The 57,671-nt window shown below is 41.0% G+C and carries 62 protein-coding genes, 7 tRNA genes and 1 pseudogene (1 of these 70 running past the window's edge); 68 read left to right on the top strand and 2 right to left on the bottom strand.

Features of this window, described 5'->3' with window-relative positions:
- Positions 1-67 precede the first annotated feature (67 nt).
- The 12 genes from FD50_RS07450 to gntK all read left to right on the top strand — a co-directional run bounded on the left by FD50_RS07450 (position 68) and on the right by gntK (position 13,891).
- A tRNA-Leu gene (locus tag FD50_RS07450) sits at positions 68-152 on the top strand.
- Between the two features lie 9 nt (positions 153-161).
- Positions 162-237: transfer RNA gene (locus FD50_RS07455), tRNA-Thr, on the top strand.
- A 7-nt stretch (positions 238-244) separates the two neighbouring features.
- Positions 245-316 (top strand) — tRNA-Gly (locus FD50_RS07460).
- Positions 317-330: 14 nt separating this feature from the next.
- Positions 331-416: transfer RNA gene (locus FD50_RS07465), tRNA-Leu, on the top strand.
- A gap of 15 nt (positions 417-431) precedes the next feature.
- Positions 432-505, top strand: a tRNA-Arg gene (locus tag FD50_RS07470).
- Positions 506-521: 16 nt separating this feature from the next.
- Positions 522-595, top strand: a tRNA-Pro gene (locus tag FD50_RS07475).
- A gap of 40 nt (positions 596-635) precedes the next feature.
- Positions 636-709: transfer RNA gene (locus FD50_RS07480), tRNA-Pro, on the top strand.
- A 381-nt stretch (positions 710-1,090) separates the two neighbouring features.
- Positions 1,091-1,558, top strand: coding sequence for a CtsR family transcriptional regulator (locus tag FD50_RS07485; protein WP_054757885.1), 468 nt, complete (start codon positions 1,091-1,093; stop codon positions 1,556-1,558).
- Positions 1,559-1,575: 17 nt separating this feature from the next.
- Positions 1,576-4,056 carry an ATP-dependent Clp protease ATP-binding subunit gene (locus FD50_RS07490; RefSeq protein WP_056960996.1) on the top strand — a complete coding sequence of 827 codons (2,481 nt, stop codon included), beginning with the start codon at positions 1,576-1,578 and terminating at the stop codon, positions 4,054-4,056.
- 393 nt (positions 4,057-4,449) lie between these two features.
- A complete protein-coding gene (gene rpoB, locus FD50_RS07495; protein ID WP_156653517.1) occupies positions 4,450-8,046 on the top strand; it encodes a DNA-directed RNA polymerase subunit beta in 3,597 nt (1,198 codons plus the stop codon).
- Between the two features lie 63 nt (positions 8,047-8,109).
- Complete coding sequence (gene rpoC, locus FD50_RS07500) at positions 8,110-11,772, top strand: DNA-directed RNA polymerase subunit beta' (RefSeq protein WP_056960998.1); 3,663 nt, start codon at positions 8,110-8,112, stop codon at positions 11,770-11,772.
- A 577-nt stretch (positions 11,773-12,349) separates the two neighbouring features.
- Entirely contained in the window at positions 12,350-13,891 is a 1,542-nt protein-coding gene (gntK, locus tag FD50_RS07505; protein WP_056961041.1) for a gluconokinase, read from the top strand.
- A 160-nt stretch (positions 13,892-14,051) separates the two neighbouring features.
- On the opposite strand, the gene FD50_RS12945 is transcribed toward gntK, so the two are convergent.
- On the bottom strand, positions 14,052-14,339 hold the full coding sequence (locus FD50_RS12945) for a hypothetical protein (protein ID WP_056960999.1): 288 nt from the start codon (positions 14,337-14,339) through the stop codon (positions 14,052-14,054).
- 132 nt (positions 14,340-14,471) lie between these two features.
- Positions 14,472-14,741: pseudogene (locus tag FD50_RS13075) on the bottom strand (prepilin peptidase); the annotation flags it as partial.
- Positions 14,742-14,994: 253 nt separating this feature from the next.
- On the opposite strand from FD50_RS13075, the gene rpsL reads away from it, so the two are divergent.
- The 56 genes from rpsL to hemH all read left to right on the top strand — a co-directional run.
- Positions 14,995-15,408, top strand: coding sequence for a 30S ribosomal protein S12 (rpsL, locus tag FD50_RS07515; RefSeq protein WP_056961000.1), 414 nt, complete (start codon positions 14,995-14,997; stop codon positions 15,406-15,408).
- 29 nt (positions 15,409-15,437) lie between these two features.
- Positions 15,438-15,908, top strand: a complete 471-nt coding sequence (gene rpsG, locus FD50_RS07520; RefSeq protein ID WP_056961001.1) for a 30S ribosomal protein S7 — start codon at positions 15,438-15,440, stop codon at positions 15,906-15,908.
- Between the two features lie 127 nt (positions 15,909-16,035).
- A complete protein-coding gene (fusA, locus tag FD50_RS07525) occupies positions 16,036-18,126 on the top strand; it encodes an elongation factor G (protein WP_056961002.1) in 2,091 nt (696 codons plus the stop codon).
- A 485-nt stretch (positions 18,127-18,611) separates the two neighbouring features.
- Positions 18,612-18,920: a 30S ribosomal protein S10 gene (gene rpsJ / locus FD50_RS07530; protein ID WP_054756437.1), complete on the top strand. Its 309-nt coding sequence runs from the start codon at positions 18,612-18,614 to the stop codon at positions 18,918-18,920.
- 38 nt (positions 18,921-18,958) lie between these two features.
- A complete protein-coding gene (rplC, locus tag FD50_RS07535; RefSeq protein WP_056961003.1) occupies positions 18,959-19,588 on the top strand; it encodes a 50S ribosomal protein L3 in 630 nt (209 codons plus the stop codon).
- Positions 19,589-19,608: 20 nt separating this feature from the next.
- Positions 19,609-20,232 (top strand): 50S ribosomal protein L4, encoded by a 624-nt coding sequence (gene rplD / locus FD50_RS07540; RefSeq protein ID WP_054756439.1) that lies wholly within the window; start codon positions 19,609-19,611, stop codon positions 20,230-20,232.
- A complete protein-coding gene (gene rplW / locus FD50_RS07545; RefSeq protein WP_054756440.1) occupies positions 20,232-20,516 on the top strand; it encodes a 50S ribosomal protein L23 in 285 nt (94 codons plus the stop codon). The genes rplD and rplW overlap by 1 nt, the downstream gene beginning before the upstream one ends.
- 23 nt (positions 20,517-20,539) lie before the next feature.
- A complete protein-coding gene (gene rplB, locus FD50_RS07550) occupies positions 20,540-21,370 on the top strand; it encodes a 50S ribosomal protein L2 (RefSeq protein WP_056961004.1) in 831 nt (276 codons plus the stop codon).
- Between the two features lie 46 nt (positions 21,371-21,416).
- A complete protein-coding gene (rpsS, locus tag FD50_RS07555) occupies positions 21,417-21,698 on the top strand; it encodes a 30S ribosomal protein S19 (protein WP_054756442.1) in 282 nt (93 codons plus the stop codon).
- 14 nt (positions 21,699-21,712) lie between these two features.
- The gene (gene rplV / locus FD50_RS07560; protein ID WP_056961005.1) at positions 21,713-22,060 is read left to right on the top strand and encodes a 50S ribosomal protein L22; all 348 of its coding nucleotides are present in this window, start codon (positions 21,713-21,715) and stop codon (positions 22,058-22,060) included.
- A 13-nt stretch (positions 22,061-22,073) separates the two neighbouring features.
- Positions 22,074-22,730: a 30S ribosomal protein S3 gene (gene rpsC / locus FD50_RS07565; protein ID WP_054756444.1), complete on the top strand. Its 657-nt coding sequence runs from the start codon at positions 22,074-22,076 to the stop codon at positions 22,728-22,730.
- A gap of 3 nt (positions 22,731-22,733) precedes the next feature.
- Positions 22,734-23,168 (top strand): 50S ribosomal protein L16, encoded by a 435-nt coding sequence (gene rplP / locus FD50_RS07570; protein ID WP_056961006.1) that lies wholly within the window; start codon positions 22,734-22,736, stop codon positions 23,166-23,168.
- Positions 23,158-23,352, top strand: coding sequence for a 50S ribosomal protein L29 (gene rpmC, locus FD50_RS07575; protein ID WP_054756446.1), 195 nt, complete (start codon positions 23,158-23,160; stop codon positions 23,350-23,352). The genes rplP and rpmC overlap by 11 nt, the downstream gene beginning before the upstream one ends.
- 26 nt (positions 23,353-23,378) lie before the next feature.
- Complete coding sequence (gene rpsQ / locus FD50_RS07580) at positions 23,379-23,645, top strand: 30S ribosomal protein S17 (protein ID WP_054756447.1); 267 nt, start codon at positions 23,379-23,381, stop codon at positions 23,643-23,645.
- Between the two features lie 70 nt (positions 23,646-23,715).
- A complete protein-coding gene (gene rplN, locus FD50_RS07585) occupies positions 23,716-24,084 on the top strand; it encodes a 50S ribosomal protein L14 (RefSeq protein WP_054756448.1) in 369 nt (122 codons plus the stop codon).
- Positions 24,085-24,117: 33 nt separating this feature from the next.
- The gene (rplX, locus tag FD50_RS07590; RefSeq protein ID WP_056961007.1) at positions 24,118-24,429 is read left to right on the top strand and encodes a 50S ribosomal protein L24; all 312 of its coding nucleotides are present in this window, start codon (positions 24,118-24,120) and stop codon (positions 24,427-24,429) included.
- A gap of 25 nt (positions 24,430-24,454) precedes the next feature.
- A complete protein-coding gene (rplE, locus tag FD50_RS07595; protein ID WP_054756449.1) occupies positions 24,455-24,997 on the top strand; it encodes a 50S ribosomal protein L5 in 543 nt (180 codons plus the stop codon).
- 13 nt (positions 24,998-25,010) lie between these two features.
- Complete coding sequence (locus tag FD50_RS07600) at positions 25,011-25,196, top strand: type Z 30S ribosomal protein S14 (RefSeq protein WP_054756450.1); 186 nt, start codon at positions 25,011-25,013, stop codon at positions 25,194-25,196.
- A gap of 27 nt (positions 25,197-25,223) precedes the next feature.
- A complete protein-coding gene (rpsH, locus tag FD50_RS07605; protein WP_054756451.1) occupies positions 25,224-25,622 on the top strand; it encodes a 30S ribosomal protein S8 in 399 nt (132 codons plus the stop codon).
- Between the two features lie 29 nt (positions 25,623-25,651).
- A complete protein-coding gene (gene rplF, locus FD50_RS07610; protein WP_054756453.1) occupies positions 25,652-26,188 on the top strand; it encodes a 50S ribosomal protein L6 in 537 nt (178 codons plus the stop codon).
- Between the two features lie 41 nt (positions 26,189-26,229).
- Complete coding sequence (rplR, locus tag FD50_RS07615; protein WP_056961008.1) at positions 26,230-26,595, top strand: 50S ribosomal protein L18; 366 nt, start codon at positions 26,230-26,232, stop codon at positions 26,593-26,595.
- A 21-nt stretch (positions 26,596-26,616) separates the two neighbouring features.
- Positions 26,617-27,117: a 30S ribosomal protein S5 gene (rpsE, locus tag FD50_RS07620; RefSeq protein ID WP_054756457.1), complete on the top strand. Its 501-nt coding sequence runs from the start codon at positions 26,617-26,619 to the stop codon at positions 27,115-27,117.
- A gap of 13 nt (positions 27,118-27,130) precedes the next feature.
- Complete coding sequence (gene rpmD / locus FD50_RS07625; protein ID WP_054756459.1) at positions 27,131-27,313, top strand: 50S ribosomal protein L30; 183 nt, start codon at positions 27,131-27,133, stop codon at positions 27,311-27,313.
- 37 nt (positions 27,314-27,350) lie between these two features.
- A complete protein-coding gene (gene rplO / locus FD50_RS07630; protein ID WP_054756461.1) occupies positions 27,351-27,785 on the top strand; it encodes a 50S ribosomal protein L15 in 435 nt (144 codons plus the stop codon).
- A complete protein-coding gene (gene secY / locus FD50_RS07635) occupies positions 27,785-29,080 on the top strand; it encodes a preprotein translocase subunit SecY (protein WP_056961009.1) in 1,296 nt (431 codons plus the stop codon). The genes rplO and secY overlap by 1 nt, the downstream gene beginning before the upstream one ends.
- Positions 29,081-29,167: 87 nt before the next feature.
- Complete coding sequence (locus FD50_RS07640) at positions 29,168-29,827, top strand: adenylate kinase (RefSeq protein ID WP_056961010.1); 660 nt, start codon at positions 29,168-29,170, stop codon at positions 29,825-29,827.
- 192 nt (positions 29,828-30,019) lie between these two features.
- A complete protein-coding gene (gene infA, locus FD50_RS07645) occupies positions 30,020-30,238 on the top strand; it encodes a translation initiation factor IF-1 (RefSeq protein WP_056961011.1) in 219 nt (72 codons plus the stop codon).
- 37 nt (positions 30,239-30,275) lie between these two features.
- A complete protein-coding gene (gene rpmJ / locus FD50_RS12535; protein ID WP_003689393.1) occupies positions 30,276-30,389 on the top strand; it encodes a 50S ribosomal protein L36 in 114 nt (37 codons plus the stop codon).
- 24 nt (positions 30,390-30,413) lie between these two features.
- Positions 30,414-30,779 carry a 30S ribosomal protein S13 gene (gene rpsM / locus FD50_RS07650; protein WP_054756467.1) on the top strand — a complete coding sequence of 122 codons (366 nt, stop codon included), beginning with the start codon at positions 30,414-30,416 and terminating at the stop codon, positions 30,777-30,779.
- 33 nt (positions 30,780-30,812) lie between these two features.
- Positions 30,813-31,202: a 30S ribosomal protein S11 gene (gene rpsK / locus FD50_RS07655; RefSeq protein ID WP_054756469.1), complete on the top strand. Its 390-nt coding sequence runs from the start codon at positions 30,813-30,815 to the stop codon at positions 31,200-31,202.
- An 85-nt stretch (positions 31,203-31,287) separates the two neighbouring features.
- Positions 31,288-32,232, top strand: coding sequence for a DNA-directed RNA polymerase subunit alpha (locus FD50_RS07660; protein WP_056961012.1), 945 nt, complete (start codon positions 31,288-31,290; stop codon positions 32,230-32,232).
- A gap of 33 nt (positions 32,233-32,265) precedes the next feature.
- Positions 32,266-32,649, top strand: a complete 384-nt coding sequence (gene rplQ, locus FD50_RS07665) for a 50S ribosomal protein L17 (protein WP_054756471.1) — start codon at positions 32,266-32,268, stop codon at positions 32,647-32,649.
- Between the two features lie 318 nt (positions 32,650-32,967).
- Positions 32,968-33,801 carry an energy-coupling factor ABC transporter ATP-binding protein gene (locus FD50_RS07670; protein WP_056961013.1) on the top strand — a complete coding sequence of 278 codons (834 nt, stop codon included), beginning with the start codon at positions 32,968-32,970 and terminating at the stop codon, positions 33,799-33,801.
- Positions 33,777-34,640, top strand: a complete 864-nt coding sequence (locus FD50_RS07675; RefSeq protein WP_056961014.1) for an energy-coupling factor ABC transporter ATP-binding protein — start codon at positions 33,777-33,779, stop codon at positions 34,638-34,640. The genes FD50_RS07670 and FD50_RS07675 overlap by 25 nt, the downstream gene beginning before the upstream one ends.
- 4 nt (positions 34,641-34,644) lie before the next feature.
- The gene (locus FD50_RS07680) at positions 34,645-35,442 is read left to right on the top strand and encodes an energy-coupling factor transporter transmembrane component T family protein (RefSeq protein ID WP_056961015.1); all 798 of its coding nucleotides are present in this window, start codon (positions 34,645-34,647) and stop codon (positions 35,440-35,442) included.
- A 20-nt stretch (positions 35,443-35,462) separates the two neighbouring features.
- The gene (gene truA, locus FD50_RS07685) at positions 35,463-36,236 is read left to right on the top strand and encodes a tRNA pseudouridine(38-40) synthase TruA (RefSeq protein ID WP_056961016.1); all 774 of its coding nucleotides are present in this window, start codon (positions 35,463-35,465) and stop codon (positions 36,234-36,236) included.
- A gap of 121 nt (positions 36,237-36,357) precedes the next feature.
- Positions 36,358-36,801: a 50S ribosomal protein L13 gene (gene rplM, locus FD50_RS07690; RefSeq protein WP_054756481.1), complete on the top strand. Its 444-nt coding sequence runs from the start codon at positions 36,358-36,360 to the stop codon at positions 36,799-36,801.
- 12 nt (positions 36,802-36,813) lie between these two features.
- A complete protein-coding gene (rpsI, locus tag FD50_RS07695) occupies positions 36,814-37,206 on the top strand; it encodes a 30S ribosomal protein S9 (protein WP_054756482.1) in 393 nt (130 codons plus the stop codon).
- Positions 37,207-37,250: 44 nt separating this feature from the next.
- Complete coding sequence (locus FD50_RS07700; RefSeq protein WP_054756484.1) at positions 37,251-37,445, top strand: hypothetical protein; 195 nt, start codon at positions 37,251-37,253, stop codon at positions 37,443-37,445.
- Positions 37,446-37,565: 120 nt separating this feature from the next.
- A complete protein-coding gene (locus tag FD50_RS07705) occupies positions 37,566-38,351 on the top strand; it encodes a carbon-nitrogen family hydrolase (protein WP_056961017.1) in 786 nt (261 codons plus the stop codon).
- A gap of 40 nt (positions 38,352-38,391) precedes the next feature.
- Positions 38,392-39,573: a pyridoxal phosphate-dependent aminotransferase gene (locus FD50_RS07710; RefSeq protein ID WP_056961018.1), complete on the top strand. Its 1,182-nt coding sequence runs from the start codon at positions 38,392-38,394 to the stop codon at positions 39,571-39,573.
- A gap of 638 nt (positions 39,574-40,211) precedes the next feature.
- On the top strand, positions 40,212-40,649 hold the full coding sequence (locus FD50_RS07715; RefSeq protein ID WP_056961019.1) for a MarR family winged helix-turn-helix transcriptional regulator: 438 nt from the start codon (positions 40,212-40,214) through the stop codon (positions 40,647-40,649).
- Between the two features lie 129 nt (positions 40,650-40,778).
- Complete coding sequence (locus FD50_RS07720; protein ID WP_056961020.1) at positions 40,779-41,372, top strand: ECF transporter S component; 594 nt, start codon at positions 40,779-40,781, stop codon at positions 41,370-41,372.
- 33 nt (positions 41,373-41,405) lie between these two features.
- Positions 41,406-42,092, top strand: coding sequence for a glycoside hydrolase family 73 protein (locus FD50_RS07725; RefSeq protein WP_056961021.1), 687 nt, complete (start codon positions 41,406-41,408; stop codon positions 42,090-42,092).
- Between the two features lie 155 nt (positions 42,093-42,247).
- Entirely contained in the window at positions 42,248-42,838 is a 591-nt protein-coding gene (locus FD50_RS07730; RefSeq protein WP_054756491.1) for a xanthine phosphoribosyltransferase, read from the top strand.
- On the top strand, positions 42,798-44,123 hold the full coding sequence (locus tag FD50_RS07735) for a nucleobase:cation symporter-2 family protein (protein ID WP_082610481.1): 1,326 nt from the start codon (positions 42,798-42,800) through the stop codon (positions 44,121-44,123). The genes FD50_RS07730 and FD50_RS07735 overlap by 41 nt, the downstream gene beginning before the upstream one ends.
- Positions 44,124-44,306: 183 nt before the next feature.
- Entirely contained in the window at positions 44,307-45,464 is a 1,158-nt protein-coding gene (locus tag FD50_RS07740; protein ID WP_056961023.1) for a 5-(carboxyamino)imidazole ribonucleotide synthase, read from the top strand.
- A 241-nt stretch (positions 45,465-45,705) separates the two neighbouring features.
- Positions 45,706-47,928, top strand: coding sequence for a DNA helicase PcrA (pcrA, locus tag FD50_RS07745; RefSeq protein ID WP_056961024.1), 2,223 nt, complete (start codon positions 45,706-45,708; stop codon positions 47,926-47,928).
- 23 nt (positions 47,929-47,951) lie between these two features.
- On the top strand, positions 47,952-49,973 hold the full coding sequence (ligA, locus tag FD50_RS07750; RefSeq protein ID WP_056961025.1) for an NAD-dependent DNA ligase LigA: 2,022 nt from the start codon (positions 47,952-47,954) through the stop codon (positions 49,971-49,973).
- On the top strand, positions 49,970-51,118 hold the full coding sequence (locus FD50_RS07755; RefSeq protein WP_056961026.1) for a CamS family sex pheromone protein: 1,149 nt from the start codon (positions 49,970-49,972) through the stop codon (positions 51,116-51,118). Before ligA ends, FD50_RS07755 begins: the two co-directional genes overlap by 4 nt.
- A gap of 110 nt (positions 51,119-51,228) precedes the next feature.
- Positions 51,229-51,531, top strand: a complete 303-nt coding sequence (gene gatC, locus FD50_RS07760) for an Asp-tRNA(Asn)/Glu-tRNA(Gln) amidotransferase subunit GatC (protein WP_054756514.1) — start codon at positions 51,229-51,231, stop codon at positions 51,529-51,531.
- A gap of 3 nt (positions 51,532-51,534) precedes the next feature.
- On the top strand, positions 51,535-52,998 hold the full coding sequence (gene gatA / locus FD50_RS07765) for an Asp-tRNA(Asn)/Glu-tRNA(Gln) amidotransferase subunit GatA (RefSeq protein ID WP_056961027.1): 1,464 nt from the start codon (positions 51,535-51,537) through the stop codon (positions 52,996-52,998).
- Entirely contained in the window at positions 52,998-54,428 is a 1,431-nt protein-coding gene (gene gatB, locus FD50_RS07770) for an Asp-tRNA(Asn)/Glu-tRNA(Gln) amidotransferase subunit GatB (protein ID WP_056961028.1), read from the top strand. The genes gatA and gatB overlap by 1 nt, the downstream gene beginning before the upstream one ends.
- A gap of 69 nt (positions 54,429-54,497) precedes the next feature.
- Positions 54,498-55,535 carry a diacylglycerol kinase gene (locus tag FD50_RS07775; protein ID WP_056961029.1) on the top strand — a complete coding sequence of 346 codons (1,038 nt, stop codon included), beginning with the start codon at positions 54,498-54,500 and terminating at the stop codon, positions 55,533-55,535.
- A gap of 325 nt (positions 55,536-55,860) precedes the next feature.
- The gene (gene rlmD / locus FD50_RS07780) at positions 55,861-57,228 is read left to right on the top strand and encodes a 23S rRNA (uracil(1939)-C(5))-methyltransferase RlmD (RefSeq protein WP_056961042.1); all 1,368 of its coding nucleotides are present in this window, start codon (positions 55,861-55,863) and stop codon (positions 57,226-57,228) included.
- 219 nt (positions 57,229-57,447) lie between these two features.
- Positions 57,448-57,671, top strand: partial view of a ferrochelatase gene (gene hemH / locus FD50_RS07785; protein ID WP_056961030.1) — the start only. Its footprint extends 742 nt past the window's final position; only the first 224 of its 966 coding nucleotides appear in the window; the start codon lies at positions 57,448-57,450; its stop codon lies beyond the right edge, outside the window.

Here is a 57,671-nt window from a genome sequence, read left to right on the forward strand (position 1 = left end):
GTAGAGCATCTGACTTTTAATCAGAGGGTCGACAGTTCGAGCCTGTCACGACTCATGCGTCAATTTTGCGGGTGTGGCGGAATTGGCAGACGCACTAGATTTAGGTTCTAGCGTTGAAAGACGTGGGGGTTCAAATCCCTTCACCCGCACCATTTATTTTTGCCGACTTAGCTCAGTTGGTAGAGCATCTGATTTGTAATCAGAGGGTCGGGCGTTCGAATCGTCTAGTCGGCACCATTTTTATGCGGAAGTAGTTCAGTGGTAGAACATCACCTTGCCATGGTGGGGGTCGCGGGTTCGAATCCCGTCTTCCGCTTGTTAATATTATTTGCCGGGGTGGCGGAACTGGCAGACGCACAGGACTTAAAATCCTGCGGTAAGTGATTACCGTACCGGTTCGATTCCGGTCCTCGGCATAATTATATTATTATGCACCCATAGCGCAATTGGATAGAGTGTCTGACTACGAATCAGAAGGTTGTAGGTTCGACTCCTACTGGGTGCATTTTTGTTTTATTTATCGGGAAGTAGCTCAGCTTGGTAGAGCACCTGGTTTGGGACCAGGGGGTCGCAGGTTCGAATCCTGTCTTCCCGATCATCCTCAGTTTTAAACAATCAGTTTTGTGTATTGTTTTCGGGAAGTAGCTCAGCTTGGTAGAGCACTACGTTCGGGACGTAGGGGTCGCAAGTTCGAATCTTGTTTTCCCGATATGAGTTAGATCAGTGAAACATGTTAATATAACAATTTAGAGTTAGCTCTAATTTGAGAATTGATGAAGGTCAGTTTTCAGATTAGAGCTTTTTACTTTTTAATAAGAGTAAGAGTTAGAAAGCAGCGATCAAATTCAGTTACTGCAAATTAATGATGGCAAAAGATAATTGGACATGGTAATGTGCAGATTATAAAATGAAATTAAGAAGTTAAACCAAAGATAGTTGGTGGATTTTTGCTAATAATAGAGAAGGGACTAGACTATCTTCAAAACCATGTGTGGTAAATATTTTGCAAATCCGAATTAATAACTTTGCTTTTTAGAAATTTTTTCGTATAATGAAAGTCAATATTAGTCAAATTCAAGGAGATGATTGCATGCAAGGTCAGAATATTTCAGATATTATTGAAAAATATCTGAAAAGTATCTTGGCTGATTCACGTCAAGTTGAAATCAGACGTTCTGAAATTGCTCAACTTTTTAATTGCGTACCATCTCAGATTAATTATGTAATCAACACACGTTTTACGATCCAAAATGGATATATAGTAAGAAGCAAACGCGGAGGCGGTGGTTATATCAGAATTGCAAAGGTAAATTTAGTTGAGGATTCCACTGTTTTAGATGATCTGCTTTCATTAATCGGTGACGAGATCGATCTGAATAAGGCTTTTCAAATTATTCAAAGCTTGTTTCAGGATGGTTTCTTATCACGAAGAGAAGCAAATATTATTCTAGCGTCAATTGATAGAAAAACATTAGCATTTGAGAGCCACAAACTTGAAAATGTTTTGCGAGCGCGTATCCTTGTAAATGTATTAAATCGTCTGCGTTACGATGATTAGAAAGTGAGGGCACAATTATGGATAACTTATTTACTCCCAGTGCAAGAAAGGTTTTGGTCTTAGCACAGGAACAGGCAAAGTATTTCCGGCACCAGGCAATTGGGACAGAACATCTGCTACTCGCTTTAACGCTTGAGGAAAATGGGATTGCGGCAAAAGTTTTAAAACAATTCATTGTGACAGAGACTGATGTGCGCGAAGAAATCGAACGACTTGCTGGTTATGGAACTTTGAAACGGACTAGCAAGGGTTATCTGCCGTATTCTCCGCGGGCGAAAGAGATTTTAGCGGTTGCTGGTGAAGAAGCCAAGCGAACCAACTCAATTAAAATTGGAACTGAGCATCTGTTATTGGCCCTGTTGCGAAACAACGACATACTGTCAACTCGAATCCTTCAAGGATTAAATGTTGATACTCGCAGAATGTATCAAGCAATTGTGCATAAATTGGGTCTTAGTGAAGCACAAATGAAGAAGTATGAAAAAAAGGCGACTAAATCTGCTGGAACACCAACGTTGAATTCATTAGCACGGGATTTAACCGAGCTAGCGCGTAAAAAGAAAATTGATCCCGTGATTGGGCGCGAAAAAGAAGTTAGACGCTTAATCCAAGTTTTAAGTAGACGAACCAAGAATAATCCAGTTTTACTGGGTGAACCTGGAGTTGGAAAAACGGCGATTGCTGAAGGTTTGGCCGAATACATTGTCAAGGGTGATGTTCCAGAGTCATTGCAAAACAAGCGCGTGATGATGCTGGATATGGGCTCATTAGTTGCAGGTACAAAGTATCGTGGTGAGTTTGAAGATCGTGTTAAAAAAATTATTGATGAGATTTATGCTGATGGACATGTAGTTCTCTTCATTGATGAGTTGCATACCTTGATTGGAGCTGGTGGAGCTGAAGGTGCAATTGATGCTTCTAATATTTTAAAACCAGCATTAGCACGAGGAGAAGTTCAAGTTATTGGTGCAACAACCTTGGATGAATTTCAAAAATATATTGAGACAGATTCTGCACTTGAACGGCGGTTTGCCAAGATATTAGTTGAAGAACCTTCTACTAAGGATACAGTTGCAATTCTTAAAGGATTGCGGCCGAGTTATGAAGAACATCATCAACTCAAAATCACAGATGAAGCACTTGAGGCAGCGGTCAGTTTAAGTGTCCGTTATATTTCGGATCGTTTCCTTCCTGACAAAGCAATCGATTTGATGGATGAAGCTGCAGCTCGTGTGCGGCTTGACAATGTTGGACAATCCAAGAAGATTGCTAACAAACAGGCTGCACTCAAGGAATTGGAAGGGCAAAAGATTGTGGCCCTCAGTGCAGAACAATTTGAAGAAGCTGCGGCAATTCGTAAGAAAGAATTACGTGCGAAACAGCAACTTGACAAGCTGACGGAAGCTGCAGCTGAAAAAAAGGGACAGTATGATACAAAAGTTACTGAAGAAGATGTAGCAGCAGTCGCTTCTGAGTGGACAGGTGTACCTTTGACACAAATGAAGAAAAAAGAATCAGAACGTTTGCTTGATTTGGAGAAAGTTCTTCATAAGCGAGTGATTGGTCAAGATGAAGCTGTTTCTGCAGTTTCACGCGCAATCAGACGAGCACGAAGCGGTTTGAAAGATCCTGATAGGCCCGTGGGCTCATTTATCTTCTTAGGACCGACAGGTGTCGGGAAGACTGAGTTAGCGAAGGCTTTGGCACAAGCGATGTTTGGTTCAGATGATGCAATGATCAGAATCGACATGAGTGAGTACATGGAGAAGTACGCAACTAGTCGTTTAATTGGCTCGCCTCCTGGCTACGTGGGTTATGAAGAAGGCGGACAGCTGACTGAGAAAGTTAGACAGCATCCTTACTCCGTAGTTTTATTTGATGAAATTGAAAAAGCACATCCAGATGTTTTCAATATTCTTTTGCAAGTGTTGGATGATGGTTATCTTTCAGATTCAAAAGGCAGACAAGTTGATTTTAGAAATACGATCATTATTATGACCTCTAACTTGGGTGCAACCGCACTTAGAGATGAAAAGGAAGTTGGTTTTGCAAGCGTCTCTGTGCAAGATAACTTTAAGGAGATGTCAAAGCGAATTCGCGAGATTCTTAAAAAGACATTTAGGCCCGAATTTCTCAACCGAATTGATGAAAATGTTATCTTCCACCCACTGAAGAAAGAAGAGCTGCATCAGATTGTCAAATTGATGGCGAAAGATTTGCTCGATCGTGTGCGTGAACAAAACGTGGAGATTAAAATTACTCCTGCTGCAATTGATGTTATCGGCAAGGCTGGTTTCGATCCGGAGTATGGTGCAAGACCAATTCGGCGAGCATTGCAGACAAGAGTCGAGGATCGTTTAAGTGAGTTATTGATTACCGGGCAAGTGAAAGTCGGCAGTAAAGTTACAATTGGTGCAAGCAAAGGCAAGATTAATTTCTCGGTAAAAGATGAAGATAACGATTCTAACAGAGGGCGCAACAAACAACTGACAAAATAATAAAATAAAGCTTTTTTCACCAAAAGGGTGTCGGTTTATGACATGCAAGTGCTAAGGGGTTGGATCAAAACATTAGTTTTGGACCAATCCCTTAGCTTTGTTTTGCAAGGCTTGTCCTAGTGTGGCATACCTCTGTGGATTTTTCCTTAAAATCAACATTAAACTTGACAGTCTTTAAAAAGCTTGTTATAGTAAGTAATTGCAAAACTGTGAAATATTTGACAGCTGTGATCTATTGTCCATAGTTGTCTTGATAGGAAGCAAAAATAGTGGTTATCACCCGTTGAGGTGTGTGCTGTTTTTGGTTTTTTTTTGCCAAAAAAACAATAAATTTGCAATTTGTAATCAAATTGTAATATTTGTTTGATGGCTGTCGCAGAAAAATTTTGAGAGGTGAACAACTTGGCAGGACATTTAGTAAAATACGGTAAACACCGTACCCGTAGAAGTTACGCACGGATCAAAGAAGTTTTGGATTTACCAAATCTGATCGAGATTCAAACGGATTCCTACAAATGGTTCTTAGATGAAGGTCTGCGTGAAATGTTTGAAGACATTATGCCAATCGAAGACTTTGCTGGTAACTTGTCACTAGAATTCGTTGATTATCAATTACTGGAGCCAAAATATACGGTCGAAGAAGCCCGGCAGCATGATGCGAATTATTCCGCACCGTTGCATGTTACTTTGAATTTGATTAATCATGAGACTGGTGAGATCAAATCCCAAGACGTTTTCTTTGGTGATTTTCCGTTAATGACCGAACAAGGAACGTTCATTATTAATGGGGCAGAACGTGTAATTGTTTCCCAGTTAGTGCGTTCACCAGGGGTCTATTACAACTCTGAACTTGATAAAAATGGTCGCGAAAATTACGGAACGACAGTTATTCCTAATAGGGGTGCTTGGCTTGAGTACGAAACTGACTCAAAAAACATTGCCTATGTGCGAATTGACCGTACCCGTAAGATTCCACTAACAGAGCTGATTCGTGCTTTAGGTTATAGCACAGATGACGAAATTATCAAATTGTTAGGTGAAAACGACAGTTTGATGTTGACACTTGAAAAAGATGTGCATAAAAATGCCGATGATTCGCGGGTAGTCGAGTCTTTGAAAGACATTTACGAACGGTTACGTCCAGGTGAACCTAAGACAGCGGATAGTTCCAGAAGTTTGCTGACTGCGCGTTTCTTTGATCCAAAGCGCTATGATCTTGCACCTGTAGGGCGTTACAAGATCAATAAAAAATTGAATTTAAAAACACGCTTACTGAATCTGACTTTGGCTGAAACCTTAGCTGATCCAGAAACAGGCGAGATTATTGTTAATAAAGATACTGTTTTGGATAAGCATGTTATGGAAAAATTAGCACCTTATTTGGAACGAAATGACTTTAAGACGGTTGTCTTCCATCCTTCAGAAGAAGGGGTGGTTACCAATCCAATGACGCTGCAGATGATTAAAGTGTATTCTCCTAATGATCCTGACAGAGTAGTTAATATGATTGGCAATGGAAATATTGATCTTAAATTCAAACACATTTTGCCGGCTGACATTATTGCCTCAATGAATTATTTCTTCAACTTACAAGAAGGAATTGGCGTGGTTGATGATATTGATCATTTAGGTAATCGTCGGATTCGTTCAGTTGGTGAATTACTGCAAAATCAGTTTAGAATTGGGTTATCTCGGATGGAACGTGTTGTGCGTGAAAGAATGTCGATTCAAGATACCTCGACTGTTACACCACAGCAATTGATTAATATTCGCCCAGTTGTTGCTTCTATTAAAGAATTCTTTGGTAGTTCTCAACTTTCACAATTCATGGATCAGACTAATCCGTTGGGTGAATTAACGCATAAACGGCGTTTGTCAGCCTTAGGACCGGGTGGCTTGACACGTGATCGTGCGGGTTATGAGGTTCGTGATGTGCATTATACGCATTACGGTCGGATGTGCCCAATTGAAACTCCTGAAGGTCCTAATATTGGACTGATTAATAGTTTGTCATCATATGCACGGGTTAACAAATACGGGTTTATTGAGACTCCATATCGGCGTGTTTCATGGACGACGCATAAAGTTACAGATAAAATTGATTATCTGACCGCGGATGAAGAAGATAATTATGTAATTGCACAGGCTAATTCACCATTAAATGATGATGGTTCATTTGTTGATAATGTTGTTATGGCCCGTAGTAAGAGTGAAAATATTGAAATTACTGTCGACAAAGTCGATTATATGGATGTTTCTCCTAAACAAGTTGTAGCCGTTGCGACTGCATGTATTCCATTCTTGGAAAATGATGACTCCAATCGTGCGTTAATGGGGGCCAACATGCAGCGTCAGGCGGTTCCATTGTTAGATCCACATGCTCCACTTGTAGGAACTGGGATTGAGTATAAGACTGCGCATGATTCCGGGGTAGCTTTAATTAGCAAACATGCTGGAAACGTTGAATATGTCGATGCACGTGAAATTCGTGTGCGCCGCGAAGATGGTTCACTTGATAAGTACAAGCTGATGAAGTTCCGGCGTTCAAATGGCGGCAAGAACTATAACCAACGTCCGATTGTTAAAGTTGGCGATCATGTTGATCCAGATGAAATTCTTGCAGATGGGCCATCCATGGAAGGCGGAGAGCTTGCCTTAGGTCAAAATCCATTAATTGCTTTCATGACTTGGGATGGTTACAACTTCGAAGATGCAATTGCAATTAATGAACGTTTGGTAAAAGAAGATGTCTATACTTCGATTCATATTGAAGAACATGAATCAGAAGCACGTGATACAAAGCTAGGGCCGGAAGAAATGACCCGTGAAATTCCTAATGTCGGAGAAGATGCACTAAAAGATCTTGATGAATTTGGAATTGTACGGATTGGGGCTGAAGTTCATGATGGCGATATTCTAGTCGGTAAGGTAACTCCAAAAGGGGTTACTGAATTATCAGCTGAAGAACGTTTATTGCACGCTATCTTTGGTGAAAAAGCACGCGAAGTTCGGGATACCTCCTTACGTGTACCGCATGGTGGCGGTGGAATTGTACAGGACGTGAAAATCTTTACGCGTGAAGCTGGAGATGAACTTTCACCAGGTGTGAATATGATGGTTCGTGTTTATATTGCACAAAAACGTAAGATTCAAGTTGGTGACAAGATGGCCGGACGGCATGGTAATAAAGGAACGGTTTCAATCGTTATTCCTGAAGAAGATATGCCATTTATGCCTGATGGAACTCCTGTTGATATTATGCTTAGCCCAATGGGTGTGCCTTCACGTATGAATATCGGACAAGTTCTTGAACTGCATTTAGGAATGGCTGCACGCAAACTTGGAATCCATGTTGCTTCTCCTGTTTTTGATGGGGCACAGGATAATGATATCTGGGCGGCTATTAAAGAAGCTGGCATGGCTAGCGATGGCAAGTCAGTACTTTATGACGGTCGGACAGGTGAACCCTTTGATAATCGAATTGCTGTAGGTGTGATGTACTACATGAAGCTTGCGCATATGGTTGATGATAAGATCCATGCACGTTCGATCGGACCGTACTCACTTGTAACTCAGCAACCTTTAGGAGGGAAAGCTCAGTTTGGTGGTCAGCGTTTTGGTGAAATGGAAGTTTGGGCTTTGGAAGCATATGGTGCTGCATATACACTGCAAGAAATCATGACGTATAAGTCAGATGATGTTGTTGGTCGTGTTAAGACTTATGAAGCAATCGTTAAGGGCGAACCGATTCCAAAACCAGGAGTTCCGGAATCATTCCGTGTACTAGTAAAGGAAATGCAGTCCCTTGGCTTGGACATGAAAGTCTTGGACAATGAAAAACAAGAAATCGAGTTGCGTGATATGGACGACGATGATGATGAGGTTGTTAACGTCGATGCATTAAGTAAGCTTGCTAAAGAACAAGCAGAAAAGAAAGCACAAGATGCAGTTGGAGACACGGAAAAGGCTGAAACAAAGACCGAAAATTAATTTTTTTCAAGTCGTTGGACCTTTTCGCACTGAAATCAACTAGATGAAAGGGAGGTCGGTCTTTTGATCGATGTCAATAAATTCGATAGTATGCAAATCGGTTTGGCTTCGTCTGACAAGATCCGCAGTTGGTCATATGGAGAAGTAAAGAAACCGGAGACAATTAACTACCGCACACTTAAACCGGAAAGAGACGGTTTATTTGACGAAAGAATCTTTGGCCCTACTAAAGATTGGGAATGTGCCTGCGGGAAGTACAAACGAATTCGCTATAAAGGAATTGTTTGTGACCGTTGTGGTGTAGAAGTTACACGTTCAAAAGTACGGCGTGAACGAATGGGACACATTGAACTTGCTGCCCCTGTTACTCATATCTGGTATTTCAAGGGGATTCCTAGCAGAATGGGCTTAGTGCTCGATATGAGTCCTAGAGCGTTGGAAGAAGTCATTTATTTTGCTTCTTATGTAGTGACGGAACCAGGAAATACTCCGCTTGAAAAGAAACAATTGTTAACCGAGCGAGAATATCGTGAAAAACGTGAACAGTATGGACAAGAATTCAAGGCTGGAATGGGTGCAGAAGCAATTAGAACCCTGTTGCAAGATGTTGGTCTTGAAAAAGAATGTAAAGAATTAAAAGAAGAGTTAAAGGAAGCTACCGGGCAAAAAAGAACACGTGCGGTTCGCCGTCTGGATATTTTGGAGGCTTTCTTACAGTCAGGCAATGAACCAGCTTGGATGGTCATGGATGCAATTCCAGTAATTCCACCCGATTTGCGTCCAATGGTGCAGCTGGAAGGCGGGCGTTTTGCAACTTCCGATCTAAATGATTTGTACCGGCGTGTAATTAACCGTAATAATCGTTTGAAGAGACTGCTTGATTTAAATGCTCCTGGAATCATCGTGCAAAACGAAAAACGGATGCTACAAGAAGCTGTCGATGCTTTAATTGATAATGGTCGTCGTGGACGTCCGGTCACAGGACCTGGTAATCGTCCATTGAAATCTTTGTCTCACATGCTGAAAGGAAAGCAAGGACGTTTCCGTCAAAACTTGCTGGGTAAACGTGTAGATTATTCTGGACGTTCAGTTATTGATGTCGGACCGAAATTAAAGATGAACCAAATGGGGATTCCACATGAAATGGCTTTAGAGCTCTTTAAGCCATTCATGATGAAAGAACTTGTTAAACGTGAGATGGCATCAAATATCAAGAATGCCAAACGTAAAATTGATCGGCGTGATGAAGATATTTGGGATGTACTTGAAGACGTCATTAAAGAGCATCCGGTGCTGTTAAACCGCGCACCTACACTTCATCGCCTGGGAATTCAGGCCTTTGAGCCGACATTGGTGAATGGTAAAGCGATGCGCTTGCATCCTTTAGCTTGCGAAGCTTACAATGCCGATTTTGATGGTGATCAGATGGCGATCCATGTGCCACTTTCAGACGAAGCTCAGGCTGAAGCACGTTTGTTGATGCTTGCGGCTCATCACATTCTTGCACCTAAGGATGGTAAACCAATTGTGACACCATCTCAGGATATGGTAATTGGTAACTACTACATGACCGTTGAAGAGACTAAACGCGAAGGCGAAGGCATGATCTTCAAAGATGTCAACGAAGTCAGAGCGGCTTATCTGAGTAATTATGTGCATTTGCATACGCGAATTGGACTGCAGACTTCATCGTTAGCTGCAACTGGCAAACCGTTCACTGATTGGCAAAAAGAACGAATCATGGTCACAACGGTTGGTAAAGCAATTTTCAACGAAATTTTACCGCTTGATTTTCCATACTTGAATGAGCCTACAGCTGCGAACTTGACAGGTGGGATTCCGGATAAGTACTTTGTTGACCCGGGAGTTGATATTCATCAATTCTTAGCTGAACAAGAACTGGTTTCACCATTTAAAGCTGGTTTTTTGAGTGATATTATCGCTGAAGTTTACAAGAAGTTCAAAGTTACAGAAACTTCTAAGCTGCTTGATCGTCTCAAGGATCTTGGCTACTATGAATCTACTAAATCAGGATTGACAGTGGGAATTGCTGATGTCACAGATTTGAAGGAAAAACCAGAAATTATCGACAATGCCCATAAAGCTGTGGATAATGTCGCTAAGCAGTTCAGAAGAGGTTTGATCACAGAAGACGAACGCTATGAACGGGTTATTGCAATTTGGAACAATGCTAAGGATCAGATTCAAGAGAAACTGGTTCAAAATATGAATCCAAGAAACCCAATTCAAATGATGTCAGATTCAGGTGCTCGTGGTAATATCTCTAACTTTACCCAGCTTGCTGGGATGCGTGGCTTAATGGCTGCTCCTAATGGCAAGACAATGGAACTGCCAATCATTGCGAACTTCCGTGAAGGCCTTTCTGTGATGGAAATGTTTATTTCAACTCATGGGGCGCGTAAAGGAATGACTGATACTGCGTTGAAGACTGCTGATTCCGGTTATCTGACACGTCGTTTGGTTGATGTTGCACAAGATGTTATTATTCGCGAAAAAGATTGTGGAACCGATCGTGGTTTAGATGTGACTGCTATCCGTGAAGGCAACGAACTAATCGAACCATTGTATGATCGAATCTTAGGCCGCTATACAATTAAGGAAGTAAAAGATCCTCAAAGTGGTGCAATCATTGCTCCTAAGAATGTTTTAGTTGACGAAGATCTTGCACAAAAGATTGTGGATGCAGGAGTTGAAAAGGTTACGATTCGTTCTGCGTTTACATGTAATACACGTCACGGTGTTTGTGAACATTGTTATGGTCGCAATATGGCCACAGGGGATGAGGTTGAAGTTGGTGAAGCAGTAGGAACAGTTGCTGCTCAGTCGATTGGTGAGCCTGGTACTCAGTTGACGATGCGGACCTTCCATACTGGTGGGGTTGCTGGAGACGATATTACACAAGGTCTTCCACGTGTTCAGGAAATTTTTGAAGCGCGTAACCCTAAAGGACGTGCCGAAATTTCTGAAGTTACCGGAACAATTGAAGCAATTGAGGAAAACCCTGCTGAACGGACAAAGGAAGTTACAGTTAAGGGTGAGACTGATACCCGGACGTACAGTTTGCCATTTACTTCAGTATTGAAGGTTAGTGAAGGAGAAAAAATTCACCGTGGTGATCCATTAACGGTTGGGTCAATTGATCCTAAGCAATTAATTCAAGTTCGTGATGTGCTCTCTACTGAAAATTATATCCTGCGTGAAGTTCAAAAGGTTTATCGGATGCAAGGGGTGGAAATTTCAGATAAGCACGTTGAGGTAATGGCGCGGCAGATGCTCAGAAAAGTTCGGATTATGGATCCAGGCGATACAGATCTCTTACCAGGAACCTTAATGGATATTATTGATTTCAGAGATCGCAACTACGATACTTTGATCAAAGGTGGAATTCCAGCAACTTCACGTCCTGTCTTACTGGGAATTACGAAAGCATCGCTGGAAACAAATAGTTTCTTGTCAGCGGCTTCCTTCCAGGAAACAACGCGTGTATTGACCGATGCTGCTATTCGCGGTAAGAATGATCCACTGGTTGGTTTGAAGGAAAATGTTATCATTGGTAAGATTATTCCTGCAGGAACCGGGATGCCAGTTTATCGCCAAATTAAGCCTAAAGAAGTCGGAGCAGTTTCAGAAAATGTCTATTCGATTTCCGATTTGGAAAAGAAGATGAAGGCTGAAGAAGGCCAAACACAAGATACAAATAAATAATTTTTTAAGACAATGCTCATTAACTGCAGTTAGTCTGACTTAAATAAAAGCAATCTAGTTTAAAGGGTTAGTTACCAGACCTTTAAGCTAGATTTTTTTTTAGCGAAAATAGGATGGATAACCTAGTTCGAATGAAAGGATAGCATCCTTAATTCAAACTAGAATTGGGTGAAATACTCTCTGATGGAAGTCAACTGCGACAACTAGCACAGCCCCGCTGAAAATTGACGTCGGGTGAGATTTTGCTTGACGAAGGCAATCATTATTAAAAAGATTCTCTGGTTCAAAATGAAAGGTTGAAAAAGATGAATCAGCTAGTTTGATATTGGAACTTCAGGAGGACGGATGAGACACGATACTACGGTTATACTTCATAGTTGGTGGGTTATGTTAAAGCTTTTCAAAAATTGAGGTACGCTTTAAACAGCTTGCACAAAAAGACGCTTGTTTATATACTGGGCTTGCCGGAAGGAAGATGCATGCGCGTCCGGTTGCAGATGAAATCCTTGCTGAAAAAGCGATTGCTACCGTACGAAATGGACTTGGCAAAGCGAGATTAAAGAATGGAGGAAGCAAAGTGAAGTATATGATTTGTGTTGACATTGGCACAACTAGTACTAAAGCGGTGTTATATGATCTGAAAGGAAACGTTAAGCAGTCAGCTAACAGTGAGTACCAATTGTATCAAACTGAACCAGAAATGGCAGAAGAGGATCCAGAGGAGATACTTGCTGCAGTAATTGAAGTCTTGCAGCGAGTTGTTCAAGGTGCAAAACTTAATCCAGGTGAATTACAAGGGATCAGTTTTTCTGCTGCAATGCACAGTTTGATTTTGGTTGATCATGAAAACAAGTTATTAACACGGGCAATCACGTGGGCTGATAATCGAGCTGCTAAATATAGCAAAGAATTATTAGCTCAAGGAGTTGGGCAACAGATTTATGCACATACAGGAACGCCTATTCATCCCATGGCGCCGCTTTCAAAAATAATTTGGTTGCGCAATGAAAAAAAAGACCTTTTTCAAAAAGCAGCCTATTTTATTGATATTAAGACCTATGTTTTTTATCAATTATTTCATGTTTATCGGATGGAATACTCACTTGCCTCGGCGACAGGTCTCTTCAATATCTTTACTTTAGATTGGGATGAACAGGCACTGGCAGTAGCTGGAATTGAACGTAGTCAGCTCCCAAAACTGGTGTCACCGACTGCCAGTATTCAAGGGCTAGCTGAAATTTATTGTAAAGCTATCGGAATTAGCGCGGATGTTCCTTTTATCTACGGTGCCAGCGATGGAGTCTTGTCAAATTTAGGTGTAAATGCAATTGACCCGGGGGTTTTGGCAGTGACAATTGGAACTAGTGGCGCTGTCCGAACAGTGCTGGATCATCCTGTAGTCGATCCGCAAGGACGGCTGTTTTGCTACGCATTGACGAAAGATAAGTGGGTAGTTGGAGGTCCCGTAAATAATGGGGGGATCGTTTTTCGCTGGGTACGCGATCAGTTATTTGCACCTGAAAAGACTCCAGTCAAACAGCTTCAAGTTCCTACTTATGAAGCTTTAACGCAGATTGCAAGTGAAATTCCAGCTGGAGCTGACGGATTACTTTTTCATCCTTATTTAGGAGGGGAACGTGCCCCCTTGTGGAACGCTGACGCGCGTGGTTCTTTTTTTGGTTTGACGCGGCAACATACACGGGCACATCTGGTTAGAGCTGCTTTAGAAGGAATTGTTTACAATTTATATATGGTAGTGTTAATGATCGAAAAAGTCAGTGGAAAACCAACCCGCATTCAGGCGACAGGAGGGTTTGCACAATCTGAGCTATGGCGACAAATTTTGGCAGATGTGTTTGAACAGCAGGTGACAATTCCAGCAAGTTTTGAGAGTTCTTGCTTAGGAGCGGCAGTGTTAGGAATGTACAGCTTAAAGTTAGTAGATAGCTTGAATGTAGTTAAGAAAATGGTGGGCGTGACGCATGTACATACTCCTAAAGCAGAAAATTTTGCAGTTTATCGTGAATTACTTCCAATTTGGATCCGGCTTGCGCATGCAGTCAGCCCAGAATATAGTGCAATTGCAGCCTTTCAGCGAAAACATTTAAAAGCTAAATGAGCACGAGCAGGCAGAGAATTTAGCAGCAATGATCAATAAATGATTGCACCTGGACGGACCGAATTATTTTGAATTCGGGATTAAAACAGTTTTAAGCCGGCACTTGAAAATTTATTTTTAGTTAGCAGTCGAAAAACGTTAATTGTCAGTTGGCAGTAGCTTAAACGATTAGGAAAAAGAGGAGGATTCCACTCGAGAGGTACGGGATAAATGGAATCTCTTTTTTTAAAGAAAAATAATTAAAGCAAAGTGCGCCTAATGAGGCAAATAGACAAGTAAAGAGAGTTGCAAGAGTACCAAAAGCGAGCATAACAAATAAGAGGTAGTATAGATCAGCAGAACCCATTTTTTTGAGCAGCACCAGTAAGAGTAACAAAGCAGCCAGTGGTAAAATGATCCCCCAGTCATTTAAAAGCTTTTTTTGGACGACAAATGAAATGCTTAGCATTAAAAAGGCCCCTCCTAGGAGGAATGTAGCTGAAACTGTCCGGCTGTAATAATCTTGCATACTTAAAATGAGAGACCATAACGCAACTATAAATAGAAAAAGAAATGATATCGGGTTTGCATGCCAAAAAAGCAGTACAGAATATCCCCCGAATAAGAGCTCTACCACTGTACTAGTGCGCGCAATCTGCTGACCGCAAAAAAAGCAATGACCGCGTTGTAGACAAAAGCTAAGCAGCGGAATAAGTTGATAAAGTTTAAGACGATGATGGCAATGTTCACAGAAAGAAGATGGCACAAAAAGTGAAATTGAATGGGCGAAGCGCCAGCCACAGCAAACGGAAAAAGACGCGCAACTTGACCCTAATAAAAAAATAAGCAAAAAAAGAAAGACTGTTTTCATTGAATTCCCTCCTTAGTTTTAAGATACGTTAAATGAGGTGATTATTTTTTTATTGACTTGTTGACAGCACAACATCAGCGTGGTAACCTGTAAAAGGTGCTTTATGTAGACAGTTCTTCCGTTTGTGGAACATGCTGACTGTGTTGCGTTAGCATACAATTGCAAACATTTGGGCATTATTTTTTTGTGAAAAAATGGTCCGCCTGGATGTGTGTACTTAAAAAGGTAAATCAAAGAAAGGAGGAAGCTTTAGATGCCAACAATTAATCAATTAATTCGTAAAGGGCGTAAGTCTAAAGGTTCAAAATCTGATTCCCCAGCTTTAAACTTCGGATATAACAGTTATAAGAGAGTACAGACAAATAATCCTGCACCACAAAAACGTGGAGTTGCAACTCGTGTCGGCACAATGACACCTAAGAAACCTAACTCTGCTTTGCGTAAGTATGCACGTGTACGTTTGTCAAACCTGATTGAGGTTACAGCATATATTCCCGGAATTGGTCACAATTTACAGGAACATAGTGTTGTTTTAATTCGTGGAGGTCGTGTTAAGGATCTTCCTGGTGTTCGTTACCATATTGTGCGTGGTGCTTTGGATACGGCTGGTGTTACAGATCGTAAACAAGGACGTTCTAAGTATGGTACCAAGAGACCTAAGAAATAAATTTGGATTGGTTTAAGGAGGTTATTTAGATGCCAAGAAAAGGTGCAATTTCAAAGCGTGAAGTACTCCCAGATCCAATTTACAAGTCTAAATTGGTCACACGCTTAATCAACCGTTTGATGGTTGATGGAAAACGGGGAACGGCTTCAAAAATTTTGTACGCAGCATTTGATCAAGTTAAGGAACAAACAGGCAATGAACCTTTAGATGTTTTCGAAGAAGCAATGAAGAATGTAATGCCTGTCCTTGAAGTTAAGGCTCGTCGTGTTGGTGGATCAAACTATCAGGTTCCAATCGAAGTTCGTCCGGAAAGACGTTCTACATTGGCTTTAAGATGGTTGGTTAACTACTCACGTCTGCGTGGCGAACACACAATGTCAGAACGTTTGGCAAAAGAAATTGTTGATGCAGCTAATAATACTGGTGCATCAGTTAAAAAACGTGAAGATACCCACAAGATGGCGGATGCTAACCGTGCATTTGCGCATTATCGCTGGTAATTTTTAAAAAATGGCTATTATATGATTTCAGGAAATCCACAGGAAATCCTATAGTAGTCATTTTTTTGAGAAAGCTGGTTAGATGCTCGTATACTGCTAAGTAGATTTGGAAGGAGAAAACTCTCAAATGGCTAATAAACGTGAATTTCCGTTAGAAAAGACGCGTAATATCGGAATTGTTGCCCACATTGATGCTGGGAAGACAACGACGACTGAGCGTATCCTGTACTACACTGGTAAAATCCACAAAATCGGTGAAACCCATGAAGGTGCTTCACAAATGGACTGGATGGCGCAAGAACAGGAACGTGGAATTACAATTACGTCTGCAGCAACGACTGCTCAATGGAAAGATCATCGCATTAACATCATCGATACCCCAGGACACGTTGACTTTACAGTTGAAGTTGAACGTTCACTCCGTGTGCTTGATGGTGCTGTGGTAGTTCTTGATGCACAATCCGGGGTTGAACCTCAGACTGAAAATGTTTGGCGTCAAGCTACTACCTATGAAGTACCAAGAATTGTTTTTGTCAATAAAATGGATAAAATTGGGGCTAACTTTGACTATTCAGTTAGCACAATTAAGGATCGTTTGCAGGCAAATGCGGTTGCAATTCAGATGCCAATCGGTGCTGAAGATAATTTCGAAGGTGTCATTGATTTAATCGAAATGAAGGCCGACATTTATGATGAAGACAAGCTGGGTGCAAAATGGGATACTGTTGACATTCCAGATGAATATAAAGAAGACGCTCAGGCACGTCGTGAAGCAATGATCGAAGCAATTGCTGATGTTGACGATGGAATTATGGAAAAATACCTTGGTGGCGAAGCAATTTCAAACGATGAACTTAAGAATGCGATTCGTAAAGCTACTTTGGGCTTAGAGTTATTCCCAGTTCTTGCAGGCTCTGCTTTTAAGAATAAAGGTGTCCAAATGATGTTGGATGCTGTTAACGATTATCTGCCATCTCCACTGGATGTTAAGCCATATAAGGCTACTGATCCTGACAGCGGCGAAGAAGTCGAATTGATTGCCGGTGATGACAAACCTTTTGCTGGACTGGCTTTCAAAATTGCAACTGATCCATTCGTTGGACGTTTAACATACCTACGTGTCTATACCGGAACACTTGAAGCAGGTTCTTATGTTCTGAACGCAACCAAAGACAAACGTGAACGTGTTGGGCGTTTGTTGCAAATGCATTCAAATCACCGTAAAGAAATTCCTGAAGTATTTTCAGGTGATATCGCTGCTGCGATTGGTTTGAAAGATACAACTACGGGTGATTCTTTAACGGACGTCAAGCGTCCATTGATCCTTGAATCTATGGAATTCCCAGACCCAGTTATTCAAGTTTCAATTGAACCAAATACAAAAGCTGATCAAGACAAGATGGACGTTGCTTTGCAAAAACTTGCAGAAGAAGATCCAACTTTCAAGGCTGAAACTAACCCAGAAACAGGCGAAACCTTGATTTCTGGAATGGGCGAATTGCATTTGGATATCATTGTTGACCGTATGAGACGTGAATTCAAGGTTGCAGCTAAAGTAGGTGAACCTCAAGTTGCTTACCGTGAAACATTTACCAAGCAGGTTTCAACTCAAGGTAAATTCGTCCGTCAGTCTGGTGGTAAAGGACAATATGGTGATGTTTGGGTTGAATTTACACCTAACGAAGAAGGCAAAGGCTTTGAATTTGAAAATGCCATCGTTGGTGGGGTAGTTCCGCGGGAATATATTCCATCAGTAGAGCAAGGCTTGAAGGAATCAATGCAAAATGGTGTTCTTGCAGGATACCCATTAATTGATGTTAAAGCTAAGTTATATGATGGTAGTTACCATGATGTCGATTCTAGTGAAGCAGCCTTCAAAGTTGCTGCATCATTGGCATTACGTAATGCTGCTAAAAAGGCCGGAGCTGTGATTCTTGAACCGATTATGCGGGTTGAAATTGTCACACCTGAAGATTACTTAGGTGATGTTATGGGACATGTCACAGCACGTCGTGGACGTGTTGAAGGAATGGAAGCTCATGGCAATGCTCAGGTTGTTAAGGCTTTTGTACCATTGGCTGAAATGTTTGGTTATGCGACTGTGTTGCGTTCTTCAACACAGGGTCGTGGGACATTTACAATGACAATGGACCATTACGAACCAGTTCCAAAGTCAATTCAAGAAGAAATCATTAAGAAAAATGGCGGTAATGCTTAGAAATTTCTAAAGCATAACGGTCACTAGGTTAACTAGGAAAGAGAGTGTGACATAAGTCGGGAAAATTTGAGTACTAACTCGAAATTACGAACATAGCGAGTACTTTGCTATGAGTAATTGGAAAGTCAGACGGAAGATTTTTGACTTACGGAACACGTTTATCCGGAATAAAAGAGAGGGGCGGTGACAAAATTCAACTTTTGTCACAGCCCCTTTTTTTGATACTTACAGCAGTCCTCAAAAGAAAATGAACAGTTTGCACAGACTAAAGCAAAGTCCAACCTAATTAAAAAAACACCTTGCATTCTGAGAGGAAAAAAGGTATCATAGTTAGGTACTTGTCTAGGGATTAAGTGCGCACAAAAAGAAGAACGCTGAGCAATGATGTTGAAGGTTGCGACACACCCGGGAGCTTTGCCATGGGGTGGGTTGGGAATTTCGACGGAGCTAGTCTTGTTTTTAAAATAGACGAAGGAGGGAACACAATGGCAAAACAAAAGATTCGTATTCGTTTGAAGGCATACGAGCATCGCATTTTAGATCAGTCAGCTGACAAGATTGTCGAGACAGCAAAGAGAACTGGTGCAGCAATCGCGGGTCCAATTCCGTTACCAACGGAACGTACATTATATACGGTTATTCGTTCACCGCATAAGTATAAGGATTCTCGTGAACAATTCGAGATGCGGACACATAAACGTTTGATTGATATTGTAAATCCAACACCAAAGACAGTTGATTCATTAATGAAACTGGACTTGCCTAGCGGTGTGGATATTGAAATCAAGTTATAATTTTAGTGCAAACAAATAAATTTATTGGAGGTGTACTCATGACCACAAAAGGAATCTTAGGTAAAAAAGTAGGTATGACACAAGTCTTTACTGAAAACGGAGAATTAGTTCCCGTAACAGTTGTTGAAGTTGGAGGAAATGTTGTCTTGCAAGTTAAAACCGTTGAAAATGATGGTTACGAAGCAATTCAATTAGGCTTTGATGATTTACGTGAAGTCTTGTCAAACAAGCCTGCTAAAGGTCATGCAGCAAAAGCAAAAACTGCTCCTAAGCGCTTCATTCGTGAGATTAGCGATGTAACGCTGGGAGATTACAAAGTCGGAGATGAAGTTAAGGCAGACGTCTTTGAACCCGGTGACATCGTTAGTGTTACAGGTACATCAAAGGGCCATGGCTTCCAAGGTAACATTAAACGCTGGGGACAATCACGCGGACCAATGGCTCATGGTTCTCGTTATCATCGTCGTCCTGGTTCAATGGGTGTTATTATCAACCGTGTTTTCAAAGGTAAACTTCTTCCAGGCCGAATGGGTGGAAAACGGGTTACGATCAAGAATCTTGAAATCGTTAAGGCTGATACCGAAAACAACGTTCTGTTGATTAAGGGTAACGTCCCAGGAGCAAACAAGTCATTAGTTACGATTACAGGGAACGTAAAAGAAAAATAAAGAGGAAGGAGGAATTTTAAATGCCAAAAGTTACATTATATAAGCAAGATGGCAGTCAAAATGGTGAGGTTTCTTTGAATGAAGGAATTTTTGGAATCGAACCTAATAATAATGTCGTTTTTGATGCAGTTGTTATGCAACGTGCATCACGTCGTCAGGGAACACATGCTGTTAAAAACAGAAGTGCAGTTTCCGGGGGCGGAAAGAAGCCATGGCGGCAAAAAGGAACAGGGCGTGCGCGTCAAGGATCAATTCGCTCACCACAATGGGTTGGTGGTGGAACTGTCTTTGGCCCGACACCTCGTTCATACAGCTACAAACTTCCAAGGAAGGTTCGTCGCTTAGCAATCAGATCTGTCCTTTCTCAAAAGGTGCTTGATGAAAGCTTAGTGGTGGTTGACAAATTAGCATTTGAACAACCAAAGACAAAATCCTTTGCAGAAGTATTGGACAACTTAGATGTTAAGACAAAAGTATTAGTAGTTCTTGAAGATGGTAACGACTTAGCTGCACTTTCAGCGCGTAACTTGAAAAACGTTACGGTCATCGATGCAAAAGGCGTGAATGTCTTAGATGTTATCGACAATGATAAGTTGGTCTTGACTCAAGAAGCTCTTTCTCAAGTAGAGGAGGTTCTTGCATAATGGATGCACGCGATGTGATTTTAAAACCAGTTATTACTGAAGCTTCAACTGATCAAATGGATTCGAAACGCTACACTTTTGATGTAGCAGTAACTGCTACCAAAATACAGGTTAAAAAAGCGGTTGAAGAAATTTTTGATGTTAAAGTTGTTAAAGTTAACATTATGAACGTTAAAGGTAAAATGAAGCGAATGGGACGCTACGCTGGATACACCAAAAAGCGTCGTAAAGCGATTGTTACTTTGAGCGCTGATTCAAAAGAAATCAAATTATTCGAAAAATAAAAATTAATTAGGAGGGAATTCACGTGGGGATCAAAAAATTTAAACCGACCACAAACGGACGTCGTAACATGACCGGTTCAGATTTTTCTGAGATTACAAAAACAGTGCCAGAAAAATCATTACTTGAATCGCAAAGTAAGACAGCCGGACGTAATAGTTACGGCCGGATTACTGTACGTCATCGTGGTGGCGGCCACAAACGTCAATATCGTTTGATTGATTTCAAACGAATTAAAGACGAAGTGCCAGCAACAGTTAAGGCAATCGAATACGATCCAAACCGTTCTGCTAATATCGCACTTTTGGTTTATGCAGATGGAATTAAGTCGTATATTCTTGCACCTAAAGGCCTTGAAGTAGGTCAAATTGTTGAATCTGGTAAAGAAGTTGATATTAAGGTTGGAAACACCTTACCACTGGGAAGCATTCCAGTTGGTACAGTGATTCACAATATTGAACTTAAACCAGGAAAAGGCGGACAACTTGTACGTTCAGCTGGTACCTCGGCTCAATTGCTTGGTAAAGAAGGTAAGTATGTTTTAGTTCGTTTAACTTCGGGTGAAGTTCGAATGGTACTTGCAACTTGCCGTGCAACAATTGGTGCAGTTGGAAATGAACAGCATGAACTTATTAAAATTGGTAAAGCTGGTCGGACACGTTGGGCTGGCAAACGTCCTACAGTTCGTGGATCTGTTATGAACCCTAACGATCATCCACACGGTGGTGGTGAAGGTAAAGCTCCTGTTGGACGTCCAAGCCCAATGTCACCATGGGGTAAGAAAACTATGGGTTACAAGACACGTTCTAAGAAAGCTCAGTCAGACAAGTTTATCGTACGTAAACGTAATAAGTAGCCACCAAGCTGCTTAATAATCAGATGATCCGAAAGGAGGATTCACTTTGAGTCGTAGTTTGAAAAAAGGACCTTTTGCTGATGCACATTTGATGAAAAAAATCGAAGCGCAGGCAGATCAAGAAAAGAAATCCGTCATCAAAACATGGTCTCGTCGTTCAACAATTTTCCCAAGCTTTATTGGTTACACAATTGCAGTATATGATGGTCGCAAGCATGTGCCCGTATATATTCAAGAAGATATGGTAGGCCATAAGCTGGGTGAATTTGTGCCAACACGGACTTTCCATGGTCATGGCAACGTAGATAAGAAAACGGCAGTTAAGTAAGGGAGGATAATAAAATGGCTGAACAGGTAACATCAGCAAGGGCAATTGCCACCACAGTTCGCATTCCTGCGCGTAAAGCGCGCCTTGTGATCGATTTGATTCGTGGCAAGAGTGTAGCTGAAGCCTTAGGGATTTTAAAATTCACTCCTAGAGCTGGCTCCCCGATCATTGAAAAAGTTTTAAAATCAGCAATTGCAAATGCAGAAAATAACTTTGATTTAGACGTTGAAGATTTGTTTGTAAGCGAAGCCTATGTCAACGAAGGACCTACGCTCAAGCGTTTCCGTCCCCGTGCAAAGGGTTCAGCTTCTCCAATCAACAAGCGTACAAGTCATATTACTGTAGTTGTATCCGTAAAATAAGGAGGGATAATGCGTGGGTCAAAAAGTAAATCCAACGGGATTACGTGTTGGAATCATTCGTGACTGGGATGCTAAGTGGTATGCTGAAAAAGATTATGCAGCAAACTTGCACGAAGATTTGCACATCCGTAAATATATTGCAACTAAATTAGCCGATGCAGCTGTCTCTACCGTTGAAATTGAACGTGCCGCAAAGCGTGTTAATATTTCAATCCATACTGCAAAACCTGGTATGGTAATCGGTAAAGGCGGATCAGAGGTTGAAAAGCTTCGTAAAGAATTAAACGAATTAACAGGTAAGAGAGTTCACATTAACATTGTTGAAATCAAAAAACCTGATTTGGATGCTAAGCTTGTGGGCGAAAATGTTGCGGTTCAGCTTGAAAACCGTGTGGCATTCCGTCGTGCAATGAAGCAAGGTATTCAACGTACAATGCGTGCCGGCGCAAAGGGCATCAAAGTTCAAGTTGCTGGCCGTTTGAATGGTGCGGACATGTCACGTGTTGAACATTTTTCTGAAGGAACTGTTCCTTTGCACACATTGCGTGCAGATGTTGACTATGCATGGACCGAAGCTCAGACTACTTATGGTAAATTAGGCGTTAAAGTTTGGATTTACCGTGGGGAAGTTTTACCTGCTAGGAAAGAAAATAGCAAAGGAGGGAAATAACCTATGTTAGTACCAAAACGTACAAAGCATCGTCGCGAATTTCGTGGCAAGATGCGTGGTGAAGCTAAGGGTGGTAAGTCGATTGCCTTTGGAGAATATGGCTTGCAAGCTGTTGATTCTCATTGGATCACGAACCGTCAAATTGAAGCTTGTCGTGTCGCAATGACACGTTACATGAAACGTGGTGGGAAAGTTTGGATTAAAATTTTCCCTCACAAGTCATACACAGCAAAAGCAATTGGTGTTCGTATGGGTTCTGGGAAAGGTGCTCCCGAAGGTTGGGTAGCTCCTGTCAAACGTGGTAAGATTTTATTTGAAATCGGTGGGGTTTCTGAAGAAGTTGCCCGCGAAGCATTACGTTTAGCTTCCTACAAGCTCCCAATCAAGACCAAGTTTGTAAAACGTGAGGAAGTAGGTGGCGAATCAAATGAAGACTAAAGAAATTAACGAATTAACCACTACTGAAATGCTTGAAAAAGAGAAGCAGTTCAAGGAAGAATTATTTAACTTGCGTTTCCAATTAGCTACCGGACAATTGGAAAATACTGCTCGTTTGAAAGAAGTACGTAAAACAATTGCGCGTCTTAAGACCGCATTGCGTCAACAAGAATTAAACAAATAGAATACGAAGAAGGAGGAAAATAAAGTATGGCTGAAACTCGTAACCAGCGTAAAGTCTATCAAGGACGTGTTGTTTCGGACAAAATGGACAAAACAATCTCTGTTGTTGTTGAAACCTACAAGACTCACAAGACATACAACAAACGTGTTAAGTATTCCAAGAATTTTAAGGCACATGATGAAAACAACGAAGCAAAGGTTGGAGACATCGTCAGGATTATGGAAACTCGTCCATTGTCAGCTACGAAACGGTTCCGTTTATTAGATATCGTTGAAAAAGCAGTTATTATCTAGGTTACTTTGTTCCTAGTTAAAAATACTTTGATTCGTATTCTGATTTGTTAACGAAAGGAGGTCACATACAGTGATCCAACAAGAAAGTCGTTTAAAAGTCGCTGATAATTCTGGAGCACGTGAAATCTTGGTAATCAAAATTTTAGGTGGTTCACGTGTAAAAACTGCGAATATCGGTGATATTATCGTTGCTACTGTCAAACAAGCAACACCAGGTGGCGTTGTCAAAAAGGGTGACGTTGTTAAGGCCGTTGTTGTGCGTACTAAGTTTGGTACACATCGTACAGACGGTTCTTACATCAAATTCGACGAAAATGCTGCTGTGGTAATTGGTGATGACAAAGCACCAAAAGGCACACGTATTTTCGGACCAGTTGCTCGTGAGTTGCGTGATGGAAACTTCATGAAGATTGTTTCCCTGGCACCTGAAGTATTGTAATAAACCAACGTTGGCAAGGAGGTGCAAATCTAAATGTTCGTTAAAAAGAATGATAAGGTTAAAGTGATTGCCGGTAAAGATAAGGGTAAGACTGGTACGATCGAAAAAGTTTTTGCTAGCAAAGACCGGGTGATCGTAAAAGGTGTGAATATCATTAAAAAACACCAAAAGCCAAGTAATGCGAACCCAAATGGTGGAATCGTCGAGGTTGAAGCACCGATCCATGTTTCTAATGTTATGCTGGTTGACTTGTCTAATGATGAGGCTACTCGTGTTGCAAACAAGATCGTTGACGGCAAAAAAGTGCGAGTTTCCAAAAAAACTGGTAAAGCGCTAGACAAGTAGGCAGGAAAGGAGGATTACTTTCTTCATGGTTAATCGTTTAAAAGAAAAATATGACAAGAATATTGCTCCGTCATTGATGGAGAAGTTTAATTATACTTCAATCATGCAAGTCCCAAAGGTTGATAAAATTGTGATCAACATGGGTGTGGGTGATGCTGTTAGCAATGCTAAAAATTTAGATGAAGCAGTTGAAGAACTAACTTTGATCGCTGGTCAAAAACCAGTGATTACAAAGGCTAAAAAGTCAATTGCTGGTTTCCGCTTGCGTGAGGGAATGCCCATCGGAACAAAAGTTACATTACGTGGACAACGGATGTATGAATTTTTAGACAAATTGGTTTCAGTTTCATTACCACGTGTGCGTGATTTCCATGGTGTTAGCAAACGTGCATTTGATGGACGTGGAAATTATACATTAGGTATTCACGAACAACTGATTTTCCCTGAAATCGATTTTGATAATGTTAACAAAGTTCGCGGAATGGATATCGTCATTGTTACTACAGCTAACAGTGATGAAGAATCCAAAGAATTATTGACTCAATTAGGAATGCCATTCGCCAAATAAAGGGGGTTTCACATTGGCTAAAAAATCACAAATTGCAAAGAATAAACGCCAGGCTAAGTTCTCGACACAAGAATATTCGCGCTGTGCACGTTGCGGTCGTCCGCATTCTGTTTATCGCAAGTTTAAACTATGCCGTGTTTGCCTTCGAGATCTTGCACATAAAGGTCAGATTCCTGGGATGAAAAAGGCTAGTTGGTAATCCAATAAAGTAAAGGAGGGCAAATTAATGGCTATGACTGATCCAATCGCAGACTTCTTGACTCGTGTGCGCAATGCAAATGTTGTTAAGCATGAATCACTTGAAGTACCTGCTTCAAAAATCAAGCATGATATCGCTGAAATCCTTAAAAATGAAGGTTTTGTCCGCGATGTTGAATATATAGATGATGACAAGCAAGGAATCATTCGTGTATTTTTAAAATTTAACAAAAATAACGAACGTGTTATCACAGGAATTAAACGAATCTCTAAACCAGGTCTGCGTTCATACGTTAGAGCTGACGCTGTTCCTAAGGTTTTAAACGGTTTAGGAATTGCAATCCTCTCAACCTCAGAAGGGGTTATGACGGATAAAGAAGCTCGCGCTAAAAAAATCGGCGGCGAAGTGCTCGCATACGTTTGGTAGAAAAATAACGAAGTAAGGAGGTGTCATTCATGAGCCGTATTGGTTTTAAAGAAGTTACTTTACCTGAAGGTGTTGAAGTTAAACGTACTGACAATACCGTGACTGTTAAAGGTCCAAAGGGTGAATTAACAAGAGAATTTTCTGACAAGATTTCAATGGAAATCGAAGGCAAAACAGTTAAGTTTGATCGTGAAAGTGATGACAATAAAGTCAAGGCTTTACACGGTACAACACGAGCTTTGTTCCATAACATGGTGCTCGGCGTAACTGAAGGTTTCAAAAAAGAATTAGAACTTCAAGGTGTTGGATATCGTGCACAGATGAAGGGCAATAAGCTTGTCTTGAGTGTTGGTTATTCACATCCAGTTGAATTCGAACCTGAAGAAGGATTGAAAGTTGAAACTCCTTCTGCAACTTCAATTATTGTTTCTGGAATTTCAAAAGAAGAAGTTGGCGATTTAGCAGCACGGATTCGTTTGACTCGTGCTCCAGAACCTTACAAGGGTAAAGGGATTCGCTATGTTGGTGAATATGTTCGTCGTAAGGAAGGTAAGACTGGTAAGTAATACCAGTTTTTCTAAGTAATGCTAGCAGATTAAATTAAGAGGTGAAAATAGTGATTTCAAAACCAGATAAGAATAAAACACGTCAAAAGCGCCATACTCGTGTTCGCGGTAAGATCTCTGGTACATCTAAGCGCCCACGCTTAAATATTTATCGTTCAAATAAAAACATCTACGCTCAAGTAATTGATGACGTAGCGGGTGTGACGCTAGTTAGTGCCTCGACATTAGATAAAGAAGTTAGTGGTCAAACAAAAATTGAACAAGCTACTTCCGTTGGTGCAACTGTTGCCAAACGTGCCGTTGAAAAAGGTATTAAGGAAGTTATTTTTGATCGTGGTGGCTACTTGTATCATGGGCGCATTGAGGCTCTTGCTGCTGCTGCACGTGAAAATGGATTAGATTTTTAAGAAAGGGAGGGAAACTAGTTTATGACTTTTATCGATCCAGCTCAGTTAGATTTAGAAGATCGTGTGGTTGCAATCAACCGAATTACTAAAGTTGTTAAAGGTGGACGTCGTCTGCGTTTTGCTGCACTTGTAATTGTTGGCGATCATAATGGACACGTTGGTTTTGGAACTGGTAAGGCACAAGAAGTTCCAGATGCTATCCGTAAGGCTGTTGAAGCTGCACGCAAAAGCCTTATTAAGGTACCGATGGTCAACGAAACTCTTCCACATAAGGTTATCGGTGAATATAGCGGAAGCCGTATTTTATTGAAACCAGCAATTGCCGGTTCTGGTGTTGCTGCCGGTGGAGCAGTTCGTGCCGTGATGGAATTAGCAGGTGTTGCCGATGTAACAAGTAAGTCACTCGGTTCAAATACACCAATCAACGTTGTACGTGCAACAGTTGATGGCTTGCAGAAAATGAAGAGTGCTGAAGAAGTTGCAGCACTCCGTGGCGTTTCTGCACAGCACTTAGCAGAATAAGGAGGACTCAATTGTGGCTGAATTAAAAATTACATTAACTCGCAGCGTCATTGGGCGTCCTCAGAACCAGCGTGAAATTGTAAAGGCGCTTGGCCTGGGACGTGTCAACAGTTCGGTTGTGCTTCCTGACAATGCTGCAACTCGTGGTGCCGTTGCAAAGATTAATCATTTGGTTGCTGTTTCAGTTGCCGAATAAGTCATGCTATAATTACTAATAAGGAGGTGCCAACCTGATGAAATTACATGAATTAAAAGCGAGTGAAGGTTCACGCCAGACACGCAATCGTGTCGGCCGTGGAACTTCATCCGGTAATGGTAAGACTGCGGGCCGTGGTCAAAAAGGCCAAAAAGCGCGTGGAAAAGTTCGTTTAGGATTTGAAGGTGGACAGATGCCATTGTTCCGCCGGATGCCAAAACGTGGCTTCCAGAATATCAACCGTAAAGAATATGCTGTGGTAAATCTTGAAACGCTTAATAAGTTTGAAGATAACACTGAAATTACTCCTGTTCTTTTGGTTGAAAATGGTGTTGTTAAAGACGAAAAAGATGGTATCAAAGTTTTAGCAAATGGTGAATTGACGAAGAAATTGACTGTTAAAGCCAACAAATTCTCTGCTGCAGCTAAAGAAGCCATCGAAGCAGCTGGCGGTCAAGCCGAGGTGATCTAATGCTGAAAACAATGAAGAACGCCTTAGCTGTAAAGGAGATCCGTAATAAAATCTTATTTACATTAGGTGTCTTGATTGTCTTTCGTTTAGGCACATATATCACTGTCCCTGGGATCAACGCAAAAGCCTTGAGCAGCGTTGCATCTTCAGGGTTAGTTAGTATCTTGAATACCTTCAGCGGCGGCGGTTTAACTAACTACTCAATCCTTGCAATGGGTGTTTCGCCTTATATCACTGCGCAAATTGTTGTTCAGTTGTTGCAAATGGATATTGTGCCTCGCTTTGTTGAGTGGAGCAAACAGGGTGAAGTTGGCCGGAGAAAGCTGAATCAGGCTACCAGATACTTGACTATTGTGCTTGCGTTTGTACAGTCAATTGGGATCACAGCTGGTTTTAATGCGTTGAGCAGTTTGAATTTAGTTACTAATCCAGGTGTTAAGACCTATATTAGTATCGGAATTGTTTTAACAGGTGGGTCATTGTTTACAACCTGGTTAGGTGATATGATTACTGATCGCGGTTTTGGAAACGGAATCTCGATGATTATCATGGCAGGTATTTTAGCCAGAATCCCAACAGGTGTTAAACAGATTTATACTGAACAATTTGCAGATGCTTCCTCGGGTGAACTTTGGAAAGGAATTTTATTCGTAGCGGTCTTACTGGTTGCAATTTTGGTCATTGTGACATTTGTGACTTACGTCCAACAAGCGAATTATAAAATTCCAATTCAGTACACACGGCGGTTAGCTGGTGCAACGAATAATTCGTACTTACCGCTTAAAATCAACGTTGCGGGCGTTATTCCTGTTATTTTTGCAAGTTCATTTATTGCGACACCACAAACAATTCTGATGGCTTTTACCCAGAGCCATGGTGAGGATACGTGGTACAAAGTGTTGACTAACATTTTTAACATGCAGGCAACTGGCGGAATGATTCTCTATACGTTCTTGATCGTTGTCTTCACCTTTTTCTATGCTTTTGTGCAAGTTAATCCGGAGAAGCTTTCGGAAAACTTGCAAAAGCAGGGGAGCTACATTCCAAGTGTCTGGCCTGGGAAAGAGACTGAAAAGTATGTTTCCCATCTCCTGATGCGTCTTAGTTCCGTTGGTTCACTCTTTTTGGGATTAGTTTCCTTAATCCCATTAGTTGCTTCAAATATTTGGGGCTTAGATGAATCGATTGGCTTGGGCGGAACGAGCTTGTTGATTGTTGTCGGGGTTGCACTAGAATCTATTCGGCAATTAAAAGGTATGATGATGAAGCGTGAATATGTTGGCTTTATCAGGTAATACTCTGGATTAAGTTGGGCTTTGCAGTCTGCGGAGCCAGCTTTTTCATTTGAACTTATTTAAATTTCAATGGGGGTAAACGAAGCAATGACTGCTAAGAATCTAATGTTAATGGGGCTCCCCGGTGCTGGTAAAGGAACCCAGGCGGAAAGAATCGTAGCTGATTTTGAAATTCCACATATTTCGACCGGAGATATTTTTCGGGCCGCAATTAAGAATGGCACGCCAATGGGTCTTAAGGCTAAGAGTTTCATTGATAAGGGCGAGTTAGTCCCTGATGAGGTTACAAATGGCATCGTCAAGGAACGTTTAATGGAAAATGATACTGCAAAAGGATACTTACTTGATGGTTTCCCACGTAATTTAGCGCAAGCTACAGCGCTGAAAGAGATGGGCACAGAACTTGGAAAGCCTTTATCAGCTGTTATTAATATCCATGTTGACCCGAACTCTTTAATGGAACGGTTGACAGGACGATTTATTTGTCGAAATTGCGGCGCAACCTATCATAAGATTTTTAATCCAACGAAGGTTGAAGGAACATGTGATCGTTGCGGAGGTCATGAGTTTTATCAGCGCGAAGATGACAAGCCGGAAACTGTTAAGAATCGGTTAGAGGTTAACATCAAGATGAATACACCGTTGCTGTCTTTTTATCAAACACAGGGACTGTTGCATCAAGTTGATGGTAATCAGGAAATTAGTAAAGTCTTTAGTGATATTAAGGATATTTTGCAAAAGTTGTAAGCGATGTTTAGTAGTATTTCAGCTTGCTTATTTCTAGACAAGATGATATAATATTCCAGGTTTATCTTTTCAAGAGGGGGAGTCTGTCCATTTGGCAGATGCTCCTGCAGAAAAGGGCACTTAGACTTCGGTTGGAAGTGTCTATCATTATTACTTGTGAAGTTTTGAAATCATTTAAGGAGGTACTTTTGCGTGGCGAAAGATGATGTGATTGAAATTGAGGGCAAGATTAAAGAAACACTGCCCAATGCGATGTTCAAAGTTGAACTCGAAAATGGGCATGAAATCTTAGCCCATGTTTCTGGGAAAATCCGGATGCATTACATTCGCATTTTACCCGGTGACAGGGTAACGGTTGAAATGTCCCCTTACGATTTGACTAAGGGTCGCATTACCTATCGCTTTAAATAGATTGTACTTCATCAAATATCTATGGGAGGTATAATTCATGAAGGTAAGACCATCAGTAAAACCAATGTGTGAACACTGTAAAGTAATTAAGCGCAAAGGCCGTGTTATGGTTATTTGTTCTAATCCAAAGCATAAACAACGTCAAGGATAATAAAAATTAGGAGGTGTAATTGTTATGGCTCGTATTGCAGGTGTCGATTTACCACGCGATAAGCGAATCGTAATCGGCTTAACTTACATTTATGGAATCGGTAATACTACTGCACAGAAGATTGTGGCAGAAGCAGGTGTTTCTGCAGACGTTCGTGTCCGTGATTTGACAACAGATCAAGAAGACAAGATTCGTGCTGCTGTTGATAACTACAAGGTTGAAGGTGACCTTCGCCGTGGAATCAGCTTGGATATCAAGCGTCTTTCAGAAATTGGTTCATACCGAGGCCTTCGTCATCGTCGTCATTTACCAGTTCGTGGACAAAACACGAAGAATAATGCACGGACACGTAAAGGCCCAGTCACATCAATTGCTGGCAAAAAGAAATAATTAAATTAATAGACAAAGGGGGTCAGCTAATTCATGGCAGTTAAGAAAGGTACACGTAAACGTCGTGTCAAGAAAAATATTGAAAGCGGCGTTGCACATATTCACTCAACGTTTAATAACACATTAGTTATGATTACTGATGTGCATGGCAATGCGATTGCATGGTCGTCAGCAGGTTCTCTTGGCTTCAAGGGAAGTCGTAAATCGACTCCATTCGCTGCTCAGATGGCTGCGGAAGCTGCCGCTAAGGGTTCAATGGAACATGGAATGAAGAGTGTAGAAGTTGCAGTTAAAGGACCAGGCTCTGGTCGCGAAGCTGCTATCCGTGCATTACAAACAACAGGACTTGAAGTAACTTCTATTCGCGATGTTACTCCTGTTCCTCATAATGGATGTCGTCCTCCAAAGCGTCGCCGTGTTTAATGTGGTATCGTATTCATTTTGAGGTAAATCTTCATAATGTTTTCGCCAGATTGCACGCAGCGTTTTGAAAGGGGTAAAGATAAGAATGATCGAATTTGAAAAACCAAAAATTCATAAAATAGAAGAAAGTCATGATTATGGCAAATTTGTTGTTGAACCGCTGGAACGTGGTTACGGCACAACATTAGGCAACTCTCTTCGTCGAATTTTGCTTTCTTCGCTACCTGGTGCAGCAATCACAAGTATCCAAATTGATGGAGTTCTTCATGAATTTTCAACAATTAAAGGTGTACTTGAAGATGTTACACAAATTATTTTAAACTTGAAGAAGGTCGCTTTGCGGATTGATTCAGAAGAAGACCAAACACTGGAGATCAGCGTTAATGGGCCCTTAGAAGTAAAGGCCGGCGATATTCAAGGTAGTAGTGATGTGGAAGTGCTGAATCCAGATCTGTATCTTTGTACAGTTGCTGAAGGAGCATCTTTTCACGTACGCATGAATGCTAACACTGGTCGTGGTTATGTTTCGGCTGATGAAAACAAGATTAAGGCCGATGATATGCCGATCGGTGTTTTGCCAATTGACTCAATTTATACCCCGATCGAGCGTGTCAACTATCAAGTTGAGAAAACACGTGTTGGTCAAAGAGATGATTACGATAAATTGACGCTGGATGTTTGGACCAATGGTGCAGTTTCACCTAGCGAGGCAATTAGTTTATCGGCTAAAATACTCACTGAGCATTTAACTTTATTTGTTGATTTGACTGATGAAGCTAAAAATGCTGAAATCATGGTCGAAAAAGAAGAAACGCATAAAGAAAAAATGCTTGAGATGACAATTGAAGAGCTTGATCTTTCTGTACGTTCTTATAACTGTTTAAAACGTGCTGGGATTAACACTGTTCAGGAGTTAACTAATAAGTCTGAAGCCGATATGATGAAAGTTCGTAATTTAGGACGTAAATCACTGGAAGAAGTTAAAAATAAATTAACTGATCTTGGGTTATCATTACGTCATGATGACTAAAATTAATTAAGGACAAGGGAGGGGAACAAACTCATGGGTTACCGGAAATTAGGACGTACAAGCGGACACCGCAAGGCACTTTTACGCAATCTGACGACGGACTTGCTTGTTAATGAAAAAATTGTGACAACTGAAGCACGTGCTAAAGAAGTACGTAAAACAGCTGAAAAGATGATTTCATTAGGAAAGAAAGGCGACTTGCCTTCACGTCGACGCGCTGCTGCATATTTAATGGATGTTGTTGCTGACGTTAAGGAAGATGGCGATGATGTTGTTGTACAAACTGCATTGCAAAAGCTTTTCTCTGATGTCGCAGATCGTTTCAAAGAACGCAATGGCGGCTACACAAGAATTCTGAAGATGGAAGAACGTCGTGGCGATGCTGCCAAGATGGTTGTTCTTGAATTGGTTGATTAGTCAGTAATTTTTAAAATTTGTCACTTTTATAACGATAACTGGGCGTTACGATGTTGGTGAATACCTAGTCTAGTCCTAAGTACCCTGTTGGGGAAACCTTCGTTGTAAAAAGTGATTTTTTTTGGCCCTGGAAGAAAATCCAGGGCTTTTTGCATCTCCAATTAATTGTCACTTGCGACCAGCTGTTTTGGTGCAGAAATTTAGCAGTTGTGTACAAGCCTTTTTCAGCACTGACGTCATTGATTTTTAATATATTTGAACAGGGGAGTTGTGGTATGATAGGTGCAATAAGTTCAACTTGAGGAGCGATATTGGACAATGGAAAAGATAATTGAGATTGCAGACCTGACTTTTCACTATCCGCAACAGGATTCGGAGTTGTTGCGCCAAGTCAATCTCACAATCCATAAGGGAGAATGGGTGGCCTTGATTGGACATAACGGAAGTGGTAAGAGTACACTTGCACGTCTAATCGATGGTCTGCTAGTCCCGACGACTGGAACGCTTAAAATTGGGGGAACCATTTTAAGTGACGCTTCAGTGTGGCAAATTAGGAAAAAAATTGGAATGGTTTTTCAAAATCCTGACAATCAATTTGTGGGGGCAAATGTTGAAGAAGATGTTGCCTTTGGGCTGGAAAACTTGGCAATTCCCCGTGCACAAATGCAAGTTCGAGTTAAGGAAGCACTTCAAAGAGTTAACATGTGGGAGTTTCGTGAACATGAACCAGCTCGCCTTTCTGGGGGACAGAAGCAAAGAGTTGCATTGGCGGGTGTAATTGCGATGCGTCCAGAAATTATTATCTTAGATGAGGCGACCAGCATGCTTGATCCAGAAGGTCGCAAAGATGTTATTAAAATAATTCAAGAATTGAGTCAAGCTGGTTTTACCATCATTTCAATTACTCATGATATTAATGAAGCTTCTTTAGCGCAACGCGTGGTAGTCTTAAATGATGGTCAGATATTGCAAGCTGCTACACCGCAGACTGTGTTTGCAAGAGGCGAAAAATTATTAGCTGTAGGGCTTGATGTGCCATTTTCTGAAAAACTAAAGGTTGCCTTGAGTAGGCAGGGACTGCATGTACCAGCGGGATATTTAACAGAAGAAGGGATGATCGACTGGTTATGTCAATCCATTTCAAAAACGTAAACTATATTTATCAACAAGCCACACCGTTTGAACAGCAAGCACTGTTTGATATTTCACTTACGATCCCCAGCGGAAGTTATACAGCAATCATCGGACATACCGGAAGTGGTAAGTCAACTTTATTGCAGCATTTAAATGGGCTCTTGAAACCAACGAGTGGACAAATCACAATTGAAAAGCAGATAATTACACCCACTACAAAAAATAAGGCATTGAGTAGTTTGCGTAAACAAGTCGGAATCGTTTTTCAATTTCCAGAAGCACAGTTGTTTGAAGAGACGGTCTTAAAGGACATTGCATTTGGACCTAAAAATTTTGGGAGTTCTGAGCAAGAGGCAACTCAGCTGGCTCGTCAGATGGCACACTTGGTTAACTTACCGGAGGAACTGCTTGAAAAATCACCCTTTGAACTTTCGGGTGGTCAAATGCGTAGAGTGGCGATTGCTGGTATTTTAGCGATGGAGCCACAGGTCTTGGTACTCGATGAACCGACTGCGGGATTAGATCCGCGTGGAAGAGCAGAAATTATGGAAATCTTTCAAGCGTTAAGAATAAAGCAGCACTTGACGATCATTCTTGTAACTCATCAAATGGACGATGTTGCACGCTATGCAAATCATGTGATCGTTTTGGAAAAAGGACGGTTACTGGCATCAGGAACTCCAACAGAAATCTTTTCCGATCCGGATTGGTTGCGGACACATCACTTGGCTTTGCCTCAAGCTACTCGCTTTGCTAGTGCACTTCAAAAAAAGAGCGGGTTTGAATTTTCAAAAATGCCTTTAACTGAAGAAGAGTTAGCTAACCAACTGGTTCAGCAACTGGGGAAAAGGGGGTAAGTGTATGAATAAGATCATTCTTGGTCGGTATATTCCAGGGGCTTCCTTTGTACACCGCTTGGACCCTCGTTCAAAGCTGATTTTAAGTTTTTTCTTTATTGTAGTGATTTTCTTTGCAAATAATGTACAGTCTTATTTGTTGCTTGGAGTCTTTACACTTTTTTGCGTATATTTATCAAAAATTAGCTTGGCATTCTTTATTAAAGGTGTCCGCCCGTTGATTTGGTTAATTTTGTTTACGGTTGTGCTCCAGATTTTCTTCACCCGTGGTGGGCAGGTCTACTGGCAATTTGGACCTTTTTCAGTGACACATTTTGGATTAGTCAATGGCGGTTTTGTTTTTTGCAGATTTGTCCTCATCATTTTTATGTCGACGTTGCTGACTTTAACCACAGCACCGCTTGAGATTGCCAGTGCATTGGAAGCCTTGATGTTGCCTTTGAAGAAATTTAAGGTGCCGGTTTATGAAATTTCATTAATGATCTCAATTGCATTACGTTTTGTACCAACGTTAATGGATGAGACTGAGAAAATAATGAATGCGCAGCGTTCTCGTGGAGTGAATTTTGGAGAAGGCAGCTTGATTAAGCAACTTAAAGCAGTTGTCCCACTGCTAATCCCGCTTTTTGTTGGAGCCTTTAATCGTGCAGAAGATCTCGCAACTGCAATGGAGGCCCGCGGTTATCGCGGCGGAGAAGGCCGGACCAAGTATCGAGTTCACTTCTGGAAACGCCGTGACACGCTTAGTTGTGTGTTATTTGGATTATTAACACTGTTACTTTTATTTTTACGTAACTGGTAGTTTTGAATGTGGAGAAGAGAATGTCTAAGAGATATAAAATTACGATCGCATATGATGGAACAAATTTTGCTGGTTTTCAAAGCCAGCCCCAGCAGCGGACAGTTCAAACTGTTTTGGAAGCTGCAGTCAATAAAATGAGTACAGCAGCCGATTTTGTGCATGTTTTCGGATCGGGGCGCACAGATGCAGGAGTGCATGCGTTAGGTCAAGTGGCTCATTTTGATCTTGAAAACGAAATTCCTGAACAAGGGATTGTGAATGGCTTGAATAGTATTTTGCCGCTAGATATACAAATTTTAGCTGCGCAAGTTGTGCCGACAAGTTTTCATGCACGCTTTACGACACATGCTAAAAGTTATGTTTACCGTGTTAGTCGCGGCAGATTCGTAGATCCATTCAAACGCTTTTACACCGGGCATTATAAATACCCACTGGATGTGAAGTTGATTAAGGCAGCTTTGCCTGATGTCATTGGTGAACATGATTTTTCAAGCTTTGTAGCAGCTGGGAGCCAGGCACGTTCGCACGTTAGAACAATTTATCAGGCAACTGTGACGGAGAATCCTACCAGCAATGAAGTTGTTTTTGAGTTTTGTGGTAATGGCTTCTTATATAATCAAGTTAGAATTATGGTTGCAGCTCTTTTGGAAATTGGCAATGGTAGGCGACCAGTTCACGATTTTCTAAGACTTTATGAAGTGAAAGATCGAAATGAATGCCGCCAGACTGCACCAGCAAGTGGATTGTATCTTAAAAAAGTATATTATAATGATGATTGGCTTAAAAATGTGTAATAGTTTTGATTGACTTTGATCAAGAAAAATTGTATCATAATATTTGGTATTGTTTGCCCCACAGTAGGCCCCGGAAACTTATTATGTGTCAAACAAGCATATAAAAATGGAGGAAATAATCGTGCGTACAACATATATTGCAAAACCAGGTGAAGTGGAACGTAAATGGTATGTCGTAGATGCAACAGATGTTCCTTTGGGACGTCTGTCGGCAGTCGTTGCTTCTATCTTGCGTGGTAAAAATAAACCAACTTTTACACCTAATATTGATACAGGTGACTTTGTCATTGTAATCAACGCAGAAAAAGTTGCTTTGACTGGACGAAAAGCAACTCATAAAATTTACTATCATCATACAGATCATCCAGGTGGCTTAAAGAGTCGGACAGCTGGCGATTATCGTCAGAATGATCCTGAAAAATTAATTGCACTCTCTATTCAAGGGATGCTTCCAAAGGGAACCCTTGGTAAAGCTCAGGCTAAGAAGTTACATGTTTATCGTGGAGCAGACCACAAACATGCTGCACAGCAACCAGAAACATTAGATATCACAAACTTAATCTAGGAGGAAACGTAATTGGCTCAAGTACAATATAAAGGAACAGGCCGCCGCAAAAATTCTGTTGCGCGAGTACGCTTGGTACCCGGTACCGGAAAAATCGTTATGAACGGCAAACCTGCTGAAGAATATATCCCATTTGCAAACTTACGCGAAGTCATGGTACAACCATTTGATGTTACAGAAACAAAAGGTAGTTACGATGTTCTTGTCAACGTTGATGGTGGCGGCTTCTCTGGTCAAGCAGGTGCAACTCGTCATGGAATTGCACGTGCACTGCTTGAAGTAGATCCTGATTTCCGTGGTGTTCTGAAACGTGCAGGACTCTTGTCACGTGATGCACGTATGAAAGAACGTAAGAAGCCAGGTCTTAAAAAAGCTCGTAAAGCTCCACAATTCTCAAAACGTTAATTTTTATATTGAGACTAAAGCTCTCCTTCTGGGGAGTTTTTTTGTTGCAACAAATTATTGACAGCAACAAGCAGAGCCTGCTCTTGTTACTGCTTAAGCAATATGCTACACCCAAATATCCAGCTTGTCTTTTGAGCTTGACAACTTATGGTTTTCCGCTAGAATGGCAGTATGCATTAAAAATAAATGAAAATCTGCTAAATAAAAATGTTAAATCTAGAAGCAAACCTGTTTTTTAAAGAACTAGGTACACAATCAAAGCGGGATGTGACAAACCAAGTTCCTTTCGCAGGTAAGTTGAACTTTTTTTCTGCATACATAGTTATTCAACTATTAGGGCAAAGGGAGTGAAATAATAAGTGAAAAATTTTAAAGTGGCGTTGTTGCAGTTTGATATTGCGCTTGCAGAACCTGATAAAAATTATCAAAAGGTTGAGCAGCAAATTGCATTAGCTGCGCGCACACACCCAGATGTAATTGTCCTTCCGGAAATGTGGAACACGGGGTATGCGCTTGACCAGCTCAAGCGACTTGCCGATCAGGATGGTGTACGTACGAAAGCTTTTCTACAGCAGATGGCGCAGCAGTATCAGCTCAATATTGTAGGCGGTTCAGTGGCTACTCAAAAAAATGAACATTTTTTTAATACTAGTTATGTTTTTGATAAATCTGGTGAACTCCTAAGTGAATATGATAAAGTCCATCTTTTTGGATTGATGGAGGAAGATCAATGGATTACGGCAGGCCAAATGGGAAATAGCTTTCAGTTCGCCGGGATTTCTGCTGCGGGTGTAATTTGCTACGATATTCGCTTTCCAGAATGGGAACGTAAGTTAATGGCAAACGGGCAGCAGGTGTTGTTTGTAAGTGCCCAGTGGCCGCAACCAAGAATTGCGCAGTGGAAAATTTTGTTGCAGGCAAGAGCCATTGAAAATCAGGCGTTTGTTGTTGCAGTTAACCGTGTCGGCACTGCCAATGCCGACTATTTTAATGGACATTCGCTGGTAATTGATCCGCTGGGGAAGATCATGTTAGATGCACAAAATGAAGAGGGCATTTTTACAGCCGAGCTTGATTTTTCTAGGTTAAAAAAAGTCAGAGGCGAAATTCCTGTTTTCAAAGATCGCCGCGTAGACCTTTATTAAGTAGTTAGCTTTAAGCTGAACAAAGAAGGGAATCGTAAATATGTTTTTTGAAGAGTCACAATTACTAAAGGGACTACCATCACAATTCTTTGCCACTCTCGTACAGAAGGTCAATCAAAAAATTGCAGCCGGCAATGATGTAATTAATCTGGGACAGGGCAATCCTGATCAACCAACGTTTGACTACATAGTTAAAGCACTGCAAAAAGAAGCTGCTAAACCGCAGAATCATAAGTATTCGCAATTTAGAGGCATGCATTCTTTGAAGCAGGCTGCCGCTGATTTTTATCAAAAACATTATCAAGTTAAGCTTGATCCGGAAAAAGAAATTGCAATTTTAGGGGGATCAAAGATCGGCTTGGTCGAACTCCCGTGGGCGCTGATGAATACTGGTGAAAACTTGTTGCTTCCAGACCCGGGGTATCCGGACTACTTATCTGGAGTGGCCCTAGGGAAAGTAAATTATAGTACATTTCCATTAAAAAAAGAGAATAACTTTTTACCAGATTATGCAGAAATACCTGCAGCAGATGCACAAAAGGCAAAGTTTATCTATTTAAACTATCCTAATAATCCAACTGGGGCGGTTGTAAATCGTGAATTTTGGGCGGAAACGGTGGCTTTTGCCCAAAAATATCAATTAGGTGTAGTTAGCGACTTTGCATATGGTGCTTTGGGCTTTGAGGGTTACAAAAATCCGAGTTTTCTACAGGCTCCTGGGGCAAAAGAGGTCGGAGTAGAGTTTTATACTTTTTCCAAGACCTTTAATATGGCAGGCTGGCGCATTGCATTTGCGGCTGGTAATGCTTCAATGATTGAAGCAATTAATTTAATTCAGGACCATTTATTTGTGAGCGTCTTTCCTGCAATCCAAGCAGCAGGAGTGACGGCGCTCACAGCTGCAGACGAGGAAAAAGAAGTCGCACGGTTAGTGGCTATTTATGAAGAAAGACGCAATGCGTTTATCAAAGCTGCTGCTCAAATTGGGTGGAAAGCTTTTGTGCCAGGAGGGACATTCTATGCTTGGATGCCAGTTCCAGAAGGCTATACTAGTGAAAGTTTTGCAGATATCTGTTTGGAAAAAGCAAATGTTGCAGTTGCACCAGGAAGAGGATTCGGTGCACGCGGTGATGGCTACGTTAGAATTGGGCTTTTGGTTTCGCCAGCCCGTTTAATTGAGGCAGTTGAAAGAATCGGTAAACTTAATTTATTTGAGAAGTAGCTTCAAAGCAAAAATTACTTGTGTAAAGTAAATAGTAATAGAGCGAATTTAAAGTTCTTCAGTATATAATGAAGCAGTCTAAGAATCTTAAGGCCAACATGTAAGTGCCAAGATCTAAGTATTATTGGTAAAATACAGGTTGAGTCTGGAGATAATGAGGCTGTTTTTTGTTTGAAAGTTCAGCTAAACAGCGTGAACAGAGACTTTTATAAATAAATCTTAAAAAGATTAAAAAAAGAGGAAAAAAGCAAAAATAATTTGCTAAAAAAAATTAGTCAAGTTATAATTAATATAAGGTTGAGTTTATTAAAATTTGTATTTTAAGTAATACATATTAATGTTAATTAGTTCATTTTTTGTTATTTAAGTAGTACAATGAGTAAACAAAGTAGAGAATAAGTGGCAGTGAAGAGGTTTTCTTAAAAGGGGTGATTCATTCCAAAGATTATTAAAGTGAACGTTTTTGTCGTCTTACTGCTGTGACTTTCTCGATTCTCTTCATAAAAGGCGTAATAAAATTAGCTTTATGAAGAAATTGCTAAGACGTTTCCGACTGACTTGACAACGGAAGAGTATTTTAGTATATTATTGTAGTTTAAGTAGTGCATAAATTATTTTAAACTTTCGGAGGCAAAAAAGTGATAACTTTACAAAAATCCCTAACAAACTTAATGCAAGTGCTGCGCTTACATGAACATCGCCAAAATGATCCAGATTTTGAACGTTTAGGCGCAATCGATGTTTACTATTTAGAAGCAATTTATCAATTAAAAGAGCCAACGATTGGAATGATTTCTAGACTACTTGATCAATCTACCCCCAACACCAATTATCATATCAAGAAATTAGTGAAATTAGGTTTGATCGAAAAAAGACTGGATGACACCGATCGTCGTGTGACTCATTTACGTGTAACTGACAAATATCTTAAAATGCTCAATCTTGATAGTGATTTTTGGCAACGCTTGGAAAATCGCATGGAAGATGAAGTCGCACCTAAAGATCTCGCTATTTTCAAGCGTGTATTACGACAAACAACAGAATTGGTCGCAGATGAGAGCCTTGATGAATTCTAAAATAGTTTTCAACCAGAGTATGTTTTTCACTGATAACACTGACAGCTAAGAAAGCCAATTAAAATCGGCTTTCTTAGTTTTTTTTTAATATGCTATAATCAATGCATGGAAAAGACGGGGGTTGAAACTTTGGGTAACAAGAATAGAACATTAAGAAGTGTTTTTATTGCATTTTTTTGTGCAATTATCATTTTACAAAATCTAATTCCTTTTCTAGGATATATTCCGCTAGGACCGTTGGATCTGACTCTGATTCATATTACGGTCATAGTGGCAGCTTTTGTTTTAGGTGTACGTGCAGGTGCTTTAGTTGGTGGAGTTTGGGGCGTGATTACTTTTATCAGGGCTTTTGTTTGGCCGACGAGTCCGCTGGCAACGATTGTCTTTATTAATCCACTAGTTGCGATTTTTCCGCGCATCATGATTGGAGTCGTGGCGGCTGTAGTTTTTAGGCTTGTATTATCAAAAACTAACAAAGCATTTGCTGCAATGTCACTTGCGGCAGTTTTGGCATCATTGACAAATACGTTCCTGGTGTTAGGACAGATCTATTTTTTCTATCAAGGAAAATCGCAGATCCTTTATCATTTAGATGCACAAGCATTACTCCCTTATTTACTAGGGGTAATCGGTACTAACGGAATCCCAGAAGCCATTCTTGCTGGGATTATAGCACCATTGATCAGTATGCCATTAATTAAGAAGTGGGACTTTCAAAAGTAAGAATCTGAACATCAAAATGAAAGGTTGAATAGAGTGGCAGTTAAGCGAAAAAGGAAGACAACTAAGCGAAAAAGTCGCGGGAGAAGACCGCAGCAAAAACATAATTTTTTGTTTGAAAATGGGCACTTGCAAGTGACCAATCTTTTAGTGGTGCTTCTTTTTTTAGGAGTTCTAATGCTGCAATTTGTTGGTTGGACGAGTCAGGATAATTCCCAGAAAAATTCTGCTACGAACGCAACAATGCAGATTACAGACAATCAGAAAAGGGCATTTATTGCACAAATTTTACCTATTGCCCAAGCAGAGCAGCAAAAATACAAGATCTTTGCTAGTATAACGCTTGCACAAGCAGCGCTTGAATCTGATTGGGGTCAAAGCCAGCTTGCTAGCCAGTATCACAATCTTTTTGGTGTAAAAAGTAGTGCTTCGGATGCACAATTGCTCACAACTAAAGAGTACGTAAATGGGCAATGGATTACGGTACAGGCACGTTTTGCAACTTATGCCAGTTGGAAGCAGTCAGTGCAGGCGCATACACAATTATTTGTAAATGGTACAGCTTGGGATCACGCACATTATGAAGAGGTTCTGACGGCAACTAATTATCAGCAAGCTGCCGAGGCTTTGCAGAAGAAGGGATATGCAACAGACCCAGAATATGCCCAAAAGTTGATTTCGCTGATTAAAGAATATCAATTAAACAAGTACGATGGACTTTAATGGATAGAATACGAACAATTGTGGTTGAATTAGCTCTGATTGTATGATATTCTTCTGGAGGGCTGACTAGCAATGCAGCATTGGAAAGCAGATGTGATGTTAAGCAGCATTAAGCTGATTTTAGATACAGTATAGTGAAGGGAAGAACGACAAAAGTGAAATTATTAGAGGATCGAATCCGCGAAGATGGAGTAGTGCTTCCAGGAAACGTGTTAAAGGTTAATCAATTTTTGAATCATCAGATTGATCCAGAATTAATGTATGCACTTGGTAAAGAATTTGCAAACCTGTATCAGGCAGAAAAGATCACGAAGATTTTGACGATCGAGGCTTCTGGAATTGCTCCGGCAATTATGACAGGGCTTATATTGCATGTGCCAGTGTTGTTTGCACGTAAACAAAAAAGTGTCACAATGAATGATAATCTCTATACTGCCGATGTCTATTCGTATACAAAGAAGACTAAAAATAAAGTGGCAGTGACGAAGAATTTCTTACATGCTACAGATCGAGTATTGATTGTGGATGATTTTTTAGCAAATGGTCAAGCGGTTAATGGACTCTTGGATATTTGTGAGCAGGCACACGCTGGAGTGGTCGGAGTTGGAATTGCAATTGAAAAATCATTTCAAGCGGGTGCACAGCTAATTAGAAAAAGAGGAGTTCGGCTTGAATCGCTAGCACGTATAGCTTCTTTTACCAATAATGAGGTTCATTTTGTTGGAGGAGAAGACAGTGAAGAATAATGAAGTAAAGAATGTAGGCCAATTTCAGACTGCAGTTTTAGGACTTCAGCACTTATTGGCAATGTATTCTGGTGCAGTTGCGGTTCCTTTGTTGATTGGAACTGCGCTTAAATTCAACAGTGCACAGATGACGTATTTGGTCTCAATTGATATTTTTATGTGTGGTCTAGCAACACTTTTGCAATTATTAAGAAATCGCTATTTTGGAATTGGTTTGCCGGTAATTCTTGGGTGTGCAATTCAAGCTGTGGCACCTTTGAAGATGATTGGAAAAGAATTTACGATCGGAACAATGTATGGGGCAATTATTGTCGCGGGTTGTTTTGTTTTTTTGATTGCGGGCCAGTTTTCACGAATTAAGAAACTTTTTCCACCTGTGGTGACAGGGTCATTGATTACAGTAATTGGGCTTACCTTGATTCCAATTGCGGTTCAAAACTTAGGTGGAGGAGACGCTACCGCTAAAAACTTTGGTGACCCACAGAATTTATTGCTGGGCTTTTTGACAATTGTAGTAATTTTGGGTGTTCAGATCTGGGCCCGGGGTTTTTTGAGCACAATTGCAGTTTTATTGGGCTTGATAGTAGGAACAATTGTTGCCGCAATTAGTGGGATGGTTTCGGCTGCCCCAATTACTGAGGCAGCCTGGTTCCACATCCCGCAACCTTTTTATTTTGGGATGCCGCATTTTGAATGGTCTTCAGCGGTGACCATGATAATTATTGCCTTGGTTTCAATGGTTGAGTCGACCGGGGTGTTTTTTGCACTTGGAAATGTCCTAGATAAAAAAATTACAGCTGCTGACCTGAAAAGAGGGTACCGTGCAGAAGGGTTAGCCGTTATTCTCGGTGGTGTTTTTAATACCTTCCCGTACACAACTTTTTCACAAAATGTTGGGTTGCTACAGCTTTCGGGAATTAAGACTAAACGGCCGATTTACTGGTCAGCGGGGCTTTTGATGCTGATGGGACTGCTGCCCAAAATTGGGGCGTTAGCGACGATCATTCCTACGGCTGTACTTGGCGGCGCAATGTTGGTAATGTTTGCGATGATCAGTGTGCAAGGGATTCGAATGTTATTGCGAGTGGACTTCAATGACCAGCGCAATATCTTAATCGTAGCAATCTCGGTTGGTTTGGGACTGGGGGTCTCCGTTTACCCCACGATTTTCCAATTCTTACCTAAGGCTATTCAGTTATTTTTAGGCAATGGGATCGTAGTTGCAAGTCTAGCATCTGTCGGATTAAACATTATTTTTAAAGGAAGAGCCGGTTTAGATGAGTAATTCATGAAACAAAACCCTACACTTTTTTTTAAAGTTGGGGTTTTTTACTGTTTTTTTAATTATTACTTTAAAATTTGGAATAAGTCTTCGTCCAATTCTATGGTAGAATGTGAATAAGAGAAGTTTAGCTGGGCTTTACCCGGAACAAACAGTTAATCTATTCATAAGGAAAGTAGTGAGAGAATGGACAAGAAAATATTGTTTCCAGGGAGCACAATCGGAATCATTGGCGGGAGTGCGAGCGGTATTATGCTTGCAGAAGCTGCTAAAAAGATGGGTTTCAAGGTAATTGCTTATAACAGTGATGAAGCAGCTCCAACTGTTCAGGAAGCCGACCTGGGAATTACGGGTTCCTATACTGACCACGGTAAATTACAGGATTTTGCTGAACGCTGTGATCTGGTAACATATGAATCAGAAAATGTCCCTTCTGATGTAATCGCATTTATTTCACAATTTACGGCGGTTCCTCAGGGAAAAGATGCTTTGGAAATTGCACAGGATCGTTTATTAGAGCGGGCCTTTTTAGAGCAGGTGAACGTTAATATTGCTCCTTACGCGACAATTGTGAGTTTGGATGACATTTATCAAGCGATTGGTTCCATTGGCTATCCATGTGTACTTAAACCAATTCAAAAAGGATTTGGTAAGCGACGTCAACAAGTGATTCGCAAACAGTCTGATATTGCTAAATGCGCAGATCTAATTGATTTAGGAACCTATGTACTTGAAGCTTGGGTTCCTTATATGAAAGAACTATCGGTAATTGTTGCTAAAGAAGCTGATGGGGCACTTAATCTTTTTCCAGTTATCGAAAATGTTTATCGTGATCATCGCCTCTTTGAGTCAATTGTCAAATGTGAGCTTGACTCGGCTGTTGAAGAAGAGATACGGCGGCTGGCAACCGAAATTGCTAAACAATTAAACTATGTGGGTGTTTTGGAAGTTGCTTTTTTCCTAACAAAAAGTGGCACAATTTATGTTAAACGGATCGTGCCTGCGTTGCATAAAGCAGGATTTGTATTTGATAAAGCTACAAATGTCTCGATGTGCGAACAGCATTTGCGTGCATTGGCTCAGATGCCACTGCCGCAGGTGCATTATTTACAACCAACAGTCATGGTTGCTCTACAATCCTCAGAACTGGAACCAATGCATACGCAGTGGGTTTTAAAAGACAATTGGTATTACCGCTTCTATCGCTATCCTCAGATGGCACGGACACGTGCTCCGGGCTATCTGCTTGTCTTAGCCGAATCTACTGCTGCTGCACTGCAGCAAATTGAGGCTACGGGTATTTGGAGTGAGCCCGAACAAGCAGCTGAAAAAGATATTCAATGAGAGTTGGAGTACGTGAATTTTAAGTAACAGCAATAAAAAATGAGCAGTCTGAACAGGAACTGGTGAGATTTTCTCATGAGTCCCTTTTTGTATTGGCGTTAGAAAAGTCGGTTTTTAGTACATTTTTAAGTTAGAGATGCAATAAAACAGATGTTGTGTCTTTTTGCTTTTTTCCTAAGAAGTAAATTGAGTTTTTTGCTATAATTAGAATTGATTGGAATTTAAGAGAGGGTTGAAAAAAGTGACAGCCGAAAAACTATTAAATGGAATGAATGATAAACAACAAGAAGCTGTGCTATGTACTGAAGGGCCGTTACTTGTGATTGCGGGTGCGGGAAGTGGAAAGACACGTGTTTTAACGCATCGGGTTGCGTATTTAATTGAGGAAAAGGGCGTTAATCCGTGGAATGTGTTGGCAATCACTTTCACCAACAAAGCGGCTGCTGAAATGCGCGCAAGAATTACTAACTTGCTTAGTGAAGACCTTGCAGCTGATGTCTGGGTATCGACATTCCATGCACTAGGTGTGCGCATCTTACGCAGAGATATTGATAAGCTAGGATATAACCGGGCGTTTGTGATTACTGGGACTAGTGAACAGCGGACTCTTGTTAAACATATCTTGGCTGAACTGAATGTCGATCCTAAAAAATTTGATCCACGGGCAATTATCAGTACAATTTCGAATGCTAAAAATGATCTGCAGTCTCCGCAAACATATGCGCAAAATGCGCGGACGCCTTTTGAAAAAGTTGTGGCAGAAGTTTATCCACTGTATCAAAAACGTTTGGAAAGTAACCAAGCAGTGGACTTCGATGATTTAATTATGCTAACACTGAGGCTATTCAAAGAATTTCCTGATGTTTTGCAGTTTTATCAACGTAAATTTAAATATATTCATGTGGATGAGTATCAAGATACAAATCAGGCGCAGTACGAACTTGTTAACTGCCTCGCACAGAAAAACAAGAATTTATGTGTGGTGGGCGATGCCGATCAGAGTATTTACGGATGGCGCGGTGCCAACATGGAGAACATCCTCAACTTTGAGAATGACTATCCTGATGCACAAATTGTGAAGTTAGAGCAAAATTACCGGTCAACCAAAAATATTCTAGAAGCTGCGAATGCTGTTATTCAAAATAATGTAAAACGCAGGGCCAAAAATTTATGGACGCAAAACGCTACCGGTGATAAAATCCATTATTATCGTGGGCAAAATGCTAATGATGAGGCTTTTTATGTTGTTCGACATATCCAGCAATTGCTGAAAGAGAGCGGTTATCGGTATAGTGATTTTGCTGTTTTATATCGGACCAATGCTCAGTCGCGAATGATTGAAGAAACATTTATGAAGGCTAATATTCCGTACCGGATTGTAGGTGCGCATAAATTCTATGATCGAAAAGAAATTCGAGATGTGCTTGCTTATATGCAATTAGTTACCAACCCAGCAGATTCCTTTAGTTTTGAGCGCGTTGTGAATGAACCCAAGCGTGGGATCGGAGCAACTAGTCTTGAAAAATTGACGGCCTTTGCGCAAATGAATGGGATGTCGTTACTGGATGCAGCTGCAAATGCAGTGCTAGCTAATCTTTCTGCTAGGGCAAGCAACGCTTTAACAGATTTTGCAACCGTAATTCAGGACTTGCATACACAAAAAGATGAATTGAACGTCACGGAACTGACTGAAGAAATACTGAAAAAGACAGGTTACCAAAAGGCTTTGGAACAGACGAATAATCTGGAAAATCAGAGTCGGCTTGAGAACTTGAAGGAATTTCTGTCAGTCACTAAGCAGTTTGATGATGCGTGGCAACCAACTGATGAACAAGCAGATCCGTTCGTAGATTTTCTGGCTGAGTTGGCATTAGTCTCAGATCAAGATATGCTTGAACAAGAAAATGCTGAGGTAACTTTGATGACGCTGCATGCGGCTAAAGGATTGGAATTTCCAGTTGTCTTCTTGATGGGAATGGAAGAAGGAATTTTCCCGCTCTCGCGTGCAATGATGAATGAAGATGAGATGGAAGAAGAAAGGCGTTTAGCATATGTCGGAATTACACGTGCCGAAAAAGAACTTTTTTTGACCAATGCACTCTCACGAATGCTTTACGGAAGAAGACAGAGCAACCCAGCCTCTCGCTTTATTACGGAAATTGGTCCCCAGCTACAAGCGGATAATCAACAAGTCGCAAATACAGCTAGGAATACAGCATCCTATCCTTTTAGTAGAAAGAAAAATTGGATGCCAGCGGGTACTGTAGAAGAAAACAAAGGAACTGGTGCAGCTAAGATTACATGGCAGATTGGTGATAAGGTATTGCATAAAGCATGGGGAGAAGGGACTGTCGTTAAACTTTCCGGCACTGGTGATGACTTGGAACTTGACATTGCTTTTGCAGGTAAGGGAATTAAGCGGTTGTTAGCAACCTTTGCCCCGATTTCAAAGAAAACAGATTAATGGCGGCAAGAGGAGGAGCACAGATGGAAGACGAAGCGCAACGGCAGGCTGTAGCAGAAGTTCAAGCTTTGCGTGCCAAACTTGATCGCTGGCGTCAGCAATATTATGTTGAAGACCAGCCAACTGTTGAAGACTATGTTTATGACAAGGCCTATCAGCAATTGGTGGAGCTCGAAAAGGCTTATCCTGCACTAATTACTGACGATTCACCGACACAGCGAGTAGGCGGTCCGGTTCTAAGTGGTTTTCAGAAAAAAACACATGAGATTCCGATGTTATCACTAGGCGATGTTTTTTCGAAAGAGGAGTTAGTTACTTTTGACCAACGTTTGGAAAAAGCTGTGGGGAAAAAGCAGCATTACAGTTGCGAGCTAAAGATTGATGGATTGGCAATCTCACTTATCTATCGCAATGGCAAATTTGTTGAAGGTTCGACGCGCGGAAATGGTATCATTGGTGAAAACATCACGGAGAATTTAAAGACGATTAAAGCGATCCCACTGCGTCTTAGCGAACCAGTTTCGTTAGAAGTTCGTGGGGAATGTTATATGCCTAAAAAAGCTTTTGCGGCTTTAAACGAAAAACGTGAAGCGCAGGGCAAACCAATTTTTGCTAATCCGCGAAATGCAGCCGCAGGAAGTCTACGGCAACTGGACACACGGATCACAAACAGCCGCCAATTAAGTACCTTTATTTATTACTTGATGGAACCGCAACAGTACGGGCTAAGTACCCAGACCGAAGTTTTGCACCAACTGGCGGCGTGGGGATTCAAAATCAACCAAGAATCAAAAAGAGTCTGCACAATGGCAGAAATTGAACGCTATCTTGATGAGTATCAGCAAAAAAGGGCCACATTACCTTACGATATTGATGGAATTGTATTAAAGGCTGATGAGATAGCTGTCCAGCAACTCGTGGGAAATACGGTTAAGGTTCCTCGTTGGGCCATCGCTTACAAGTTTCCCCCAGATGAGCAAGAAACGGTTGTCAGACAGATTACTTGGACAGTTGGGCGCACTGGGATTGTTACACCTACTGCTGTGATGGATCCTGTCCAACTTGCTGGTACCACTGTTGCACGTGCTTCCTTGCACAATCCAGACTACTTACAGCAAAAAGATATTCGTTTGCTGGATACTGTCAAGCTGCACAAAGCAGGAGACATTATTCCGGAAGTCTCAGAGGTTGTTATCCAAAAAAGAGCGGCCACTTCTGAACCATACCCAATTCCCAAAAATTGTCCGGTTTGCAAGGCCAAGCTGGTGCATCTGGATGAAGAAGTTGCTTTAAGATGTATTAATCCTAAGTGTCCTGCACTCCTTAAGGAAAGTCTAGTGCACTTTGCCTCGCGCAATGCTATGGAGATTACAGGATTAGGGCCGCAAATTGTCGCTCAGCTATTTGCCAAAGGACTTGTAAATGATGTTGCAGGTCTGTACCGCCTTTCCTTTGAAGATTTGCTTAAATTAGATAAATTTAAGGATAAGTCTGCACGCAACTTATTGACAGCCATTGATAAAAGTAGGCATAATTCTGTTGAACGTCTTGTTTATGGCTTAGGAATCAGACACGTGGGCGCAAAAGTTGCGCGTATTCTGATGTCCCATTTTGGAAACCTTCAAAATTTAATGGCCGCATCTGTTACTGAGATTCTTGAAATTGATTCTTTAGGAGAAGTGATTGCGCAAAGCATTGTAACTTATTTTTCTAAGAACGAAGTCAAGGAATTGATAACAGAGCTCAAAGAAGCGGGGCTTAACTTTAAGTATCTTGGGGTCAGCGCAGCAAAGGCCGCCCAAAAAGAGGGTTTCTTTGCAGGAAAGAAAGTAGTTTTAACCGGAACACTTTCTCAAATGAAACGTACAGACGCTAAGAAATGGTTAGAAGCTCAGGGCGCTGATGTGACTGGGAGTGTTTCCAAAAACACTGATTTTGTGATTGCGGGACAAGATGCTGGGAGTAAACTGACGAAAGCTCAAAAACTCGGAATCACAGTTTTGGATGAACAAGGATTTAAAGAACAAATGGAGGCAAGAAATTGAGAAAAAGCAATCTTATTTTAGGAGCGATCGCCGGAATTTTTCTACTTGCTGGTTGCGGCAGGTTGGATTCTTCCACCTCCACAACTACTACTGCTAAAAATTCTTCTTCTGGTTATCGCACGACTGGTCAAACTAGTGACAGTGAATATCAAGGTGTGATTAAGGATGGCAAGTACTTAACCAGCAAAGCAAGAGGAGTGGGAGTCGATCAGAATTCGGACAATCTGCTTAATTTGAAGAGCTTTGAGTCTGGGCTGACACAACTTTCAAAGAACCAGTTTTCAACCAGCAACTATATTTTTCAAGAAGGCCAATTATTATCATCTTCAACAATTGAGAATTGGCTGGCACGCAAGTCAAAGAACAATCAGGATGGTTTAAATCCTGAAGACAACGGACAGACAGATGCAAATAAGCGTAATCCGATTTATATCCAGCAGATTGAAGAGCAGGATTATATGAAGGAAAAAAATGGTAAAATGTCTCTAGCTGGAATTACAATTGGGATTGGGATGAATGCTAAGGATTATTATCAAAAGGAAAGTTATGGTGCAACCTACACAACTGATATTTCTGAAGATAAGATGATTGCTGAAGGCAAGATAGCTGCTGCTAAAGTTCTGCAAAGATTGCGCAGCACAAGCGGGGTTTCTGCTGATACGCCGATCTTGATTGGGATGTTCAAACAGGCGCCTAATGACAGTTTAGTTGGTGGTTCATTTTACGCTTATACGCTTGTAAAAAATGGTCAAGTGATTAGTACTTGGAATAATATTAACATTAAAAGTTATGTCTTTCCGTCAACGTCGTCTTCATCAGTTCCAAATGACAATGATGAAACTTCCTTCGAGAGTTTTAAAAAGCAGGTGCAAAACTTCTTCCCTAACCTAGCAGGGGTAACCGCACAAGGGCAGTATAAGAATAAGTCATTACAGGGGATGCACGTTAATATTACAACGCAGTTCTATAGTGAAACAGAAATCACAAGTTTTACACAGTATCTGGCACAGGCAGCGAAGAACTATTTACCAAGTGGAATTCCAATTGATATCACGGTTAAGGGCAGTGATGGAACGGTCCAAAGTTTCCTGTCACGCCAAGCTAAAGATAGCAGCTACTACACACATGTTTTCAGTAGTTACTAAAATAAATTTGAGAACCGTAAAGAATTTATTTTAAAAAGAAGAGATGCCAGCCGCAGGAGTAACTGTTTATGCTAGAATACTACTATAAAAAAGGGAAAGAAGGAGTAGAAGTGGCAATTAACGCAAGCGAAGTCAAGCACGTTGCAAAGTTAGCAAAACTTGCTTTTTCAGAAGATGATTTACAAAAATTTACAGGACAGATGGATAAAATTATTCAGATGGTTCAGCAACTGAGTGATGTTGAAACTGAGGGAGTTCCTGTAACAACTCATATTAGTGATACTCAAGGAGTAATGCGAGCGGATCAAGCTGAGCCAGGAACCTCACGAGATTTGTTGATGAGAAATGTTCCTCAGCATCAGGATGGTTATATCAAAGTACCCGCAATTATTGATGAAAGCGAGGAAGCATAAGGAATGGACTATTTTAAATACGATCTTGCAGCCTTGCATGCATTGTTAGTAAAAAAGGAACTCAGTGTCTCAGATCTAGTTAAGGAGACTTTCAAAAGTATTGAAACACGTGAAGCAGATGTTTCTGCCTTCGTGACACTTAATGAAAAACAGGCACTTTCACAGGCCGCAAAGCTTGATCAACAGGGAATTGCTCAGGATAATGTTTTATTTGGAATTCCTTTAGGCATTAAAGACAATATTGTTACGCAGGATTTAAAAACAACGGCAGCAAGCAGAATTTTAGAGAATTTTAAGCCCATTTATAATGCTACAGTGATGGACAAGCTGAATGCAGCGGCTATGATCACTGTTGGGAAGACCAATATGGATGAATTCGCTATGGGCGGTTCAACTGAGACATCAGCTTTTAAAATTACCAAAAATGCTTGGGATCGGACAAAAGTTCCAGGTGGTTCGTCAGGCGGTTCAGCAGCTGCAGTGGCCGCAGGCGAAATAGTGGCATCTCTAGGAACAGATACAGGTGGTTCAATTAGACAGCCAGCATCTTTCAATGGAATCGTGGGGGTTAAGCCAACATATGGCCGTGTTTCGCGTTATGGTTTAATTGCCTTTGCTTCCAGTCTGGATCAAATTGGGCCGTTAACTCGTTCTGTTAAAGATAATGCATTGATCTTGAATGCTATTAGTGGAGTAGATCCGCATGATTCGACGAGTGCTGCACGTGAGGTACCTGATTTTACTGCAAAACTTGATGGAAATATTCAAAAAATGCGAATCGCAGTGCCAAAGGAATACATGGGTGAAGGAATCGCTCCTGAAGTTCGTGCCGCAATTAAGAAAGCAATTACAACTTTTGAAAAATTAGGTGCAGTTGTTGATGAAGTTTCATTGCCACATAGTCAATACGGCATCCCCGTTTACTACATTATCGCTTCTTCAGAGGCAAGTTCAAATCTGCAACGCTTTGACGGGATTCGTTATGGCTTTCGGGCACAAGATGTCAAAAACTTAGAGGACGTTTATGTCAAATCACGTTCAGCAGGCTTTGGTGATGAAGTTAAGCGCCGGATTATGTTAGGAACTTTCTCGCTTTCAGCAGGTACATATGATGCCTTCTTTAAGAAAGCAGCCCAGGTCAGAACATTAATTTGTCGTGATTTTGCCCGCGTCTTTGCAGATTATGACTTGATTTTGGGACCAACAACACCAACACCAGCATTTGGGTTGGGTGAGGATACAAAGGATCCAGTGACAATGTATATGAACGATATTTTGACAGTGCCTGTGAATCTGGCTGGCCTGCCTGGCATGTCGTTACCAGCAGGCTTTACAAATGGCTTGCCAATCGGAATGCAGTTGATTGCAAATCATTTTGATGAGGAAACCATGTACCGTGCAGGCTATGCTTTTGAACAGGCAACCGACTACCACAAAGAAGTACCAACGTTTGGGGGGCAGAACTAATGAATTTTGAAACAACTATCGGTCTGGAAGTCCATATTGAAATGAAGACCAATTCCAAGGCATTTTCACCAGCACCTGTGCAATATGGGGCAGCACCAAATACTAATACAAATGTTGTGGACTGGGGCTACCCGGGAGTTTTGCCAACGGTTAACAAAGGTGCAGTTGAATTTGGAATGCGTGCTGCACTGGCATTAAACTGTGAGATAACTAAAGATACTCACTTTGATCGTAAAAATTATTTTTATCCTGATAATCCGAAAGCTTATCAAATTACACAAGCACAGGAACCGATCGGCCGCAATGGCTGGATTGAAATTGAAGTCGATGGGCACAAGAAAAAGATCGGGATCGAAGAAATGCACGTCGAAGAAGATGCCGGGAAAAACACACATAGTCCTGATGGCTATTCATATGTTGATCTTAACCGGCAAGGGACGCCACTAATTGAAATTGTTTCAAAACCTGACATTTCGTCGGCTGATGAAGCCTATGCCTACCTAGTTCGGTTACGTCAGATTGTTCAGTTTACGGGTGTTTCTGATGTTAAGATGGAAGAAGGCTCGATGCGTGCAGATGTCAATGTCTCTGTGCGACCAATTGGTTCTGAAAAAATGGGAACCAAGACAGAAATGAAGAACCTGAACTCTTTCGAGCACGTTAGAAAAGGGGCGCATTATGAAGCTAGGCGCCAAGAGAGACTGTTATTAGCTGGAAAGAGCATTCAGCAGGAGACACGCAGATTTGATGAGGCCTCCGGTGAAACTGTCTTAATGCGTGTCAAAGAAGGGGCTAGCGATTATCGTTATTTCCCAGAACCAGATATCCCCCCACTGCATATTTCTGATGAATGGATTCAGCAAGTTAAGGATTCCATTCCTGAAATGCCAGATAAGCGACGTGCAAAATACGTTACTGAATGGGGAATTCCAGAATACGATGCGGGTGTCTTAACCCAGACTAAAGAAATGTCTGACTTTTTTGAAGCAGCAGTTGCACAAGGTGCACAACCTAAGCTGGCTGCTAACTGGTTGATGGGGGAAGTTAATGCTTATTTAAACACTAATAAGCTTGATCTGCTTGAAACGAAGTTAACCCCAGAACATCTGGCCACAATGATTAAATTAATTGAAGATGGGACAATTTCATCTAAGATTGCTAAGAAAGTCTTTAAGGAAATTATTACGAACGGCAGTGAACCCAAGAACTGGGTGGAAGAAAAGGGATTAGTGCAGTTATCTGATCCTCAAGTACTCGAACCAATCATCACTGCGGTTTTGGATGATAATCAAAAATCAATTGAGGATTATCAAAATGGCAAGGGGCGTGCAATCGGCTTTTTAGTGGGGCAGATCATGAAACAAACGCATGGCAAAGCTAACCCCAAGATTGTTAATAAGCTGTTGATAAAGAACCTGAAAGAAAGATAACGTGGCAGGCTTTTCTTGTAACATGGCGAGAATAAGTGCTTTTTGTAAGGAATTAAAGGAGAGGTAGCGATGAAAAAGCGTTGCAGGATTATTTATAATCCAACATCGGGCCGTGAAGCAATGAAAAATGATTTAGTTGATATCTTGAATATTTTGGAAAGAGCTGGTTATGAAACTAGTGCTTTCCAAACTACTCCGGAATTTAATTCAGCTAGAGATGAAGCTGCACGTGTCGCACGCGATGGCTTTAATTTAGTTATTGCAGCCGGTGGAGATGGGACGATTAATGAAGTTGTGAATGGAATAGCGCCTTTCAAGCAACGTCCTAAAATGGGGATTATTCCAGCTGGAACGACAAATGACTATGCGCGCGCTTTAAAGATTCCACGAGAAGATCCCATTGCTGCTGCTAAGGTAATCGCTAAGGGAAAAACAGTACGCATGGACATTGGGCAAGCCGGTAAAAAGTATTTTGTCAATATTGCAGGTGGTGGCTTATTGACAGAGTTAACCTATGGAGTGCCTTCACAGTTCAAATCATTGTTCGGTTACTTGGCATACTTGGTTAAGGGAGCTGAGATGCTGCCACGCATTAAACCCATTAAAATGCATCTTGAATATGATACAGGTGTATTTGCTGGAAAAGCTTCGATGTTTTTCTTGGCATTGACGAATTCAATTGGTGGTTTTGAACAAATTGTGCCGGATGCTTCACTTGATGATGGAAAGTTTACGCTTATTGTTGTTAAGACTAGTAATTTAGTTGAAATTTTACAGTTAATGACAATGGTTTTGAACGGTGGTCGTCACATTAATGATCCGCGAATATTGTATGTCAAAACTTCTAAACTGGTTGCTAAACCGGTTGATGAAAAAATGATGATCAATATTGACGGGGAATATGGCGGTGATGCGCCAATGGTCTTTAAAAACCTGAAACAGCATATTGAAATGTTTGCTAATACAGAAAAGATTCCGCTGACTGCAATTACTTTTAGTAAAACACCAGCAGAAGTTGATGCTAGTGAGCACTTTGTCGAAGGTGTCGAACACCTCGCAGGACAAAGGCTAACTAACAATGGTCAGGGACAAGAAAGTAAAAAATAAATTAGGCGACAGTTGTTTGATACTGAAACTTGGTTTGACGCTGTGGTTTAATTAATTGCCAGTGTAATGGAAGACTGTGCTAAAATTGGAGGAGGTTCCAATTTTTAGTGCAGTCTTTTTTGAAAATTCCATAACGTTTTAAAAGTAGGTTTAGCGAACCTGTTTGTGCGTGTTTAACATCGCACTTTTATTTTTAAGGTGTCCGCAATCAGCTGCTGGAGCTAACTTCCAAATTGTACAGAGTTTAAGGATGTCAACTTGGCAATTTGGAGTTGGTATTGGCGGTTGCAAATTGTTAGGCACTTCTAATACAAAGGAGAAAGAAATGAATAAAGCACCTGTAACCAAAAATCAAGAATTAGAATTAACAATCACCGACCTAAGTTATGAAGGCAAAGGGGTCGCAAAAATTGAGCGCTATCCGTTGTTTATTGCCAATGCACTTCCAGGTGAAACTGTAGTGGCGCACGTGATGAAAGCCGGAAAAAATTTCGGTTTTGCGAAGGTAATTAAACGGTTAAATGACAGTCCACAACGAGCAACAGCTATAGAAGATAAATATATGCAAACTGGGATTGCGCCATTAGAGCATCTTAAATATGCAGCGCAGCTTGAATTTAAACGCACGCAAATTGTTGAATTGCTGAAAAAAGCACATTTGGAGCAACTGCAGGTGGCACCGACTGTCGGGATGACCACACCGACTCACTATCGAAATAAGGCGCAGATTCCTGTCAGGATGGTTCGCGGCCAATTGGAAACGGGCTTTTTTCACCAAAACAGCCATCGTCTGATTCCAATGGAAAATTTCTTAATTCAGGATCCGCGGATTGATGAAGTTGTCAAAAAAGTTCGTGATATTATGCGTAAATACCAGGTAATTGCCTATAACGAAGACGGGCATAGTGGAATTTTACGCCATCTGATTGTGCGTCGGGGACACTACTCCCATGAGGTCATGGTAATTCTGGTTACACGAACTAAAAGGATGCCACAAAGTGAACAAATCACGCAGGCAATTCTGCAAGAATGCCCTGATGTTGTGAGTGTGATTCAAAATATCAATCAAGAAAAAACAAATGTAATTTTGGGGAGCAAAGATCGTTTGTTAGCGGGTAAAGCACAAATTACCGATACTTTAAATGGAATCAGTTTTGCAATTTCTGCACATTCTTTTTATCAGGTTAATTCTGTTCAGACTGAAAGACTCTACCAAGAAGTTGCGCAGCGTGCAGAGCTGACAGGAAACGAGACCGTGATTGATGCATATTGTGGAATTGGCACGATTTCATTGAATCTAGCTGCAAAAGCGAAACAGGTTTATGGGGTAGAGATTGTCCCAGAAGCGATTGCTGATGCACGTAAAAATGCAGAAATGAATAAAATTGCTAATACTACTTTTGAAGTTGGAACGGCAAGTGAATGGATGACTAAGTGGTCACAAGCGGGACTAAAGCCTGATGTTGTAGTTTTTGATCCACCGCGTAAGGGCTTGGATAATGAAGTTATTCAAAGTACAGTTACATTAGCCCCACGTAAAATTGTGTATGTCAGTTGCAATCCGGCAACCTTGGTTCGTGATTTACAGATATTTATCCAGCAAGGATATGAAATTAAGCAGCCAATTTTACCTGTCGATCAGTTTCCGCAAACGGTACATGTCGAATCAGTCACTGTTTTGGAACGTGCTTAAAAGGTTAAAAATTACGCAAGGATAAAAAAACAAGCTCTCATAGTTTAATGCATAATTAGTATTTTAATATTTTAACGCAGCTCTAGCCTACTAGTCAGGAAACTTCTAAGCAGTTTGCGAGCTAATTAACGTGTAGTTAGGGAATTGACATTCGGTAAAAGTTAATGTAATTTACTTAATTAAAGGAAGCAAATTATAGAAGATAGCCGGTGATTGACTATGAAAAAGGGAATTTTATTAATTAACTTGGGGACTCCCGTGGCACCCACTGCGGCGGCAGTCAGACCATATTTAAGACGCTTTTTAGGTGACCCGCGGGTGATTGCAATGCCGCGCTTGTTGTGGAAACCCATTTTAGAATTGATGATCCTGCCTAAGCGGCCCGCAGCCTCTGCAAAGATGTATCAAGCAATTTGGTCACAAGACTATGGGTCACCGTTGGC

It is taken from the genome of Liquorilactobacillus satsumensis DSM 16230 = JCM 12392 (assembly GCF_001435195.1).
In the GTDB taxonomy this organism is placed as follows: domain Bacteria; phylum Bacillota; class Bacilli; order Lactobacillales; family Lactobacillaceae; genus Liquorilactobacillus; species Liquorilactobacillus satsumensis.

Bases quoted from the DNA above. Each gene is read 5' to 3' on its own strand.
- rpsG (WP_056961001.1), top strand. From the start codon at position 15,438: ATGCCAAGAAAAGGTGCAATTTCAAAGCGTGAAGTACTCCCAGATCCA.
- rpsE (WP_054756457.1), top strand. From the start codon at position 26,617: ATGACTTTTATCGATCCAGCTCAGTTAGATTTAGAAGATCGTGTGGTT.
- gatB (WP_056961028.1), top strand. From the start codon at position 52,998: ATGAATTTTGAAACAACTATCGGTCTGGAAGTCCATATTGAAATGAAG.
- rpmJ (WP_003689393.1), top strand. From the start codon at position 30,276: ATGAAGGTAAGACCATCAGTAAAACCAATGTGTGAACACTGTAAAGTA.
- ligA (WP_056961025.1), top strand. From the start codon at position 47,952: ATGGAAGACGAAGCGCAACGGCAGGCTGTAGCAGAAGTTCAAGCTTTG.
- rplE (WP_054756449.1), top strand. From the start codon at position 24,455: ATGGTTAATCGTTTAAAAGAAAAATATGACAAGAATATTGCTCCGTCA.
- rplX (WP_056961007.1), top strand. From the start codon at position 24,118: ATGTTCGTTAAAAAGAATGATAAGGTTAAAGTGATTGCCGGTAAAGAT.
- rlmD (WP_056961042.1), top strand. From the start codon at position 55,861: ATGAATAAAGCACCTGTAACCAAAAATCAAGAATTAGAATTAACAATC.
- FD50_RS07710 (WP_056961018.1), top strand. From the start codon at position 38,392: ATGTTTTTTGAAGAGTCACAATTACTAAAGGGACTACCATCACAATTC.
- fusA (WP_056961002.1), top strand. From the start codon at position 16,036: ATGGCTAATAAACGTGAATTTCCGTTAGAAAAGACGCGTAATATCGGA.
- rplQ (WP_054756471.1), top strand. From the start codon at position 32,266: ATGGGTTACCGGAAATTAGGACGTACAAGCGGACACCGCAAGGCACTT.
- FD50_RS07670 (WP_056961013.1), top strand. From the start codon at position 32,968: ATGGAAAAGATAATTGAGATTGCAGACCTGACTTTTCACTATCCGCAA.
- rpsH (WP_054756451.1), top strand. From the start codon at position 25,224: ATGGCTATGACTGATCCAATCGCAGACTTCTTGACTCGTGTGCGCAAT.
- rplD (WP_054756439.1), top strand. From the start codon at position 19,609: ATGCCAAAAGTTACATTATATAAGCAAGATGGCAGTCAAAATGGTGAG.
- FD50_RS07660 (WP_056961012.1), top strand. From the start codon at position 31,288: ATGATCGAATTTGAAAAACCAAAAATTCATAAAATAGAAGAAAGTCAT.
- secY (WP_056961009.1), top strand. From the start codon at position 27,785: ATGCTGAAAACAATGAAGAACGCCTTAGCTGTAAAGGAGATCCGTAAT.
- rplO (WP_054756461.1), top strand. From the start codon at position 27,351: ATGAAATTACATGAATTAAAAGCGAGTGAAGGTTCACGCCAGACACGC.
- rplC (WP_056961003.1), top strand. From the start codon at position 18,959: ATGACCACAAAAGGAATCTTAGGTAAAAAAGTAGGTATGACACAAGTC.
- rplW (WP_054756440.1), top strand. From the start codon at position 20,232: ATGGATGCACGCGATGTGATTTTAAAACCAGTTATTACTGAAGCTTCA.
- FD50_RS07485 (WP_054757885.1), top strand. From the start codon at position 1,091: ATGCAAGGTCAGAATATTTCAGATATTATTGAAAAATATCTGAAAAGT.
- gatA (WP_056961027.1), top strand. From the start codon at position 51,535: ATGGACTATTTTAAATACGATCTTGCAGCCTTGCATGCATTGTTAGTA.
- rpmC (WP_054756446.1), top strand. From the start codon at position 23,158: ATGAAGACTAAAGAAATTAACGAATTAACCACTACTGAAATGCTTGAA.
- FD50_RS07775 (WP_056961029.1), top strand. From the start codon at position 54,498: ATGAAAAAGCGTTGCAGGATTATTTATAATCCAACATCGGGCCGTGAA.
- rpsK (WP_054756469.1), top strand. From the start codon at position 30,813: ATGGCAGTTAAGAAAGGTACACGTAAACGTCGTGTCAAGAAAAATATT.
- FD50_RS07735 (WP_082610481.1), top strand. From the start codon at position 42,798: ATGAGGTTCATTTTGTTGGAGGAGAAGACAGTGAAGAATAATGAAGTA.
- rpsQ (WP_054756447.1), top strand. From the start codon at position 23,379: ATGGCTGAAACTCGTAACCAGCGTAAAGTCTATCAAGGACGTGTTGTT.
- FD50_RS12945 (WP_056960999.1), bottom strand. From the start codon at position 14,339: ATGCTAAGCATTTCATTTGTCGTCCAAAAAAAGCTTTTAAATGACTGG.
- truA (WP_056961016.1), top strand. From the start codon at position 35,463: ATGTCTAAGAGATATAAAATTACGATCGCATATGATGGAACAAATTTT.
- FD50_RS07490 (WP_056960996.1), top strand. From the start codon at position 1,576: ATGGATAACTTATTTACTCCCAGTGCAAGAAAGGTTTTGGTCTTAGCA.
- FD50_RS07740 (WP_056961023.1), top strand. From the start codon at position 44,307: ATGGACAAGAAAATATTGTTTCCAGGGAGCACAATCGGAATCATTGGC.
- rplF (WP_054756453.1), top strand. From the start codon at position 25,652: ATGAGCCGTATTGGTTTTAAAGAAGTTACTTTACCTGAAGGTGTTGAA.
- rpsJ (WP_054756437.1), top strand. From the start codon at position 18,612: ATGGCAAAACAAAAGATTCGTATTCGTTTGAAGGCATACGAGCATCGC.
- FD50_RS07675 (WP_056961014.1), top strand. From the start codon at position 33,777: ATGTCAATCCATTTCAAAAACGTAAACTATATTTATCAACAAGCCACA.
- rpsM (WP_054756467.1), top strand. From the start codon at position 30,414: ATGGCTCGTATTGCAGGTGTCGATTTACCACGCGATAAGCGAATCGTA.
- rpsL (WP_056961000.1), top strand. From the start codon at position 14,995: ATGCCAACAATTAATCAATTAATTCGTAAAGGGCGTAAGTCTAAAGGT.
- rplV (WP_056961005.1), top strand. From the start codon at position 21,713: ATGGCTGAACAGGTAACATCAGCAAGGGCAATTGCCACCACAGTTCGC.
- FD50_RS07680 (WP_056961015.1), top strand. From the start codon at position 34,645: ATGAATAAGATCATTCTTGGTCGGTATATTCCAGGGGCTTCCTTTGTA.
- FD50_RS07640 (WP_056961010.1), top strand. From the start codon at position 29,168: ATGACTGCTAAGAATCTAATGTTAATGGGGCTCCCCGGTGCTGGTAAA.
- rplP (WP_056961006.1), top strand. From the start codon at position 22,734: ATGTTAGTACCAAAACGTACAAAGCATCGTCGCGAATTTCGTGGCAAG.